This is a genomic window from Pseudomonas sp. 30_B, assembly GCF_017491605.1.
Classification (GTDB): domain Bacteria; phylum Pseudomonadota; class Gammaproteobacteria; order Pseudomonadales; family Pseudomonadaceae; genus Pseudomonas.
The window spans coordinates 1-56,243 of record NZ_JAFGYY010000025.1 but is presented as its reverse complement, the minus strand read 5'-3'; the positions used below and the strand labels follow the sequence as shown (position 1 = coordinate 56,243).

Here is a 56,243-nt window from a genome sequence, read left to right as displayed (position 1 = left end):
GCGCCTGTCCGGCCCAGAATGCGAGGCACCACAGTAGAACTGCCTGCAGACGCGGCATGAAGGGCCTCATTGCTGGGGGGAGATTACGCCGAGTGTAGACGTGGCACTTTGCCCAGTGGAAGGCCCCAAAGAAAAACCCCCGGTTTTCGGCCGGGGGTTCTTCGTCACTCGTCGAGGAAGGAGCGCAGGTGCTCGCTTCGCGACGGGTGGCGCAGCTTGCGCAGCGCCTTGGCTTCGATCTGACGGATACGCTCACGGGTTACATCGAACTGCTTGCCGACTTCCTCGAGGGTGTGGTCGGTATTCATATCGATGCCGAAGCGCATGCGCAGGACCTTGGCTTCGCGAGCGGTGAGGCCGGCGAGGACTTCGCGGGTGGCTTCCTTGAGGCTCTCGCTGGTCGCCACTTCGATCGGCGACTGCATGGTGGAGTCCTCGATGAAGTCGCCCAGGTGCGAATCTTCGTCGTCACCGATCGGCGTTTCCATGGAGATCGGTTCCTTGGCGATCTTCAGGACCTTGCGGATCTTGTCTTCCGGCATGTCCATGCGTTCGCCCAGCTCTTCCGGAGTCGGTTCACGGCCCATCTCCTGCAGCATCTGGCGGGAGATGCGGTTGAGCTTGTTGATGGTCTCGATCATGTGCACCGGAATACGGATGGTGCGGGCCTGGTCGGCGATCGAGCGGGTGATCGCCTGGCGAATCCACCAGGTGGCATAGGTCGAGAACTTGTAGCCGCGACGGTATTCGAACTTGTCCACCGCCTTCATCAGGCCGATGTTGCCTTCCTGGATCAGGTCGAGGAACTGCAGGCCGCGGTTGGTGTACTTCTTGGCGATGGAGATCACCAGACGCAGGTTCGCCTCGACCATTTCCTTCTTGGCGCGGCGGGCTTTCGCCTCGCCGATGGACATGGCGCGGTTGACGTCCTTGATCTCGGCAACGGTCAGCTGCGAGCTGGCTTCCAGGTCGACCAGCTTCTGCTGGTTGCGCAGGATGTCGTCACGCAGGCGCTCGATGGCCTCGGCGTACTTGGGCTTGCCCTTGAGTACGGCGTCGACCCAGGTGGTGTCGGTTTCATGGCCGGGGAACTGGCGCAGGAAGTCGGCACGCGGCATGCGGGCATCACGCACGCACAGCTGCATGATGGCGCGTTCCTGGCGGCGGACGCTGTCCAGCGAATCGCGGACCTTGGCGACCAGCACGTCGAACTGCTTGGGCACGAGCTTGATCGGCATGAACAGTTCGGCCAGGGCGAGCAGTTCCTCGCTGGCCTGCTTGCTGCCGCGGCCGTGCTTCTTCAGGGCCTTCTTGGCCTTGTCCAGCTGCTCGGAAACGGCGCCGAAACGACGGGCGGCTTCTTCCGGGTCCGGACCGCCATCGCCTTCGTCGTCGTCGGAGCTTTCGCCGTCGCCTTCTTCGTCTTCTTCGTCGTCCTTGGCCTTGGCATCGGCGCTGTCGTCCTTGAGGTCGACGGGCTCGACTTCCTCGGCCGGCAGGCTGCCGTCATCGGGGTCGATGTAGCCGCTCAGGATGTCGGACAGGCGGCCGCCTTCGGCGACCACACGGCTGTATTCTTCGAGAATGCCGTCCACCGCGCCCGGGAACTGGGCGATGGCGCTCATCACTTCGCGGATGCCTTCCTCGATGCGCTTGGCGATTTCGATCTCGCCTTCGCGGGTCAGCAGTTCCACGGTACCCATTTCACGCATGTACATGCGCACCGGGTCGGTGGTGCGGCCGACGTCGCTTTCCACCGCAGCCAGGGCGGCAGCGGCTTCTTCGGCGGCGGCTTCGTCGGTATCGGTCTCCGCCAGCAACAGGGCATCCGCATCCGGGGCTGTCTCGAATACGTTGATCCCCATGTCGTTGATCATGCGGATGATGTCTTCCACCTGTTCCGGATCGGAAATATCCTCCGGCAGGTGGTCGTTGACCTCTGCGTAAGTCAGGTAGCCCTGCTCACGACCACGGGTGATCAACTCTTTGAGACGAGATTGCTGTTGCGCTTTTCCGGACATAACACCCTATCCACTGAAGGTCTTGGCGGGCTGAAATTAAGCCGAGGATTATACCAGATTCGAGGCTTCAGGCGCCAGTTCAGCTCTGGGCGCCTGGTGACGAGGGGGAGCTGATGTGCTCTCGCAGCAGGGCTTTCTCATCGTCGGTCAGTTCACTGGGGCTCTTCTGCAACACGCTACGCAGACGCGCTTCGCGGCTGCTGTGCAGTTGATTGTGTGCAAGTGTAGTAATGGTGTCGAAGAACTGCTTTTCAAGATTGTCCTGGCCGATCAACCATTCCTTTTCCGCCAGGACCTGTAGCAGGCGTCCTTGCGGGGTTCCGTGCCAGCGCGCGATCAGGTGCATCGAGCGTTGGCTGGGGTTCTTCTGCAGCGCTTCGACCAGGGCCGCCAGCAGCTGCGAGTAAGTCTGGCCTTCGTTGGCGAAATGGCTGGCATCCTCGACCTTCTGCGCCAGTTGCGGGTGGTGCAGCAGGGTGCGCAGGGCGGTCAGGGTCGGTGATTCGACGCTGATTTCGGTGCGCGGCTGGCGCGGCGTGAAGTCGCCTTTGCGGCCCTTGCCATCCCATTTGCGATCGCCTTTCCAGGGCTTCTTGCCCGGTTTGCCGCCGCCATGGCCGGCGGAGAAGTCCTTCGGCGCTTCGAAATAGTTCGAGGCATCCTGGTAGTGGCTGTCGCCGTGGTCGGCGAACTGGCCCATGTCGTAGTCGGCGTATTCGTGGGCGTGCTGATCCGGGCCGTGCGAGGGCGCAGCGGCGGAATGGCCGGCATGACCGGAATGTCCGGAGCGTGGTGCGCTGATCTGATTGAGCGCGTCGCTCGACAGACCGGTGATCTCGCCCAGGCGCTGGCGCATCAGCAGGCGCAGGGTGTTGCCCGGGATCTTCTCCAGCAGCGGGCCGGCCAGGGTTGCAAGGTGCGCCTTGCCCTCCAGTGTGCTGGGATCGGCTTCCTGGGTTAATTGCTGGAAGAAGTAGTCCGCCAGCGGTTGCGCCTGGTGGGCGAGGCGGGCGCGGAATGCGTCCGGGCCTTCGGCGCGGACCAGGCTGTCCGGGTCTTCACCTTCGGGCAGAAACAGGAAGCGCACCTTGCGCCCGTCCTGCAGGTTGCTCAGCGCCGATTCCAGTGCGCGCCAGGCCGCATTACGACCCGCCTGGTCGCCGTCGAAGCAGAACAGGATGTTCGGCACGATGCGGAACAGGCGCTTGATGTGTTCTTCGCTGGTGGCGGTGCCCAGGGTGGCCACCGCGTTGCGGATGCCCTGTTGCGCCAGGGCGATGACGTCCATGTAGCCTTCGACCACCATGATCTCGTCGAGATCCCGGTTGTTCTTCCGCGCCTCGTACAGGCCATAGAGCTCCTGGCCTTTATGGAAGACCGGGGTTTCCGGCGAGTTCAGGTATTTCGGCTTGTCGTCGCCCAGTACCCGGCCGCCGAAGGCGATTACCCGGCCGCGGCTGTCGCGGATGGGGAAGATCACCCGGTCGCGGAAGCGGTCGTAGCGCTTGCCGCTGTCTGGGTTTTCCACCAGCAGGCCTGCGTCGAGCATGGCCTTGAGCTGCAGGCTGTCGCCGCCCAGGTTCTTCAGCAGGTTGTCCCAGCCCGGCGGTGCGAAGCCCAGGCCGAAGTCGCGGGCGATCTCGCCGGTCAGGCCGCGGCCCTTGAGGTATTCCACCGCGGCCTTGCGCGCCGGGTGGCTTTTCAGCGCCTGGCGGTAGAAATCGGCAGCGGCGGAAAGCAGCGGGTAGAGCGGCGAGTCGACCGGTTGGCGGGGCTTGTTGCCGCGCCGGCCTTCCTCGCGGGGGACGTCCATGCCAGCGCGCTTGGCCAGGTCCTCGACGGCCTGGACGAAGTCCAGCTGGTCGTGGTCCATGATGAAGCCGAGCGCGTTGCCGCCGGCGCCGCAGCCGAAGCAGTAGTAGAACTGCTTGTCGGAGCTGACGGTGAAGGAGGGGGTCTTCTCCTTGTGGAACGGGCAGCAGGCGCTGTAGTTCTTGCCGGTCTTCTTCAGCTGGATGCGCGAACTCACCACATCGAGAATGTCGGTGCGGTTGAGCAGGTCATCGATGAAGGATTGTGGAATCAGGCCGGCCATAGACTCATCGGGACGCAGGGTGGACCCAAGCATAGCCGCGGGCGGCTAGTCGTGGGCTTGCAAAATAAGCATGGGCTGGAAAAGCAAAAAACTCCGAAGTTCGCGAACGCGAATCGGAGTATTTGTGCCTTGTTTCAGGCACTCGCCCGGCGAGTGGGCCGGGCGATGCGGAAAGCGTGCGACGAAGCGCTGTAACTCAGTACAGGCGCTCGCGGCGGCGCTGCTCGCGCTGCACTTTCTTGGCGTGACGCTTAACAGCGGCAGCGGCCTTGCGCTTACGCTCGGCGGTCGGCTTTTCGTAGAACTCGCGGCTACGGACTTCGGCCAGTACGCCTGCTTTTTCGCAGGAGCGCTTGAAACGACGCAGGGCTACGTCGAAGGGTTCGTTCTCTTTAACTTTGACGGCGGGCATCCAGGTCGTACCTTCAATGATTACCGGGGGTTTATCGCGCTCCTGACAGTTGGTTCGGGAGTCGGCGGTTTTCAAGGGTTGCGGATATTAAACGTTCGGGCGAAGGAATGCAAAGCCTCCGATCGAAAAGCGCTGGTCCGAAGCCAAGCCGCCGATTATGATGCGCGGCTTCAAATTTGCCCAGAATAAAGGCTCGAACCCATGCTAGTGCTGGGGTTGGAAACCTCCTGCGACGAGACCGGCGTCGCACTTTACGACAGCGAAAAGGGTCTTCTGGCCGACGCGCTGTTCAGCCAGATCGACCTGCACCGCCTGTACGGCGGCGTGGTCCCCGAGCTGGCCTCCCGTGACCACGTCAAGCGCATGCTGCCGCTGATCCGCCAGGTGCTGGACGAGTCCGGCTGCACGGCCGAGAACATCGACGCCATTGCCTACACCGCCGGCCCCGGCCTGGTGGGCGCGCTGCTGGTCGGCGCATCCTGCGCACAGGCCATGGCGTTCGCCTGGGGTGTGCCGGCCGTCGGCGTGCACCATATGGAAGGCCACTTGCTGGCGCCGATGCTGGAAGAGCAGCCGCCGCAGTTTCCGTTCGTCGCCTTGTTGGTCTCCGGTGGCCATACCCAACTGGTGCGCGTGGATGGCATCGGCCGTTACCAGGTTCTCGGTGAGTCCGTGGACGACGCTGCCGGCGAGGCCTTCGACAAGACCGCCAAACTGCTCGGTCTTGCCTATCCCGGTGGCCCCGAGATCGCACGCCTGGCCGCGAGCGGCACCGCTGGTCGCTTTGTCTTCCCTCGGCCGATGACCGACCGTCCCGGCCTCGATTTCAGCTTCAGCGGCCTCAAGACCTTCGCCCTGAACACCTGGCAGCGTTGCGTCGAAGCCGGTGACGACAGCGAGCAGACCCGCTGCGATATCGCCCTGGCGTTCCAGACGGCGGTGGTGGAGACCCTGACCATCAAGTGCCGCCGCGCGCTCAAGCAGACGCACCTGAAAAGCCTGGTGATCGCCGGTGGTGTGAGTGCCAACCAGGCGCTGCGCCAGCATCTGGAAAAGATGCTCGGTGAGATGAAGGGCCAGGTGTTCTACGCCCGTCCGCGCTTCTGCACCGATAACGGCGCGATGATCGCCTATGCTGGCTGCCAGCGGTTGCTGGCCGGGCAGAAGGATGGTCCGTCGATCGGCGTGCAGGCGCGCTGGCCAATGGAGTCGCTGCCGGCGATCTGAATAATGACGCTGCAAACGACGCGGCACATGCTCTGAGCGGCATGGGCCGTTTTTTCGCTTGCAGCGCGGTTTGCCGGACAGGAAGCTGGTGGATCAGAAGTGCCGTTCGCGTCCGGCGATGAGATCGCGCAGGTTGCTGCGGTGACGCCAGACGATCAGGCCGGTGAGCACGGTCATCGGCAGCAACGCCGACGGCTCCTGCCAGGCCAGCAGCGGCAGGGTCAGCGGGGTCGCGACCAGGGATGCGAGCGAGCTGGTGCGTGAGAGCTTGAAGGTGACCAGCCAGGCCGCTGCAGCGAGGAGCGCGGCGGGCGGGTAGAGCGCCAGCAGCATGCCGGCGGCGGTGGCGACGCCCTTACCGCCACGGAAATTGAAGTACAGCGGGTAGAGGTGGCCGATTACCGCCGCCAGGCCGACCCAGGCCTGCTCCATGTCGGTCAGGCCGATCAGGCGGGCGACGAGGACGGAAATCAGCCCCTTGGCGAGGTCGCCGAGCAGGGTGAGGATGGCGATCTTCTTGCCGGCCAGGCGCAGCATGTTGGTGGCGCCGGGGTTGCCCGAGCCGCTGGCGCGCGGGTCGGCGGTGCCGAACAGGCGACTGAGGAGTACCGCGAAGGACAGTGATCCGAGCAGGTAGGCGAGGATCGCCAAGAACCAGAACATGGTTTCCACCGGAGACGAGGTCGTTTCCGATTCTAACGGGGCGCCGGCCGCTTGTCGTGTCGCCTTGGAGCATGCAGTCAGTGGACAGAGTTTTCATCGAGGGGCTGGAAGTGGACACCGTGATCGGCGTCTACGACTGGGAACGGGGTATCCGGCAGTGCCTGCGCCTGGACCTGACGCTGGGTTGGGACAACCGCCCGGCAGCGGCCGACGACGACATCGCCAAGGCCCTGGACTACGCCGTGCTCTCCGAGCGCGTGATGGCGTTCGCCCGTGACGCGCATTTCCAGCTGGTGGAAACCTTTGCCGAGCGCCTGGCCGCGCTGCTGATGACGGAGTTCGGCATTCAGTGGCTGCGCCTCAAGGTCACCAAGCCCGGCGCCGTTGCGGCGGCTATCGGCGTGGGTGTGGAGATCGAACGCGGATGCCGCTGACGACGGTCTACCTGGGGCTGGGCAGCAACTTCGAGCGCGAGCGCCATCTGCTTGCCGGACTCGAGGCGCTGGACGGCTTCCTCGAGGATATCCACTGCTCGCCGGTATTCGAGAGCGAGCCGGTGGGGATTCGCAGCGGCCCCTTCTACAACTTCGTGATCGTGGCGCGTACCGACCTGCCGCTGGCAGAGCTGAGCCTGCGCCTGAAGCACATCGAGGCGGACAACGGCCGCTATGCGCCGGAGCGCAAGGGGCTGCCCTTGGATATCGATGTGCTGCTGTATGGCGACCTGCACGGCGAGTTCGACGGCCTGACACTGCCGCGTGCCGAGGTGTTGAAGAATGCCTTCGTGCTCTGGCCGCTGTCGCTGCTGGCGCCGCAGCTGAAGCATCCGGGTGTGCAGCGCAGCTTTGCCGAGCTGTGGGCCGAGGCGCGGATCGACCAGCGGCTCTGGCCAGTGCCCTTCCAATGGCGCGGTACGGAGCTGACGCCGGCGACGCTGCTCCAGGCGCATCCGGCGGCTTGATCTTGCTGCGGTGTCCTGTTGGGCAACGAGTCGTAGGAGCGGACTTCGTCCGCGATCCGCACGGCACGTGGGTTCATCGCGGACGGAGTCCGCTCCTACAAGAGCCTGGCTTCCCGTGAATCGGCGTATAACCGCGAACGGTTATACGCCCTACGGTTAGCCGGCGTAGTTTTCCTTGTAGGCCTTCAGAGCTGTCAGGCGCTCGCGCTTGAGGGCTTCGCCCAGTTCGGCGCCCTTGTATCCTTTCTCCAATAGCGGCTGCACCGCGACTTCGCGGGCGGCCTGTGCCGCGCCGCGCAGGTAGTTCGCCTGCGGGTATTCCCGCTCTTCCAGCCCATGGCGGCCACGGGCGTCCATCTCGCTGGCGGCGAGGAACTCCTCGAAGCGCTGTGGGCGGCGGTAGATGTCGAAGGACTGCAGCAGCTCCAGAATCGTGTTCGGCCGCAGCTCCAGCGCGCGGTGGCAATGGGTGTGGTACTCGCCGACCAGTCGCGCCAGTTCCTGGCAGTCACGCGGGACCTTGAAGCGCGCGTTGATCGCATCGATCAGCGGCAGGCCGAGGTGTTCATGGGCGTGGTGTTTCGGCCAGTCTGCCTCGCGCGTCCTGCCCTTGCCCAGGTCATGCACCAGGCAGGCCCAGCGTACGCTCAGCGGCTGGTCTCGCCTGGCGCACTCGCGCAGCACGGCCAGCACGTGCTCGCCGGTGTCCACTTCCGGATGGTGTTCTGGCGGCTGCGGTACGCCGAACAACGCGTCGACTTCCGGCATCAGCACGGCCAGCGCGCCGCAGTCGCGCAGGACCTGGATGAACACGTCAGGGCGCGGTTCCATCAGGGCGCGGGAGATTTCCTTCCAGCTGCGTTCGGCGGTCAGGGCTTCCAGTTCGCCGGATTCGGACAGTTCGCGCATCAACTCCAGGGTTTCCGGCGCCACGGAGAAGCCCTGCGGGGCGTAGCGGGCGGCGAAGCGGGCGACGCGCAGCACGCGCAGCGGGTCTTCGGCGAAGGCGGGGGAGACGTGACGCAGCAGTCGTGCCTGGAGGTCCTGCTGGCCGCCGTAGGGGTCGACCACCGTGCCCTGATCGTCCTCGGCCATGGCGTTGATGGTGAGGTCGCGGCGGATCAGGTCTTCTTCCAGGGTGACGTCGGGGCTGGCGTAGAAGGTGAAGCCGCCGTAGCCGCGCCCGCTTTTCCGTTCGGTGCGGGCCAGGGCGTATTCCTCGCCGGTTTTCGGGTGGAGGAAGACCGGGAAATCGGCGCCGACCGGGCGGTAGCCCTGGGCGAGCATGTCGTCGGCGCTGGCGCCGACCACGACCCAGTCGGTGTCGCTGAAGGGGATGCCGAGCAGGCGATCGCGCACGGCGCCGCCCACCTTGTAGATCTGCATGAAGCTGTCTCCTGTTCTGGGGGATAGCTTCGGGGTTTGTGGCGGGTGGGGCAAGCGTGGCGGGCTTTCGTAGGAGCGGACTCCGTTCGCGAAGAACTCCGCTGCGAGGATTATCGCGGACGGAGTCCGCTCTACGTTGTTTTCTGGCTCCCCGCGTTCGCGGGGATGACGTGTGCTGGGGACGATGCACGACACCGTCTCTCCCGCGAACGCGGGACAGCGCTTGCGCTGAACGCACTTCAGTGCGGCCCGAAGGGTAAGCGCAGCGAATAGCCCAAAAGACAGTTGCTCATACGGCGGCGGGCGTAATGCATGGCGCTATGGCGTGGCGGTGGGGATCTGTTTCAGCAGCGCGTCGATGGCGTCCTGCAGCAGGGCGGCGCTCGCGTGCGCGGGGCTCAGGCCGGTGCTGACGGTACCCTCCCAGAGCACCTGTTCCTGCATGTCGGTCAGCCGCAGGCGCAGAGTTCCGGTTTCGTCACGCAGGCGGTGGATGGCGAGGTAGGGGCCGAGCGGGTCGGGCGGCGGCACGTCGACCTTGAACTCCAACGGCGCGTCCTGCAATGCCAGCCAGTAGTAGACGCGGATCTGCGGCGTGGCGCTTTCCCGGTAGCCGCGCTCGACCAGGCCTTGGCGCACCTGGGCGTTGATCGGTGGGTAGCGGTTACGGTAGGGCAGGGCATCGACGGCGTTCTCCGGCGGTATCAGCTGGAAGTCGTGCAGGCCGGACAGCCGTGCGTCGGCGGTATGGGAAACCTGGGCGCGCGGCATCGGGTTGGTGCAGGTGGCGACGGCGAGGCAGAGCAGCAGGATGGCGAACAGGCGCATGGCGATCTCCACGGGGAGTCTCGCCATGCTGGAAGCCGTCCGATGCACCGGTCAACCGATCAAATGGGTGGGATGATCAGGTCAAGACGCGGGTATCCCTCCTCGCTGTCGCGTTCACCCTTTGGGGGCATGTGGAAGGTGTTGACCAGGTTCTCGCCCTGCAGGGTTTCCAGGTGGATGTCGAAGCCCCACAGGCGGTGCAGGTGCTTGAGTACGTCGTCGGTGGAGTCGCCCAGCGGTTTGCGGTCGTGCTGCTGGTGGCGCAGGGTCAGCGAGCGGTCGCCGCGGCGGTCCACATCCCAGATCTGGATGTTCGGCTCGCGATTGCCGAGGTTGTACTGCGCAGCCAGGGTTTCGCGGATCTTGCGGTAGCCGTCGTCGTCGTGGATGGCGTCGACCAGCAGGTCGTCCTTCTGGTCGTCGTCGAGGATACTGAACAGCTTGAACTCGCGGATCACCTTGGGCGAAAGGAACTGCAGGACGAAGCTCTCGTCCTTGAAGCTCTTCATGGCGAACTTCAGGGTGGCCAGCCAGTCGCTGCCGGCGATGTCCGGGAACCAGCGCTTGTCCTCCTCTGTAGGGTTCTCGCAGATGCGGCGGATGTCGCGGTACATGGCGAAGCCCAGCGCATAGGGGTTGATGCCGCTGTAGTAAGGGCTGTCGAAGCCGGGCTGGTAGACCACGCTGGTGTGGTACTGGAGGAACTCCATCATGAAGCCGTCGCTGACCAGGCCCTCGTCGTAGAGGTCGTTGATCAGGGTGTAGTGCCAGAAGGTCGCCCAGCCTTCGTTCATCACCTGGGTCTGGCGCTGCGGGTAGAAGTACTGCGCCACCTTGCGCACGATGCGCACCACTTCGCGCTGCCAGGGTTCGAGCAGCGGCGCGTTCTTCTCGATGAAGTAGAGGATGTTCTCCTGCGGCTCGCTGGGGTAGCGGGCCAGGGCCTGCTCCTTGTCCTTGCCGCCGGCCTTGGGAATGGTCCGCCAGAGGTCGTTGACCTGGCGCTGGATCTGCTCCTCGCGCTCCTTCTGGCGCTGCCGCTCTTCCTCTGCGGAGATCGGGTAGGGCCGCTTGTAGCGGTCGACGCCGTAGTTCATCAGGGCGTGGCAGGAGTCCAGCAGGTCCTCCACGGCGTCGATGCCGTAACGCTCCTCGCACTTGTTGATGTAGGACTTGGCGAACACCAGGTAATCGATGATCGAGGTGGCGTCGGTCCAGGTGCGGAACAGGTAGTTGCCCTTGAAGAAGCTGTTGTGCCCGTAGCAGGCGTGGGCGATCACCAGCGCCTGCATGCATTGGGTGTTCTCTTCCATCAGGTAGGCGATGCACGGATCGGAGTTGATCACGATCTCGTAGGCCAGACCCATCTGGCCGCGCTTGTAGTTCTTTTCCGTGCTGAGGAAGTGCTTGCCATAGGACCAGTGGTTGTAACCGATGGGCATGCCGACGGAGGCGTAGGCGTCCATCATCTGCTCGGCGGTGATCACCTCGATCTGGTTGGGGTAGGTGTCCAGCGCATAGCGTTCGGCGAGCCGACTGATCTCGCGGTCGTACTGCTGGATCAGCTCGAAGGTCCACTCCGAGCCGGTGGCGATCGGCTGACGCTTGCTCATGCGACGAGCCTCCTCTGGAACAGCTCGCGGAACACCGGATAGATGTCCGAGGAGGAGACGATCTGCTGCTGGGCGAAGCTGTCTTCGAAGCTCTCGCGGATCTTCTCGTACTCGAACCACAGCGCCTGGTGCTCGCGCGGGGTGATCTCGACGTAGGTGTAGTACTGCACGAACGGCATGATCTGTTTCATCAGGATATCGCGGCAGACCGGCGAGTCGTCGTTCCAGTTGTCGCCATCCGAAGCCTGGGCGGCGTAGATGTTCCACTCGTTGGTGGGGTAGCGCTCGGCCATCACTTCCTGCATCAGCTTGAGCGCGCTGGAGACGATGGTGCCGCCGGTCTCGCGGGAGTAGAAGAACTCTTCCTCATCCACTTCGCGGGCGCTGGTGTGGTGGCGGATGAACACCACTTCGATCTTCTCGTAGTTCCGCTTGAGGAACAGGTAGAGCAGGATGAAGAAGCGCTTGGCGATGTCCTTGGTGGCCTGGGTCATCGAGCCGGAGACGTCCATCAGGCAGAACATCACGGCCTTGGAAGTCGGGTTGGGCTGCTTGATCAGCAGGTTGTACTTGAGGTCGAAGGTGTCGAGGAACGGCACCCGGTCGATGCGCGCGCGCATGGCGGCGATCTTCTGCTCCAGGTCCTGGATGTCGCCCAGGTTGTCCGGTTCCTCGCGTTTCAGGCGGTCCAGTTCGGCCAGCGCCGCGCGCAGCTTGCTGCGGGTCGAGCCGGACAGGGCGATGCGCCGTGCGTGGGCCGAACGCAGGGTGCGCACGATGTTGATGCGTGACGGGTTGCCTTCGTTGCTGATGCCGGCGCGCACGGTCTTGAAGGTGTCGCTGCCGGTGAGATGGCGCTTGACCAGGTTGGGCAGCTCCAGGTCCTCGAACATGAAGTCGAGGAATTCCTCCTGGGTGATCTGGAAGACGAAGTCGTCTATCCCGTCGCCCTGGTTGCTGGCCTTGCCGCCACCGCGGCCGCCACCGCCGCCCTGGGGCCGTGGGATGTGTTCGCCGGAGGTGAACTCCTTGTTGCCGGGGTGGACGACGGTCTGCCGGCCACCGCGGCCATGGTGCAGCACCGGCTCGTCGATATCGCGGCCGGGAATGCTGATCTGTTCGCCATGTTCCATGTCGGTGATGGAACGACGGCTGACCGCCTCTTCCACCGCCTTCTTGATGTGCTCACGGTAACGCCGCAGGAAGCGCTGGCGGTTCACCGTGCTCTTGTTCTTGCCGTTCAGACGCCGGTCGATGACGTAGCTCATGAATGCTCCTCAGGGCCTGCTGCGCGGCGGCGTGGAGCCGCCCCGGAGCAGGTCCGAATGCGACGGCGACCGGCGCGACGGAAACCGCCGCGCCGATGGCAGACTACTGCGACTTGCGAACCCGCAGATACCATTCCGACAGCAGGCGTACCTGCTTCTCGGTGTAGCCGCGCTCGACCATGCGTTTGACGAAGTCGTTGTGCTTCTGCTGATCCTCCTTGCTCGCCTTGGCGTTGAAGCTGATGACCGGCAGCAGGTCTTCGGTGTTGGAGAACATCTTCTTCTCGATCACCACACGCAGCTTCTCGTACGACAGCCAGCTGGGGTTCTTGCCGTTGTTGCCGGCGCGGGCGCGCAGCACGAAGTTGACGATTTCGTTGCGGAAATCCTTCGGGTTGCTGATGCCGGCGGGTTTCTCGATCTTCTCCAGTTCCTCGTTGAGGGCGGCACGGTTGAGGATTTCACCGGTTTCCGGGTCGCGGTATTCCTGGTCCTGGATCCAGAAGTCGGCGTACAGCACGTAGCGGTCGAAGATGTTCTGGCCGTACTCGCTGTAGGACTCCAGGTAGGCGGTCTGGATTTCCTTGCCGATGAACTCGACGTAGCGCGGCGCCAGGTATTCCTTCAGGAAGCGCAGGTAGCGTTCGCGGGTTTCCGGCGGGAACTGTTCCTGTTCGATCTGCTGTTCCAGCACATAGAGCAGGTGCACCGGGTTGGCCGCCACTTCATGCGGGTCGAAGTTGAAGACCTTGGACAGGATCTTGAAGGCGAAGCGGGTGGAAAGCCCGGCCATGCCCTCGTCGACCCCGGCGGTGTCGCGGTATTCCTGGATGGACTTGGCCTTGGGATCGGTGTCCTTCAGGTTTTCGCCATCGTAGACGCGCATCTTCGAGTAGATGTTGGAGTTTTCCGGCTCTTTCAGGCGCGACAGCACGGAGAACTGCGAGAGCATCTTCAGGGTGTCCGGCGCGCAATGGGCGTGGGCCAGCGAGCTGTTGACCAGCAGTTTGTCGTAGATCTTGATCTCGTCGGAGACGCGCAGGCAGTACGGCACCTTGACGATGTAGATCCGGTCGATGAAGGCCTCGTTGTTCTTGTTGTTACGGAAGCTGTGCCACTCCGACTCGTTGGAGTGGGCCAGGATGATGCCGCTGTAGGGCAGGGAACCGAGGCCTTCGGTGCTGTTGTAGTTGCCTTCCTGGGTCGCGGTGAGCAAGGGGTGCAGGACCTTGATCGGCGCCTTGAACATCTCGACGAATTCCATCAGGCCCTGGTTGGCCCGGCACAGCGCGCCCGAGTAGCTGTAGGCGTCGGCGTCGTTCTGCGGGAATTCTTCCAGCTTGCGGATATCCACCTTGCCGACCAGCGCGGAGATGTCCTGGTTGTTCTCATCCCCAGGTTCGGTCTTGGCGATGGCGATCTGGTTGAGGATCGACGGGTGCAGCTTGACCACGCGGAACTGGCTGATGTCGCCGCCGAACTCATTGAGGCGCTTGGTCGCCCAGGGCGACATCACCGAGCGCAGGTAGCGCCGGGGAATGCCGTAGTCCTCTTCGAGGATGGCGCCGTCTTCGTCAGGGTTGAACAGCCCCAGGGGCGATTCGAACACCGGCGAGCCCTTGATCGCATAGAAGGGCACGTGCTCCATCAGTTGCTTGAGTTTTTCGGCCAGGGACGACTTGCCGCCGCCCACCGGGCCGAGGAGGTAAAGGATCTGTTTCTTCTCTTCCAGGCCCTGGGCCGCGTGGCGGAAGAAGGCGACGATCTGGTCGATGCACTCTTCCATGCCATGGAAGTCGGCAAAGGCCGGGTAACGACGGATCACCTTGTTCGAGAAGATCCGCGACAGGCGCGAATCGACCGAGGTGTCCAGTAGTTCGGGCTCACCGATGGCCATCAGTATCCGTTCGGCAGCGGTGGCGTAGGCGGTCTTGTCCTGCTTGCAGAGATCCAGGTACTCCTGCAGGGAGTATTCCTCTTGGCGGGTCGCTTCGAAGCGTTCCTGGAAGTGACTGAAAATGCTCATGACGTCTCCTCGCTCGATGCATGGAGCCGGCGCGGGATCGGTCGTGTGCGGGTGCGGTCGGGCCGCCAGTGATGCCGGCGAGAATCCCCCAGAACTCCAACGGAACCTGGCCTCTGCCCTGATCCGCCCCAAATGGTCACTGCCGATTTCCCGGAAGCCGGTGTGCCGGCTCTCCCTGTTTTGGATGGCCTGAGGGAAAGGATAGTTCGTTCTCAGACCTGTAAAGGGCGAAAGCGCGAGAAGTTACAGATTTTTTGGAGAGCTATTCCGTCTGTTTCGTAGGGGTTTTCAGTCGGAGCCGCCCGCGCTGGTATCCGCGGGATAGACGCTGCGCCACAGTTCGAAGCCGCCGTCGAGGCTGTAGACCTCGGAGAAGCCCTGCTGGACGAAATAGGCCGCCGCGCTCTGGCTGGAGTTGCCGTGGTAGCAGACCACGACCAGCGGTGCATCCATGTCCGCTTCGCGGATGAAATCGGCCACCGAGTAGTTGTCGATGTGCCGCGAGCCGGTGATATGGCCCAGGGCGTAGCTTTGCGGGTCGCGGATGTCGACGACCTGGGCGCCGCCTTCGCGCAGTTGCTGGGCCAGGTCGGGGGCGATGCGCTTGAACTCGCTCATGTGGGGTACCTCGCAGGACGCGGGGCGCTCGGCCCCGCTGGAATCAGGGGTGTTCCTTGGCGCAGTCGCAGTGGATGCGCTCAAGGGTGTCGACGTTCAGCAGGGTCATGCTGCCGCCCCAGACGCAGCCGGTGTCCAGGGCGAACAGGCCGGGGACGTCGCACTGGCCTTCCAGCGCGGCCCAGTGGCCGAAGATGATCTTGCGCCCGGCGGCCTTGCGCTCGGTATAGCTGAACCAGGGCGCATAGCCGGACGGTGCGGTGCCCAGGCCTTCCTTGGATTTCAGATCGAGCTTGCCCTCGGGGGTGCAGAAGCGCATGCGCGTGAAGTAGTTGGTGATCACCCGCAGGCGCTCGATGCCGTGCAGCTTCTTGTCCCACTTGGCCGGCTCGTTGCCGTACATGCCGTCGAGGAACATCGGCAGCTGGGTGTCGTCACGCAGGGCCTTTTCGACTTCGGCGGCGCGCAGCAGGGCTTTGTCGATGGACCATTGCGGCGGGATGCCGGCGTGCACCAGAGTGATGTCGCGCTGCGCATCGTGATGGACCAGCGGCATCTGCCGCAGCCATTCGATCAGCTCGGCGCGATCCGGTGCCTCGACGATCTCGCGCAGGGTGTCGTTCTTCTTCAGGCGCTCGGCGTTGTAGGCCACGGCGATCAGGTGCAGGTCGTGATTGCCCAGCACGCAGACTACCGAATCGCGCATGCCATACAGGAAGCGCAAGGTTTCCAGCGACGCCGGGCCACGGTTGACCAGGTCGCCGACCAGCCAGAGCTTGTCCTGCGCCGGGTCGAATTTCACTTGTTCAAGCAGGCACTTTAGCGGCTCCAGGCAGCCCTGCAGGTCGCCAACGGCATAGGTGGCCATCAGTGCAGGGCTCCCGGCACGGCCAGGCGGAACACCGGGATCTCGGCGTCGAAGTGATGGCCGTCGTCGGCGATCATCTGGTAGCTGCCGTGCATGCTGCCCACCTGGGTGGCCAGCACCGTTCCGCTGGTGTAGGTGTGGCTCGCGCCCGGCTCGATCAGCGGCTTCTCGCCGACCACGCCGGCGCCGCGCACTTCCTGCACATGGCCATTGCCGTCGGTGATGACCCAGTGACGGGTCAGCAGCTTGGCGGCCTGCTCGCCCTGGTTGTGAATGGTCACGGTGTAGGCGAACACGTAGCGCTGCTGCTCCGGCTGGGATTGCTCGGGCAGGTGGCGGGTGGTGACGCTGACGGTGACGTTGTAGCGCGGATCGCTCATGCGGAAGTTTCCTGCGCAGGGTGGTCGCTCAGGCGGTTGGCCAGGCGCACGAAGTCGGCCACGTCCAGCTGTTCGGGGCGCAGGGTCGGGTCGACGCCGGCGGCTTCGATCTCTTCCACGCTCATCAGTGCGCGCAAGGTGTTGCGCAGGGTCTTGCGGCGCTGGTTGAAGGCTTCGCGGACGATGCGTTCGAGCAGACGATGGTCCTTGGCCGGGTGCGGCAGTTCGGTATAGGGGACCAAGCGCACGATAGCCGATTCGACTTTCGGCGGCGGGTTGAATGCGCCGGGGCCGACGGTGAACAGGTAATCCACGCGGCAGAAGTACTGCACCATGATCGACAGGCGGCCCCAGTCGCCGTTGCCCGGCTCGGCGGCCAGGCGTTCCACCACTTCCTTCTGCAGCATGAAGTGCATGTCCTGGATCAGCGAAGCGTGGTCCAGGAGATGGAAGATCAGCGGGGTGGAGATGTTGTAGGGCAGGTTGCCGACCACGCGCAGCTTGTCCTCGGGGGAGGCGACGAGGGTCGAGAAGTCGAACTTCATGGCGTCGCCCTGGTGCAGGCTGAAGTTGGGCTTCAGGCCGAAGCGCCATTTCAGTTGCGGGATCAGGTCCAGATCCAGCTCGATCACGTCGAGCTTGGCGCCGCTGTCCACCAGGCCTTCGGTCAGGGCGCCCTGGCCCGGGCCGATTTCCAGCAGGTGCTGGCCTTCCTTGGCGGCGATGGCGCGCAGGATCTTGTGAATCACCCCGGCGTCATGCAGGAAGTTCTGGCCAAAGCGTTTGCGGGCACGGTGTTGGAAAAGTTCGGACATCGAGGGCTCCGGAGGAGCAGCTGGGAGCGCGAGGCTGCAAGCTGGGGACGAAAAACCGTCAGTTTACCAGCCCCGTGCGGCCAGCACGAAACGCTGGCCGAACGGAGCGACGGGATTCAGTGGCGCGCGACACCGGCTTCTGCCATCTGGTAGGCGGTTTCCAGGGCGACCTGCAGGCTGCCGCTGTCGATCCGGCCAGTGCCGGCCAAGTCCAGGGCGGTGCCGTGGTCGACCGAGGTGCGGATGATCGGCAGGCCCAGGGTGACGTTCACCGCCGCGCCGAAACCCTTGTACTTGAGCACCGGCAGGCCCTGGTCGTGGTACATCGCCAGCACGGCGTCGCAGTGCTCCAGGTGCTTGGGGGTGAACAGCGTGTCGGCCGGCAGCGGGCCGATCAGCTGCATGCCTTCGGTGCGCAGGCGTTCGAGGGTCGGCTCGATGACGTCGATTTCCTCGTGGCCGAGGTGGCCGCCTTCGCCGGCGTGAGGGTTCAGGCCGCAGACCAGGATGCGTGGATTGGCGATGCCGAACTTGTCGCGGAGGTCGGCGTGGAGGATGCGGGTGACGCGCTCCAGGCGATCCGGAGTGATGGCGTCGGCGATCTGTCGCAGCGGCAGGTGGGTGGTTACCAGCGCCACACGCAGGCCGCGGGTGGCGAGCATCATCACCACCTGGGCGGTGTGGGTGAGGTCGGCGAGGAACTCGGTATGACCAGAGAAGGCGATGCCCGCCTCGTTGATCACACCCTTGTGTACCGGCGCGGTGATCATGCCCGCGAAATGCCCTTCCAGGCAGCCTTTGCCGGCGCGGGTCAGGGTTTCCAGTACATAGGCGGCGTTGGCCTGGTTCAGCTTGCCGGGCTCGACGGCCGCGGCCAGCGGGGTATCCCAGACATACAGGGTACCAGCGGCAGCAGGGGCGCTCGGCCACTGGCCGGGGCCGACTTCCTGCAGGGTGATGTCCAGCCCCAGCAAGGTGGCGCGCCCGGCCAGCAACTCACGGCTGGCGACGGCGACCAGCGGATGGGGCTGGGCCTCGCGGGCCAGCAGCAGGCAGAGGTCGGGGCCGATACCGGCGGGCTCGCCGGGGGTCAGGGCAAAGAGGGGGGATGTGCTCATCAGGGATCTCGAATCAGGGCGTTGGAGCGGATGCGCCTACTCTACGACGAAGCTTCTTATGGGCAAAAAGAAACCCGGCCATGGCCGGGTTTCTTTCGGGCGACTCGCGCCGCTTACTGCTTGATCTCGACGTAGGCTTCGTCGCGGATCTGCCGCAGCCAGGCCTGCAGTTCTTCGTCGTACTTGCGTGCGCGAAGGGTCTGGGCAGCCTGCTGTTCGCGGAACTTGTCGCTGCTGTCGGTGGCGCGGCGGCCGAGGACTTCCAGCACGTGCCAGCCGAACGGCGAACGGAAGGGCTTGGTGACCTGGCCTTGCGGCGCGTTGTTCATCACCTCGCGGAACTCCGGCACCAGGGATTCCGGGTCGACCCAGTTGAGGTCGCCGCCGTTGAGCTTGGAACCCGGGTCTTCGGAATACTTCTTCGCCAGCTCGCTGAAGCTCTCGCCAGCCTGGATGCGCTCGTAGAGCTTTTCGGCCAGGCGTTGGGTCTCTTCATCGCTGCGGATTTCGCTGGGCTTGAGGAGGATGTGGCGGACGTGGACTTCGTCGCGCAGCATTTTGCTGCCGCCGCGCTTCTCTTCCAGTTTCAGGATGATGTAGCCGCCCGGCGTGCGCACAGGCTCGGTCACGTCACCCACGGCGAGGCTGCCGACCATGCTGTCGAAGGGGGAGGGCAGCTGGGCGGCCTTGCGCCAGCCGATCTCGCCGCCTTCCAGGGCGTTGTCGCCGGCCGAGCGGGATACCGCCAGCTGGCCGAAGTCTGCGCCCTGCTTGAGCTGCTGGTACAGCTCGGTGGCCTGGCGACCGGCAGCCTGTACGGTTTCCGGCGAGGCGCCATCGGGTACCGGGATCAGGATGTTGGCCAGGCGGTACTCTTCGGAGAGCTGGATCTTGCCCATGTCGGAGGCGAGGAAATTCTGCACTTCCTGCTCGCTGACCTGGGTGCGCTCGGCCACGCGACGCTGGCGCACGCGGCTGATGACCATCTCGCGACGCACCTGCTCGCGGGCGTCGTCATAGGACAGGCCATCGTGGGCGAGGGCGGCGCGGAACTGGTCCAGGCTCATGTTGTTGCGCTGGGCAATGGTGCCCATGGCCTGGTTCAGCTCCTCATCGGTGATGCGGATGCCGGAGCGGTCGCCGATCTGCAGCTGGATGTTCTCGATGATCAGGCGCTCGAGCACCTGCTGGGTCAGAACATGCTCCGGCGGCAGCGGCGCGCCACGCTTCTGGATGGTTGCACGGACTTCGCGCAGGCGCTGGTCCAGCTGGCTCTGCATCACCACGTCGTTGTCGACGATGGCAACGACACGATCCAGTGGAACCACATCGGCATGCACGACGGAACTTGCCAACAGCGCGCCCAGCATCAGCGGGCGCAGGGCCTTACATAGCATTGTCTTCACGTTGACGATAACCCTGGATACCTTGGTCGAGGAAGCCTTCCACCTGGTTGCCAACCACGCCGCCAAGGCCTTTCAAGATGATTTGCAGGAACACACCGTGGTCGGACTTCGACGTGTCGCTGGAACTGAGGTAGTTCTCGTCGTCGTAGTTGACCCAGTAGCGATTGATCAGGCGCAGCTTCCAGCAGCAGCTGTCGTATTCGAAGCCGCCGAAGGCTTCCAGCGTACGGCTCTGGTTGTAGTCGAACTGCCAGCGGCCGATCGCGGCCCATTGCGGCAGTACCGGCCACATGAACGAGAAGTCGTGCTGGTTGATCTTGTTCACGTCGTTGTTGTACTGGAAGTTGCCGGTGTTCGGGTTGTAGCTCTTGGTGTCGGCGCGATAACGGTAGCCGGCGTTGAGGATCTTGCGAGGGTCGGCTTCCGGCTGATAGTGGAACATCAGGTTGCCGTTGTTGGTGTGATGGGTATCAGCGTTCCAGTTGAAGTCCGAACTCGCAGACCAGTCATGGTTGAAGCGATACAGGCCGGTCAGGGCGTAAGGCGAGCGCCAGGTGTCGGCGTCCGGGTTTTCCTGGCCGTTCACGCGCAGGTCGTTCTCGGTCAGGCCGGGCAGCTGTACGCGGCGGTCGCTGAAGTAGTAGATCTGGCCGGCGGCGATATAGGCGCGCTCGAAGCCGCTGTCGTCGATGAAGCGCGAACCCAGGCCGAGGGACAGCTGGTTGGCGTCGCCGATGCGGTCCTTGCCGGTGAAGCGGTTTTCGCGCCACAGCGAGTCGTAGCTGAAGGTGAATTCACCGGTGTCGAAGGTCGGCAGGTTGTCCTGGTTCTTGTACGGCACGTACAGGTACATCGCACGCGGTTCGAGCGTCTGGCGGAACTTGCTGCCGCCAAAGGTGGTGTCGCGGTCGAAGTACAGGCCGGAGTCCAGCTTGGCCAGGGTCAGGGCGCGATCCGGGCTGCTCTCGTAGTTGATCCAGGGCTGGTTGTTGGCAATGTACTGCTTGCCTTGGCCGTCCAGGTCCAGGTCGTACTTGGTGTACAGGCCCTTGAGGGTGGGGGTCATGAAGCCCCAGCTGCGGTTCATCGGCAGGCTGACGCCCGGTTCGGCATGGAAGCGATCACCGGTGGCGCGAGCGAGGCCCTTGATATTGGCGTCCGGACGGGTGCCTTTGATGGTGCCGTCGTCATTGAGGTAGACGGTTTCATCCAGGTCGCGGTCGAAGCGCACGGCTTCGGTGCCATAGGTGAACTTCGCGCCGCCGGGATTGAACGGCAGGGCGCCGTTCAGGGTGAGTTGCGGCAGGCGATCGTATGGCGTCACGTCGGTCACGTTCGCCAACTGATAGGCCTGTGCATTCAAGCGCGCGGTGTAGCTGTCGCCGCGATAGGTCAGGGAGCCCTGCTGGTTCACGTAGGTCGGCGCGTTGATGCCGAGCGAGGTGTCCAGGTCCTGGAAGTAGTACGGGTCGCTGATGCGGGTGTAGTCGACCTGCGCCAGCACGCGCGAATCCAGGCCGCTGACGTTCTTCCAGCCGTACAGCCAGCGGGTGTCGGTGTACTGCGGGAAGCCCTTGCGGTCGTCGTCCTTGTCGTTCAGGTAGGCCGCGTTGAACTGGCCTTCGCTGCTGTGGGTCAGGTAGCGGAACTCGCCTTCCATCAGCAGGCCGTGCTTGACCATGTATTTCGGGTACAACGTGGCGTCGTAGTTCGGCGCCAGGTTGAAGTAGTAAGGCGTGGTCAGCGTGAAGCCGGTATCGCTCGAGGTGGAGAACGACGGCGGCAGGAAGCCGGACTGGCGGCGGCTGTCGATCGGGAAATAGATGTACGGGGTGTAGAACACCGGAATGTCCTTCACCCGCAGGGTCGCGTTGGTCGCGGTGCCGAAGCCGGTGGCCGGGTTCAGCTTGATGTTGTTGCCCTTGAGGACCCAGGCGTTGCTGCTGGGTTCGCAGCGGGTGTAGGTACCGTCTTTCAGCTGGATGATCGCGTCTTCCTGGCGCTTGGCGTACAGCGCGCTGCCGCGTACCTGGGCCTGGTGCATGACGTATTCGGCGTTGTCGATCTTCGCTGCGCCGTTGTCCAGCTGCAGTTCGGCGTGGTCGCCGACGATCAGTGCGCCGTTGTCGCGCAGCTTGACGTTGCCGACCAGCTCGCCACGGTTCTCCGCCTGGTGCAGGTTGGCTTCGTCTGCTTCCACCTGCATGCTGCCCTGGCGCAGGACCACGTTACCGGCGAGGGTAGCGACCTGTTTTTCCTGCTCGTAGCGTGACACCTTGGCCGAGACGTAGGTCGGTGCCTCGTCGTTCGGGGTCTTGTCGTTCATGCCCGGGCGGATCGGCTCGACGTATTCGCCGCTGCAGTACGGCCCCATTTCTGCCAGCTGGGCGGCGGTCAGCTTCTCACGCGGAACCCAGTCGAGGTGGCTGTAATCGGTGCTGCGCGACTTCAGGCCGCGGCCGCCGGACTGGGTGACCAGTTGCTGGGGCTCTTCGGTGCTGGCAGCGGAGCTGCTGCCGGACGTCTCGCCCTTGGTCGCAGCGGCGGTGCTGGCGCCGGCACTGACGGCCGTGGCGCTGTGCTGCGGACGCGGAACGCTGGTGGCGCTCTGTTGCGGTGCGCAGTTCCAGGAGCCGGAGGCCGAAGGTTGGCAGGCGAACTGCTCACCGGGTGCCGCGGTCACAGAGGCGAGCGGCTGAATAGCCAGCAGGCCACCGGTCACCAGTAAGGGGAATTTTCTACGGAACACGGGGAAATTCACTGCCATCTTGTTAATCCGGGCGTCCTGCGAGCCATCGACCCGGTAAGGGCCGCGAGCCTCTCGATGGGCTCAAAAAGATGCTGGATAATAAAGCATGACCCGCGCAACGGCTAGGGCCGTGGAGAACCCATAAAGATGTCACAGGATGCCCGTTACCAGCAGATGATTGGCTGGTTGGACTTGAGTTTGCCCGCTGTGTTCAATGCTGAAGGCTGGGGCCCGGTGCCCGAGGCGAGCCTCACGCCAGCCAGCAGCGACGCCAGTTTCCGTCGTTATTTCCGTTGGCAGGGCGATGGCCGCAGCCTGATCGTGATGGATGCGCCGCCGCCCCAGGAAGATTGCCGCCCCTTCGTCAAGGTCGCCGCTTTGCTGGCCGAGGCCGGTGTGCACGTGCCGACGATTCTGGCCGAGGATGTCGAGCAGGGCTTCCTGCTGCTCAGCGATCTCGGTCGCCAGACCTACCTCGACGTGATCAACCCGCAGAACGCCGAGGAACTGTTCGAGCCCGCGCTGGATGCGCTGGTGGCCTTCCAGCAGGTGGACGTCGCCGAACGCCTGCCCGCCTATGACGAAGCCCTGCTGCGCCGCGAGTTGCAGCTGTTCCCCGACTGGTACCTGCAGCGCCACCTGGGTGTGACCCTGGAGGGTGAGCAACTGGCCGCCTGGCAGCGTACCTGCGATCTGCTGGTGCGCAGCGCGCTGGAGCAGCCGCGCGTGCTGGTGCACCGCGACTACATGCCGCGCAATCTGATGCTCAGCGAGCCGAATCCCGGCATCCTGGATTTCCAGGATGCGGTCTACGGCCCGGTCACCTATGACGTGACCTGCCTCTACAAGGACGCCTTCCTCAGCTGGCCGGAGCCGCGCGTGCACGATGGCCTGTCGCGTTACTGGCGCAAGGCACAGGCCGCCGGCATCCCGCTGCCGGCGCGCTTCGAGGACTTCCTGCGCGCCAGTGACCTGATGGGCGCGCAACGCCACCTCAAGGTGATCGGCATCTTCGCCCGCATCTGCCATCGCGACGGCAAACCGCGTTACCTCGGTGACGTGCCACGCTTCTTCCGCTACCTGGAAAGCGTCATCGCCCGCCGTCCGGAGCTGGCCGACCTTGCCGTCCTGCTGGCGAGCCTGCCCAAAGACGAGACGCATCCCGCATGAAGGCCATGATCCTCGCCGCGGGCAAGGGCGAACGCCTGCGCCCGTTGACCCTGCATACCCCAAAACCGCTGGTGCGCGCCGGTGGCGTGCCGCTGATCGAGTACCAGCTGCGGGCGCTGCGCCGCGCCGGCTTCGAGCAACTGGTGATCAACCATGCCTGGCTAGGCCAGCAGATCGAGGACTACCTGGGCGATGGCGCACGGTTCGACGTGGACATCCGCTATTCGCCCGAAGGCGAGCCGCTGGAAACCGGCGGTGGCATCTTCAAGGCGCTGCCGCTGCTGGGCGATGACGCCTTCGTCATCGCCAACGGCGACATCTGGACCGACTTCGATTACGCGAGCCTGCACGGCGCACTGGCCGAAGGCGATCTGGCGCACCTGGTGCTGGTGGACAATCCCGGGCACCACAGCCGCGGTGATTTCTGCCTGCGCGCCGGCCGGGTGAGCGACTACCGCGAAGGCGAGCCGAGCCTGACCTACAGCGGCATTGCCGTCCTGCATCCGGCCCTGTTCGAGGGCTGCGAGCCCGGCGCCTTCAAGCTGGCGCCACTGCTGCGCCGGGCGATGGAGGCCGGTCGCGTGAGCGGCGTGCAGCATGCTGGCCGTTGGGTCGATGTCGGCACCCATGAGCGCCTGGCCGACGTCGAACGCCAGTTGGTGGAGGGCTGAGGTGTTCTGGCCGGGCACATTGCTGGGGCTGATCGCCGGCTGGGCGCTGGCGAGCATTCCCGGAGCCCTGCTCGGTGGGCTGCTCGGCCAGGTGCTCGACCGTCGCCTGAAGGTGCGCTCGTGGCGCGGGCTGCTGGAACAGTTGCGCGGCGGCCCGCAGGTCGGTGACCGCGAGCTGCTGTTCCTCCTGCTCGGCCGCCTGGCCAAGAGCCGGGGCCGCGTGCACGACGCGCATATCCAGCAGGCGCGGGCGGAAATGCTGCGCCTGCAACTGGACGATAGCGCGCGCCGTCAGGCCATCGAGGCCTTCGGGCGGGGCAAGAGTGGCGGCGAATTGCTGGAGATCGGCCTGCGCCAGCGCCGTGGTCATGAGGCGACGGCGGAAGGTCTGCTGCTGGCCTGCTGGCGCATGGCCTGGGCGGCCGGTGCGCCGGGGTCGGCGGAGAAGCACCTGATCCTGCAATGGGGTGACTGGCTCGGCGTTCCGCGTGCCCGTATCCAGGCCCTGGCCGCCGGTGCGGAGCGGGCGAAGCCGGCGGTCACGCCGCGCGAGTCCTATACCCAGGCACTGCGTCTGCTGGGCGTGACGGTGGACAGCGAGCCGGAAGAGATCAAGCGTGCTTACCGCAAGCTGGTCAGCCAGAACCATCCGGACAAGCTCGAAGGCCTGGGTGCCAGCCCGGAACGTATTGCCGCCGCCACCGAAAAGACCCGCGAGATCCAGGCGGCTTACCTGCTGGTCCGGCAGCGGCGCGGCTTCCGTTAATCGGGTTGGCCGACCGGCTCCAGGTGCATCGACAACCAGCCGCGAATGCGGCGGTAGAGTTGTTCCTGCTCGGTCGCAAGGTCGGCGGGCAGGGCGTTCATGCCGATCTGGATGTAGTTGGGTGACTTCTGCCGCTTGCTCGCCTGCAGGCGCTGCTGCGCCGCTGTGCGGTCGGCGGCCTTGTCCTTGTAGTAGAAGTCGCCGGTGGCGACGCTGAGCAGGGGCACCGTTTCGTCCAGCGAAGGCAGGAAGTCGCGGGGCATCTCGGGCGCCACCAGCAGCAGGTTCCTGATATCGGCGGGCGTACGCTCGCCCAGGTAACGGGTTGCCCAGTAGGCGCCGGTGCCGTGCCCGAGCAGGACGATGGTCCTGGGCTTGTGCTGCTCAGCCAGTTCCACCGCCGCCTGGATGCGCGCCAGTACCCGCTCGGCGTGGGCCTTGCGCAGCGCCACCGGGTCGGTCGGGGTGGGCGCGGCTTCCGCCGGATTGGCCTGTGCCGGTTCGGCGCTGCCGGCTTCGCCGGTGCTTTCCGGTGTCGGCGTGGCGTTGCCCGCGCTGCCGGTCACTTCCGGTTTGCTGGCGCTGTCGGCGGCGCTGGCGTCGGTATCCGCGCTGGCCTTGTCCGCCGATTCGGACGGGCGTGGCACTGGAGCGGTGCTCTGTGGATCGGGCAGGGTCACGCTGAGGCTTTGCCAGCCGGCGTCGGGCAGCTTGCGTCGTAGCGGGCCGATCGCCACTGGCCAGTCGGCGCTTTCGCCATCGCCGGGGATCAGGATCACCACGCCTTCAGCTTCTGCGGTGTTGGCAGGCAGCCAGAGCGCGAGGAAGCTTTCCTCGCCCGCTTGCAGCATCTGCCGCTCACGCTCCGGCAATTGCCGTTGCAGGCCGCTGGCATCGTCCTGGCTGCGTTCGCTGACCTGCGGCCTGGCCATTGGCGCGCTTGCCGGTTTGTCCTCGGCGGCGGGCTTGGACTCTGTCGCCCAGGCCGGCGACAGGCCGAGCGACAGGCAAAGGGCGAGCAGAGTAGGGCGGGGCAGGTGCGGCATCGGCGATATCCATGTCCAGGGCGGGCGCGAGTGCGGCCAGCCTAGCGGCTGTTATTAGGTTTGTCAGGCGCAGGCCATGCCGGGTTCCACTGGGGTTGCTGTAAGGTATGCCGGCCGTTTAGTGGCGCGATCGAACTCTGGGGTGTTGTCGGCATGAGTCGTCTGTTCTGGAAAGCCTGTCTGCTCTGGTTGTGTTGCCAGCCGTTGCTGGCTGCGGCGGAGACCGCAGCGCCGCCTCTGGCGCTCGACGATAGCCAGCGCGCCTGGCTTGCCGGGCACCCGCAACTGCGCGTCGGGACGCTGCTGGAGGCGCCCTACGTGCAACAGGACCGGCGCCTGCAACAGCTGTCCGGGGCCAATGTCGAGTTGCTGGAATGGCTGGCCAAGTCCATGGGCGTGACCCTGCAATGGCGCACCTATACGGACCTGGCGGCGCTGGAGCGGGCGGTGCGCGCCGGGGGGATCGACCTGGCGCCCGGCATCGGCCAGACGCCGGCGGCGCTGCGCGACTGGCTGTTCTCCGACCCCTATCTGCGCGTGCCGCGTCTGGTGGTGAGCGACAGGCTCGGTGGTGCCTCGGTGGAGTTGGAGTCGCTCGAAGAGGGTGAATCCGTTGCGGTGCGCGGGCCGGGGCCGGTGGTGGATTATCTGCGCGGCACCTACTCGGGCCTCACGCTGCAAGTGGTCGACAGCGACCGCGAAGCGTTGCGCAAGGTGCTCGGTCGCGAGGCCAGCTATGCGGTGATCGATGAGGCGCAGCTGGCGCGCCTGACCCGCGAGACCGAGTTCACCGGCCTTTCGGTGGTGGCCGATATCGGCTATCCGCAACTGCTGCGCGTGGCCACAAGGCGCGACCTGCCGGAGCTGGCATCGATCATCGACACCGCTCTGCGCGCGGTGCCGGCCAAGGACCTGGATCAGCTCCACGAACGCTGGTTGCAGCCCACCTATCCACGACTGGGCTCCTCGCCGGGCTTCTGGCAGAACCTCTGCATCCTGCTCGGCCTGCTGCTGCTCTTCGCCATCGGCGCATTGCTGTTGCAGCGCCGCCAGCAGCGGGCGCTGGAGTCGCGCCTGGTCGCCGCACGGCGCGATATCGAATTGCGCCAGGCGGCCGAACAGGCGCTGCGCCTGACCCAGTTCGCCATCGACAGCAGCACCGTGGGCATTCTCTGGGTCAACTGGGACAGCCACGTCCGTTACGCCAACCGCGCCGCCGAGGAGTTGCTCGGCTATGCGCCGGGCGCCGTGGTGGATCGGCCGCTGGCGGACTTCGAGCCGACGCTGAACATGGACCGCTGGCTCAACCTCTGGCGCCGCGCGCGCAATGCCGACGAGGCGCCGCTGAGCTTCGAGACCCAGTGCCTGCGCGCCGACGGCCAGTGGCTGCCGGCGGACGTCTCGCTGAGCTTCCTGCGTTTCGGCGATTCCGAATACCTGCTGGTCTTCCTCAACGATGTTACCGAGCGCCGCCGTGCCCGCGCCGCCCTCGAGGAAAGCGAGGCGCGCCTGCAGGGCATCGCCGCCAACGTGCCGGGGCTGGTGTTCCGCCTGGAACCCAACGCGCCGGACGACGACTCCGATTTTGCCTACATCAGCTTCATCACCGGCGGCAGCGAGACCTCGCTCGGTTACGCCCCCGGCTACCTGCGCGAGAGCGGGCTGGGGATCATGGGGCTGGTGGTGCCGTCCGAGCGCGAGAGCTATCTCGCCAGCCAGTTGCAGGCGGTGGAAAGCGGCAGCAACTGGCGCTGGCAGGGACGCATCCTGACCCGCAGCCATGAGCCGCGCTGGGTGGACATCAAGGCCACCGTGCGGACCCTCGACGACGGTCGACTGGCCTGGGATGGCGTGGTCTGGGATATCACCGAGAACAAGCAGATCGAGCTGGAGCTGGGCGAGTCCCGCGCGCAGCTGCGCGAATTGTCCGCCCACCTGGAGAGCGTGCGGGAGGAGGAGAAGGCGCGGATCGCCCGTGAAGTGCACGATGAACTGGGCCAGGTGCTCACCGTGCTCAAGCTGGAAACCTCCATGTGCGAACTGGCCTATGGCGAGCTGGACGGCGGTCTGCGCGAGCGCCTGGATAACATGAAGCGCCTGATCGCCCAGCTGTTCCAGCTGGTGCGCGACGTGGCCACCGCGCTGCGTCCGCCGATCCTCGATGCCGGCATCGGCTCGGCGGTGGAATGGCAGGCGCGGCGCTTCGAGGCGCGCACGCAGATACCCTGCCTGGTGCAGGTGCCGGAGAATCCGCCGGCGCTGTCGGATGCCAAGGCCATCGGCCTGTTCCGCATCCTCCAGGAGGCGCTGACCAATGTCATGCGCCATGCCCAGGCGCATACTGTGGAGCTGCAACTGGACGTCGAGGGCGACGAACTGTGCCTGCGCATCGAGGACGATGGCGTGGGCTTCGACCCGGGCGCCGCGCGCCAGGGCGTATCCTTCGGCCTGGTGGGCATGCGCGAGCGGGTGCTGATGTTCGGCGGCACGCTGCAGATCGACAGCCAGCCCGGGGAGGGCACCACGCTGTGGATCCGGGTGCCACTGGACAACGATAACGACAATGACGACGAGCAGGAGTGATGGCGGTGATTCGAGTGCTGGTGGCGGAAGACCATACGATCGTGCGCGAGGGCATCAAGCAACTGATCGGCATGGCCAAGGACCTGCAGGTGGTGGGCGAGGCCACCAACGGCGAACAGCTGCTCGAAACCCTGCGCCAGACGCCCTGCGAAGTGGTCCTGCTGGACATCTCCATGCCCGGCGTCAACGGCCTGGAAGCCATCCCGCGCATCCGCGCGCTGAACAATCCGCCGGCGATCCTGATGCTGTCGATGCACGACGAGGTGCAGATGGTCGCCCGTGCGCTGAAGGCCGGCGCCGCCGGCTACGCCACCAAGGACAGCGATCCGGCGCTGCTGCTCACCGCGATCCGTAAGATCGCCAGCGGCGGCCGTTACATCGATCCCGACCTGGCCGACCGCATGGTCTTCGAGGTCGGCCTGACCGACTCGCGGCCGCCCCATGCGCTGCTCTCCGAACGCGAGTTCTCGGTGTTCGAGCGCCTGGTGCAGGGTGAGGGCGTCAACGAGATCGCCCAGCAACTGGCCGTCAGCAGCAAGACCATCAGCACCCACAAGGCGCGGCTGATGCAGAAGCTCAACGCCAACTCGGTGGCGGACCTGGTGCGCTACGCCATGGAGCACAAGCTCCTCTGAGCCGGCCCTGTTTGATCTGTAGCAGCTTGCTTGCTGAATTTTCCCTTCACTCTGTGCGACGTGTCCGATTTCTGTAAGAAGCCGTCTATCTAGCGGGCGTGAGGCAGGGAATGATTGCCCGCTTCATGCGGTACGTCGTGAGAATAAGGAGAAGACGATGTTGCGAGCGGTAAGGGGAGGGCTGCTGTTCGGCCTGCTGGGGAGCGTCGCGCTGCCGGCGCTGGCGGACTATGTCACGGTGATTTCCTTTGGCGGCGCCAACAAGGAAGCCCAGGAAGCGGCCTTCTACAAACCTTTCAAGACGGCCACCGACAATGCGGTCGTGCACGGCTCCTACAACGGCGACCTGGCCAAGCTCAAGCGCATGGTGGAGATCAGCCATGTGTCCTGGGACGTGGTGGAAGTCGAGGCGCCCGAACTCGCCCGCGGCTGCGAGGAAGGGCTGTTCATGAAGCTCGACGCCAAGACGGTCGGCAACGCCGCCGACTTCGTCCCCGGCGCGGTGCAGCCCTGCGGCGTCGGCATCTTCGTCTGGACCACCCTGCTGGCCTACAACCAGAACAAGCTGCAAGGCACTCCGACCAGTTGGGCGGACTTCTGGGACGTGAAGAAATATCCCGGCAAGCGCGGCCTGCGCTGGGGCGCCAAATACAGCCTGGAATTCGCCCTGATGGCCGACGGCGTCGCGCCCAAGGACGTCTACAAGGTGCTGGCCACCGAGGAGGGCGTCGACCGTGCCTTCCGCAAGCTCGACGAACTCAAGCCGAACATCAACTGGTGGAAGTCCGGCCAGGACCCGGTACGCGATCTGGCCGACGGCACGGTGGTGATGAGCTCCGCCTACAACGGTCGGATCGCCGCCGCGCAGGCCGAGCAGAAAGGCTTCCGCATGGTCTGGGCCGGCGGCATCTACGATTTCGACTTCTGGGCGCTGCCTTCGGGCGTGTTCAAGAAGGAACTGGCCGAGCAGTTCGTTCACTTCGCCAGCCAGCCGCCGCAGCAGAAAGCCTTCGCCGAGAACATCGCCTACGGCCCGACCAACCGCAAGGCGGTGGAACTGCTGGCGCCGGACGTCGCCGCCAACCTGCCCACCGCGCCGCAGAACATCGCCAATGCCGTGGGCATGAACGTGGCGTTCTGGGCCGAGCACGGCGATGCCCTGGAGAAGCGCTTCCAGGCCTGGGCCAAGCGCTGACGGAGCAGTTGCCGGCCCACGTCCGGCCGGCAACTCATGTCCCCATGCTTTGTAGGGATCGCCCTACAAAGCATCCTCTCTAAGCCTTATAGCAATCTCTCATACCGCCCGATTTGCGCGCAGGTCCAGCTTCTCTAGGCTTGAGATCAACGGCATTTACAAAAAAACAAAGGTGCGGTTATGGCCGAGAATCAGGCAAACGATGTGCTGGTGAGCTTCCGTGGTGTGCAGAAGAGCTACGACGGCGAATCCCTCATCGTGAAGGACCTCAATCTGGACATTCGCAAAGGCGAATTCCTGACGCTGCTGGGGCCGTCCGGTTCCGGCAAGACCACCAGCCTGATGATGCTGGCCGGTTTCGAAACCCCCACTGCCGGTGAAATCCAGCTCGCCGGCCGCGCCATCAACAACGTCCCCCCACACAAGCGCGACATCGGCATGGTGTTCCAGAACTATGCCCTGTTCCCGCACATGACGGTGGCCGAGAACCTGGCCTTCCCGCTGTCCGTGCGCGGCATGAGCAAGACCGACGTCACCGAGCGCGTGAAGCGCGCCCTGTCGATGGTCCAGCTCGACAGCTTCGCCGGTCGCTATCCCGCCCAGCTCTCCGGTGGCCAGCAGCAGCGCGTGGCCCTGGCCCGCGCGCTGGTCTTCGAGCCGCAGCTGGTGCTGATGGACGAACCCCTGGGTGCGCTCGACAAGCAGCTGCGCGAGCACATGCAGATGGAGATCAAGCACATCCACCAGCGCCTGGGCGTGACCGTGGTCTACGTGACCCACGACCAGGGCGAGGCGCTGACCATGTCCGACCGCGTGGCCGTGTTCCACCAGGGCGAGATCCAGCAGATCGCCCCGCCGGCCGAGCTCTACGAGCACCCGCGCAACTCCTTCGTGGCCAACTTCATCGGCGAGAACAACCGCATCGCCGGCCAGCTGCAGGCGCGCAATGGCGACCGCTGCACCGTGGCCCTGGCTCGTGGCGAGAAGGTCGAGGCCCTGGCGGTCAATGTCGGCAACGTCGGCGACACCGTCAGCCTGTCGATCCGGCCCGAGCGCGTGCGCCTGAACGGCCACAGCGAAAACTGCGCGAACCGTTTCTCCGGCCGCGTCGCCGAGTTCATCTACCTGGGCGACCACGTGCGCATCCGTCTGGAGGTGTGTGGCCGTACCGATTTCTTCGTCAAGCAGCCGATCGCCGAGCTCGACCCGGCACTGGGCGTTGGCGACGTAGTACCGCTGGGCTGGGCCGTCGAGCACGTCCGCGCGCTCGATCCGCTGCCGGCGGCGTGACACCAAGGCCCGGCCACTCCCGGGCCTGATGCATCCAAGAAAAACAAACCTGCACACTGTGGAGAGAACAATAATGTCGAAGTCCCTGAAAGCATCGGGCCTGAAACTCGCGGCACTGAGCGTCGGCCTGGCCTGCGCGGCCCAGTCCATGGCCGCCACCGACCTGACCGTGGTGTCCTTCGGCGGCGCCAACAAGAACGCCCAGGTGAAGGCGTTCTACGAGCCCTACCAGAAGTCCACCGGCGACAAGATCGTGGCCGGCGAATACAACGGCGAGATGGCCAAGGTGAAGGCCATGGTCGACACCAACAGCGTCTCCTGGGACTTGGTGGAAGTCGAGTCGCCCGAACTGGCCCGTGGCTGTGACGAAGGCCTGTTCGAAACCATCGACCCGGCCATCCTCGGCAAGGCCGACGACTACGTTCCGGGTGCCGTGAGCAACTGCGGCGTTGGCTTCTTCGTGTGGTCCACCGTCCTGGCCTACAACGCCGACAAACTGAAGACTGCACCGACCAGCTGGGCCGATTTCTGGGACACCAAGAAATTCCCGGGCAAGCGCGGCCTGCGCAAGGGGGCCAAGTACACCCTGGAATTCGCCCTGATGGCCGACGGCGTCGCGCCCAAGGACGTCTACAAGGTGCTGGCCACCAAGGAAGGCCAGGACCGCGCCTTCAAGAAACTCGACGAGATCAAGCCGAGCATCCAGTGGTGGGAAGCCGGCGCCCAGCCGCCGCAGTACCTCGCCTCCGGCGACGTGGTCATGAGCTCCGCCTACAACGGCCGCATCGCCGCCGTGCAGAAGGAGAGCAACCTGAAGATCGTCTGGAACGGCGGCATCTACGACTTCGACGCCTGGGCCATCCCGAAAGGCGCCAAGAAGGTCGAGGAAAGCCTCAAGTTCATCGCCTTCTCGGTCAAGCCCGAGCAGCAGAAGACCTACGCCGAGAACATCGCCTACGGTCCGGTGAACAAGAACGCCGTGCCGTTGCTGAGCAAGGATCTGCTGCACAACATGCCGACCACCCCGGAAAACATGCAGGGCCAGGTGGGCATGGACGTGACCTTCTGGGCTGACTACGGCGAGCAGCTGGAGCAGCGCTTCAACGCCTGGGCCGCTAAATAAGTAGCAGTGCCAAACCGCCGCGGCCACCCGGACCGCGGCGGACCGGAACCGCCGCTCCCCCTCGCGGCGGCTCCTCCTGACACCACACCTTGGCCGCTCCCGGGCGGCCTGTTTTACCGGAGTTCGCTATGGCCACCGCAGTGTCCTTGAACGAGGTCGCCGGCACCACCACCCTCAAGCAGCGCCTGGCGCGTGCGGAGCGGATGAACCGTCTGAAGTCCCAGGCACTGATCCTGCCGCTGCTGGTCTTCCTCCTGCTGACCTTCCTGGTGCCCATCGCGGCGCTGCTCTACAAGAGCGTGAACAACCCCGAGGTTGTCGGCGCGATGCCGTTGACCGTCAACGCCATTTCCGAATGGGACGGCAAGTCGCTGCCCTCGGATGCGGTGTACAAGGCGCTGAGCGAAGACCTGGTCGCCGCGCGCAAGAACCAGACCCTCGGCGACCTCTCCAAGCGCCTGAACATGGAGCTGGCCGGCTACCGCAGCCTGCTGTCCAAGACTGCTCGCGCGCTGCCGTTCAAGGAGCAGCCGGCGTCGTACAAGGACGCGATGGAAGGCCTCGACGAGCGCTGGGGCGACCCGGCCTACTGGCAGGCGATCCGCCGCAACGCCAGCCACGTCACCCCCTATTACCTGCTGGCGGCGCTCGATCACCGCATCGACGACCTCGGTGAGCTGGCCCGCGCCACGCCCGACCAGTCGATCTACCTGGACATCTTCGCCCGTACCTTCTGGATGGGCGCGGTGATCACCGTGATCTGCCTGCTGCTGGCCTATCCGCTGGCCTACCTGCTGGCGACCCTGCCGACCCGCAAGTCCAACCTGCTGATGATCCTGGTGCTGCTGCCGTTCTGGACCTCGATCCTGGTGCGCGTCGCCGCATGGATCGTGCTGCTGCAGTCGGGTGGCCTGATCAACGGCGCGCTGCTGAAGATGGGCCTGATCGACCAGCCGCTGCAGCTGGTGTTCAACCGCACCGGCGTGTACGTCTCCATGGTGCACATCATGCTGCCGTTCATGATCCTGCCGATCTACAGCGTGATGAAGGGCATTTCCCCCAGCTACATGCGCGCCGCGATTTCGCTGGGCTGTCACCCGTTCTCCAGCTTCTGGAAGGTCTACTTCCCGCAGACCGTGGCCGGTGTCGGCGCCGGTTGCCTGCTGGTGTTCATCCTGTCGATCGGCTACTACATCACCCCGGCTCTGCTGGGCAGCCCGAACGATCAGATGGTCAGCTACTTCGTCGCCTTCTACACCAACACCACCATCAACTGGGGCATGGCCACGGCCCTGGGCGGCCTGCTGCTGTTCGCCACCCTGGTGCTCTACGTGATCTACGGCTGGCTGGTGGGCGCAAGCCGCCTGCGTCTGGGCTGAGGAGAATAAGAAGATGCTGAGTCCTTACATGTCCCCGGTCGAGCGTGTGTGGTTCTATACCCTGCGCATCCTCTGCGGTCTGGTGCTGCTGTTCCTGGTGCTGCCGGTGCTGGTGATCGTGCCGCTGTCGTTCAACTCCGGCACCTTCCTGGTCTACCCGCTGCAGGGTTTCTCCCTGCGCTGGTACGCCGACTTCTTCAACTCCGCCGAGTGGATGCGTTCGCTGACCAACAGCATGATCGTCGCCCCGGCGGCCACCGTGCTGGCGATGGTCTTCGGTACCCTGGCCTCCATCGGTCTGACCCGTGGCGAGTTCCGCGGCAAGGCCCTGGTGATGAGCCTGGTGATCTCACCGATGGTGGTGCCGGTGGTGATCATCGGTGTGGCGAGCTACCTGTTCTTCGCCCCGCTGGGCCTGGGCAACAGCTACATCTCGCTGATCATCGTCCACGCGGTGCTGGGTGTGCCCTTCGTCATCATCACCGTGTCGGCGACCCTGCAGGGCTTCAACCACAACCTGGTGCGCGCCGCCGCCAGCCTGGGCGCGCCGCCGGTGCTGACCTTCTTCAAGGTCACCCTGCCGCTGATCGCCCCCGGGGTGATCTCCGGCGCACTGTTCGCCTTCGCCACCTCCTTCGATGAAGTAGTGGTGACCCTGTTCCTTGCCGGCCCCGAGCAGGCCACCCTGCCGCGCCAGATGTTCAGCGGCATCCGCGAGAACCTCAGCCCGACCATCGCCGCCGCGGCGACCCTGCTGATCGGTTTCTCCGTCCTGCTCCTGCTGACCCTCGAGTGGCTGCGCGGCCGCAGCGAGAAGATGCGTACCGCACCGACTGCCTGATCCACAGTATTCGCGGACGGTTCCGTCACCGTGCTCACCCACGGCGGCGGGATCGATCCGCGATTTTTTTGCCTGACTTTCTGCCCCTTTCCCGCACTTTTAGCATCGACTATCGGTCCAATCCCCTTCTAGCCGTCCGAGCGGCTACAATGCGCGCCATCCGTGATTCCCGCCCACAGAGGTGCGCCATGCAACCCTACGCCATCGCTCCGTCGATCCTTTCCGCCGACTTCGCCCGCCTGGGCGAGGATGTGGACAAGGTGCTCGCTGCCGGCGCCGACATCGTCCACTTCGACGTGATGGACAACCACTACGTGCCGAACGTCACCATTGGCCCGATGGTCTGCACGGCCCTGCGCAAGTACGGCGTCACCGCGCCCATCGACGTGCACCTGATGGTTTCCCCGGTGGACCGCATCATCGGCGACTTCATCGAAGCCGGCGCCACCTACATCACCTTCCACCCGGAAGCCTCGCAGCACATCGACCGCTCCCTGCAACTGATCAAGGACGGCGGCTGCAAGGCCGGCCTGGTGTTCAACCCGGCCACCTCGCTGGACGCCCTCAAGTACGTGATGGACAAGATCGACATGGTCCTGCTGATGAGCGTCAACCCCGGCTTCGGCGGGCAGAAGTTCATCCCCGGTACCCTCGACAAGCTGCGCGAAGCCCGCGCGCTGATCGACGCCTCCGGCCGCGACATCCGCCTGGAGATCGACGGCGGGGTGAACGTGAAGAACATCCGCGAGATCGCCGAAGCGGGCGCCGACACCTTCGTCGCCGGTTCCGCCATCTTCAACGCACCGGACTACGCCGAGGTCATCCGCGCCATGCACGCTGAGCTGGCGCAGGCGCGCAAGTGATGAGTGCTGCACAGCTGCCGTTCGCCGGGCTGCCGCGTCTGGTGATGTTCGACCTGGACGGCACCCTGGTGGATTCGGTCCCCGACCTCGCTGCGGCGGTGGACAAGATGCTCCTGGCGCTCGGTCGCCAGCCGGCCGGCCTGGACGCGGTGCGTCACTGGGTCGGCAACGGCGCGCGGGTGCTGGTGCGCCGCGCTCTGGCGGGTGACATCGAACACGCTGACGTCAGCGAGGAAGACACCGAGCGCGCCCTCGAACTGTTCATGGACTTCTACGCCGACAGTCATGCGTTGACCGTGGTCTACCCCGGCGTCATCGAGACCCTGAAGTGGCTGAAGAAGCGCGGCGTCGAACTGGCGCTGATCACCAACAAGCCCGAGCGCTTCGTCGGCCCGCTGCTGGACGAGATGAAGCTGGGCAAGTTCTTCCGCTGGATCATCGGCGGCGACACCCTGCCGCAGCAAAAGCCCGACCCGGCCGCGCTGCTGTTCGTGATGAAAATGGCCGGCGTGTCGGCGGAGCAATCCCTGTTCGTCGGCGACTCGCGCAACGACATCCTCGCCGCCAAGGCCGCCGGCGTGCGCAGCGTGGGCCTGAGCTACGGCTACAACCATGGCCGCCCCATCGCCGAGGAAACCCCAACGCTGGTGCTCGACGACCTGCGCCATCTGCTGCCTTGCTTCGATTCGGGCAAAGCGATAGTGTTGCCCGACTCCGCCTCAACTCCCGCCCAGCGAGACAGCATCGTGGAAACGGCTCCCCACACACTCTGGATGAAAGTCATCAAGGCCCTGGCCCGCTGGCGCTGGCGCGCCTGACATCCTTTGGCCGGTTCGTCCGGCGTGTGTGCACCCAAGTCCGTTTCCCCCCTCAGAGCCTGTTGAATCCCCGCTGTGTGCCGGCAGACCCGCACTGTGCGAAACAGGCTCCTGTTACGAGGCTGATCATGACCCGCGAAGAATTCCAGCGCCTGGCCGCCGAAGGCTACAACCGCATTCCGCTGACCTGCGAAACCCTGGCCGACTTCGACACCCCGCTGTCGATCTACCTGAAGCTGGCCGATGGCCCCAACACCTACCTGCTCGAATCCGTGCAGGGCGGTGAGAAGTGGGGGCGCTACTCCATCATCGGCCTGCCCAGCCGCACCGTGCTGCGTGTGTACGGCCACCAGGCGAGCATCAAGGTCGATGGCGTCGAGACCGAGAGCTTCGAATGCGCCGACCCGCTGGCCTTCGTCGAGGCGTTCAAGGAGCGCTACCGCGTGCCGACCATCGCCGGTCTGCCGCGCTTCAACGGCGGCCTGGTCGGCTACTTCGGCTATGACTGCGTGCGCTACGTCGAGCAGCGCCTGGCGCAGTGCCCGAACCCCGATCCGCTGAACAACCCCGACATCCTGCTGATGGTGTCCGACGCGGTGGTCGTGTTCGACAACCTCGCCGGCAAGATGCACGCCATTGTCCTTGCCGACCCGGCCCAGGCCGACGCCTACGACCAGGGCCTGGCCCAGCTGGAAGAACTGCTCGAGCGCCTGCGCCAGCCGATCACCCCGCGCCGCGGCCTGGACTTCAGCGCGGTGAACGCCCCGGAACCGCAGTTCCGCGCCAGCTTCACCCGCGAGGACTACGAGCGCGCCGTCGGCACCATTAAGGAATACATACTGGCAGGCGACTGCATGCAGGTGGTGCCGTCGCAGCGCATGTCCATCGACTTCGCCGCCGCGCCAATCGATCTGTACCGCGCGCTGCGCTGCTTCAACCCGACGCCCTACATGTACTTCTTCAACTTCGGCGACTTCCACGTCGTCGGCAGCTCGCCGGAGGTGCTGGTACGCGTCGAGGACGGCGAAGTCACCGTGCGTCCCATCGCCGGTACTCGCCCGCGTGGCGCCACCGAAGAGGCCGACCGTGCGCTGGAAGAGGACCTGCTCTCCGACGCCAAGGAAATCGCCGAGCACCTGATGCTCATTGACCTGGGCCGCAACGATGTCGGCCGCGTGTCGCAGACTGGCAGCGTGAAGGTCACCGAGCAGATGGTGATTGAGCGCTACTCCAACGTCATGCACATCGTCTCCAACGTGAACGGCCAGCTGAAGGACGGCATGAGCGCAATGGACGCCCTGCGCGCCATCCTGCCGGCCGGCACCCTGTCCGGCGCGCCGAAGATCCGCGCGATGGAAATCATCGACGAGCTGGAACCGGTCAAGCGCGGCGTCTACGGCGGCGCCGTGGGTTACCTGGCCTGGAACGGCAACATGGACACCGCCATCGCCATCCGCACCGCAGTGATCAAGAACGGCGAACTGCATGTGCAGGCCGGTGGCGGCATCGTCGCCGACTCGGTGCCGGCGGCGGAGTGGGAAGAAACCATCAACAAGCGCCGCGCGATGTTCCGCGCTGTGGCGCTGGCCGAGCACACCGCCAAGGTGCATGGCCGCGATTGAGTTGCCTGCTCGTTGAAAAGGCCCCGCTTCGGCGGGGCTTTTTCTTTTCCGTCGGAGCGGACTCCGTCCGCGATCTGGTCGTGCGCGCGGCTCATCGCGGACGGAGTCCGCTCCTACAAAATCAAAAGCCCCTTCATCCTGCGCAGAGATCGTCTGTGCTACCGAATCGTCGGCAGAGGCGCCGTGCGTATTGCGCTGGCGCCCGGCCTTGGGCTACTGTTCGGGCATCGCTAGGCGAGACCGCAACCGTGATCCACCGCAGCCGCATCATCACCTCCCTCCTCAAGGCATTCGCCCGTTGGCGCTGGCGCGCCTGATTCCTTCTTTCCCGGCATAGCGCCGGTCTCTTCTTACGCGTCCATTTCCTCCATCCACTGGCATAATTGCCAGATTCGCGCAGCCTGCGAGGCCGCAACGGGTGTCGACGATGGCGCGATCCGAAAGCAGTGCAATCATGAGGTTCGAGCAGACATGCTGCTGATGATCGATAACTACGATTCCTTCACCTACAACCTGGTGCAGTACTTCGCCGAGTTGAAGGCCGACATCCACGTCATTCGCAATGACGAACTGAGCGTCGACCAGATCGCCGCGCTCAATCCCGAACGCATTGTCCTGTCCCCCGGTCCGTGCACGCCGAACGAGGCGGGCGTGTCCCTGGAAGTCATCGAACGCTTCGCCGGCAAGCTGCCGCTGCTGGGCGTGTGCCTGGGCCACCAGTCCATCGGCCAGGCCTTCGGTGGCGATGTGGTGCGTGCCCGCCAGGTCATGCACGGCAAGGTCAGCCCGGTGTTCCACAAGGACCTGGGCGTATTCGCCGGCCTGAACAATCCGCTGACCCAGACCCGCTACCACTCCCTGGTGGTCAAGCGCGAGACGCTGCCCGACTGCCTGGAAATCACCGCCTGGACGGCGCTGGAGGACGGCTCGGTCGACGAGATCATGGGCCTGCGGCACAAGACGCTGAACGTCGAGGGCGTGCAGTTCCACCCGGAGTCGATCCTCTCCGAACAGGGCCATGAAATGCTGGCCAACTTCCTCAAGCAGACCGGTGGGGTGCGCGCATGAACATCAAGGAAGCCCTCGGCCGTGTGGTCAACCAGCTGGACCTGACCACCGAGGAAATGCAGGACGTCATGCGCGAGATCATGACCGGGCAGTGCACCGACGCGCAGATCGGCGCCTTCCTCATGGGCATGCGGATGAAGAGCGAGACCATCGACGAGATCGTCGGCGCCGTTTCTGTGATGCGCGAACTGGCCGACCAGGTCGAACTGGATAGCCTGAAGCACGTGGTCGACGTGGTCGGCACCGGTGGCGACGGCGCCAACATCTTCAACGTGTCCTCGGCGGCTGCCTTCGTGGTCGCCGCGGCGGGTGGCAAGGTCGCCAAGCACGGTAACCGCGCAGTCTCCGGCAAGAGCGGCAGCGCCGACCTGCTGGAAGCCGCCGGCATCTACCTGGACCTGAAGCCCGTGCAGGTGAAACGCTGCATCGAGACCGTCGGCGTCGGCTTCATGTTCGCCCAGGTCCACCACAAGGCCATGAAGCACGCCGCCGGTCCGCGCCGCGAGCTGGGTCTGCGTACCCTGTTCAACATGCTCGGCCCGCTGACCAACCCGGCCGGCGTGAAGCACCAGGTGGTCGGCGTTTTCAGCCAGGCGCTGTGCCGCCCGCTGGCCGAGGTGCTCAAGCGCCTGGGTAGCGAGCACATCCTGGTGGTGCATTCCCGCGATGGCCTGGACGAGTTCAGCCTCGCCGCGCCGACCCATGTCGCCGAGCTGAAGGACGGCGTGGTCAGCGAATACGAAGTGCAGCCGGAAGACTTCGGCATCAAGAGCCAAAGCCTGATCGGCCTGACCGTGGACAGCCCGCAGCAGTCGCTGGAGCTGATCCGTGACGCCCTCGGTCGGCGCAAGACCGAAGCCGGGCAGAAGGCCGCCGAGCTGATCGTGCTCAACGCCGGCGCCGCGCTCTACGCCGCGGACCTGGCCACCAGCCTGCACGAAGGCATGCAATTGGCCCACGACGCCCTGCACACGGGGCTGGCGCGGGAGAAGATGGAAGAGCTGGCGGCCTTCACCGCCGTTTACCGAGAGGAGAACGCACAGTGAGTGTGCCGACGGTTCTGCAGAAGATCCTGGCCCGCAAGGCCGAAGAAGTCGCCGAACGCCGCACCCGCGTCAGCATCGCCGAGCTGGAGCAGCTGGCGCGTGCCGCCGACGCCCCACGCGGTTTCGCCAACGCCCTGCTGGAGCGCGCCAAGCGCCGCGAGCCGGCGGTCATCGCCGAAGTGAAGAAGGCTTCGCCGAGCAAGGGCGTCCTGCGCGAGAATTTCGACCCGGCCGATATCGCCCGCAGCTATCAGGAAGGCGGCGCAGCCTGCCTGTCCGTGCTGACCGACGTGGACTTCTTCCTGGGTAGCGATGCCTACCTCAAGGAAGCCCGTGCCGCGTGCAAGCTGCCGGTGATCCGCAAGGACTTCATGATCGATCCGTACCAGGTGGTTGAAGCCCGTGCCATTGGCGCCGACTGCATCCTGCTGATCGTCTCGGCGCTGGACGATGCGCGCATGGTCGAGCTGGCCTCGGTGGCCAAGGACGTCGGCCTCGACGTGCTGGTGGAAGTGCACGATGCCCCGGAACTGGAGCGTGCGCTGAAGACCCTGGACACCCCGCTGGTGGGCATCAACAACCGCAACCTGCACACCTTCGAGGTGAGCCTGGAAACCACCCTCGACCTGCTGCCGGAAATCCCGCGCGACCGCATGGTGATCACCGAGAGCGGCATCCTCAACCGCGCCGACGTCGAGCTGATGGAAGTCAGCGACGTGTTCGGCTTCCTGGTGGGCGAAGCCTTCATGCGTGCCGAGGAGCCGGGTACCGAGCTCAAGCGCCTGTTCTTCCCCGAACAGGGCAAGGTCAAGCTGGGCGCCGATCCGGACTGATCTTTCCTGCGGACACAAAAAGCCGGCGATTGCCGGCTTTTTTGCATCCACGGAAATCTCAGCGCGTGCCGAAGACCACCATGGTCTTGCCCTTCACGTGCACCAGACCCTGTTCCTCCAGGCTCTTGAGCACGCGGCCGACCATCTCGCGGGAGCAGCCGACGATGCGGCCGATTTCCTGGCGGGTGATCTTGATCTGCATGCCGTCCGGGTGGGTCATGGCGTCCGGTTGCTGGCACAGGTCCAGCAGGGTACGGGCGACACGGCCGGTGACGTCGAGGAAGGCCAGGTCGCCGACCTTGCGCGTGGTCTTGCGCAGGCGGTCGGCCATCTGGCTGCCGAGGGTGAAGAGAATCTCCGGGTCCTGCTGGCTCAGTTCACGGAATTTGGCATAGCTGATCTCGGCGACTTCGCACTCGGTCTTGGCGCGGACCCAGGCGCTGCGCTCCTGGCTGGCGCTGCCTTCCTTCTCGAAGAGCCCCATCTCCCCGAAGAAGTCACCGGTGTTGAGATAGCCGATGATCATCTCGCGGCCATCGTCGTCCTCGATCAGGACGGTAACCGACCCTTTGATGATGAAGAACAGGCTCTCGCAGCGATCCCCGGCGTAGATGATGGTGCTCTTGGCGGTGAAGCGGCGGCGGTGGCAGTGCGCGAGAAGCTTGTCGAGGTTCTTGATTTTGGGTGTAAGGGTAATAGCTACCATGCCCGAGTCCCGGAAAGTAAAAGAGTGGCCTTTGCACAACAGGCGTCTAATGATTTTTTATTCAGTATGAGTAGTGGCGCCGCATGTCCCTGGCTGGATCCCCCTCGATCCCCAGGGCGGCAAGATTGTCCCTTGGTGCAATGACTTGCCTGTAGGTAATCGGGCAAGAGATTAACAGACGATGTGTTACCAACAATGGGAAAACCGGAACATTCGTCGGGACAATTTCCGAGAGTGTGCCAGTAAAATGGCGCCAGCTTAAGTGATAAATGTCTGTAGGCCTCGCCGAATTGAGACACAGCTAACAGCCGGCGCCTCCCCTGGGCGGTGGAAAGGGCTGTGATAAGCTGGCGCCCCTTTTTTCGGCGGAGTTCTTCTCAATGAAAGCGCGAATCCAGTGGGCTGGCGAAGCGATGTTTCTCGGCGAGTCCGGCAGCGGCCACGTGGTGGTGATGGACGGTCCGCCGGATGCCGGTGGTCGCAACCTGGGCGTGCGCCCGATGGAAATGCTGCTGCTTGGCCTGGGCGGCTGCACCAACTTCGACGTGGTGAGCATCCTGAAGAAGGGCCGCCAGCCGGTAGAAAGCTGCGAGGCCTTCCTCGAAGCCGAGCGCGCCAGCGAAGACCCGAAGGTATTCACCAAGATCCACGTGCACTTCGTGGTCAAGGGCCGTGGGCTGAAGGAAGCGCAGGTCAAGCGTGCGGTCGAGCTGTCGGCCGAGAAGTACTGCTCCGCCTCGATCATGCTCGGCCGCGCCGGCGTCGAGATCACCCACGACTACGAGATCGTCGAACTCGGCTGACAGCCAGCTTCATCCTTTCATCATCAAGGGTGCGCAAACTCTGGCAGAGGTCGCCTGACCTCTGCATAATGCGCCACCTTTTTTCCGGGCTCTCCGGCCCGAAACCAAGCAACCACAATCGCCATCGCGAAGAGGTGTAAACCGTCCTACGCAGGTGCGCCGTACGCATCTGACGGGCATGCTCAACCACGCGGCAGAGCCGCATTGAAGAGAGTTCCCACGGTGAAAAGCAAACTCAAGCTCCACGGGTTCAACAACCTGACGAAGACCTTGAGCTTCAACATCTATGACATCTGCTATGCCGAGACGCCTGAAGACCAGCAGGCCTACGTGCAGTACATCGACGAAGAGTACGATGCTGAACGTCTCACGCAGATCCTCACCGATGTTGTCGACATCATTGGCGCAAACATCCTGAACATCGCCCGTCAGGACTACGATCCGCAAGGCGCCAGCGTGACCATCCTGATCTCCGAGCAGCCGGTCACCCCGACCGACAGCCAGATCGAGGAATCCCCGGGGCCGCTACCGGAAACCATCCTGGCGCACCTCGACAAGAGCCACATCACCGTGCACACCTATCCGGAGATCCATCCGGTGGAAGGCATTGCGACCTTCCGGGTGGACATCGATGTGTCGACCTGCGGCGTCATCTCGCCGCTCAAGGCGCTCAACTACCTGATCCACCAGTTCGACTCGGACATCGTCACCGTGGATTACCGCGTACGTGGCTTCACCCGCGACGTGGAAGGCAAGAAGCACTTCATCGACCACGAGATCAACTCGATCCAGAACTATCTCTCCGACGACACGTACGAGGCCTATCAAATGACCGACGTGAACGTGTACCAGGAGAACATGTTCCACACCAAGATGCTGCTCAAGGAATTCGACCTGGATAACTACCTGTTCGGCGATGCGACCCGCAACCTGTCGCCCGAGCAGCGCAAGCAGGTGGAAGAGCGTGTGCGTCACGAGATGCTGGAAATCTTCTACGCGCGCAACATGCCGCGCTGATCGGGCGACTGCGCTGGGAGATACGGCTTTTCGCCTTGTCTCTCCTGCGTTCGTAATGCTCGATAGTGGAAACGAAAAAGGGCGCCCGGTGGGCGCCCTTTTTCGTTTCTGGCCGGATCAGATCCGGTAGGTGGACTTGGTCATCACCTTCGACAGCAGGGTCATGCCGAACTTCACCGGCGCCGGGAAGCGCAGGCCGCCGGCCTCGATGGCGCTGGTGGCGTGGTGCTGTTCATCGGAACGCATCTGTTCCAGGATGGCGCGGGACTTCTGGTCCTCGGCGGGAATCTCCGTCAGGTGTTCGTCGAGGTGCTTGCACACTTGGTCCTCGGTGGCGGCGACGAAGCCGAGGCTGACGCGGTCGCTGATCAGGCCGGCGGCGGCGCCGACGCCGAACGACAGGCCGTAGAACAGCGGGTTGAGCAGGCTCGGTCGGCTGCCCAGTTCGCGGATGCGCTGTTCGCACCAGGCCAGGTGATCGACTTCTTCGTCGGCGGCGGCTTCCATGGCCTTGCGCACTTTCGGCAGCTTGGCGGTCAGCGCCTGGCCCTGGTACAGCGCCTGGGCGCAGACTTCACCGGTGTGATTGATGCGCATCAGCCCGGCGACGTGGCGGGCGTCGGTTTCGCTGAGCTCGGCGTCCGGCTGGACGATGGCCGGTGACGGGCGCCCGGGGTGACCGCTGAAGGGCAGCAGGGTGCGCAAGGCGGCATCGGCCTGCAGCAGGAAGCGGTCGGCGGGGGAGTAGTGACGGTCGGCGGACATGGCGCACCTCCGGTAAGAACATTCGCCTGGCAGTTTACCGGATGGCGGATGACAGGTCTTGCCGTGGTGCGCGCAAAGAGTCCCGGTAGCCGGTTACTAGCCCGGCGGCCAATGCATCTGACGCTGGCCGAGCACGTGCATGTGGATGTGATGCACGGTCTGCCCGCCCAGGTCATTGCAGTTCATCACCACACGGAAGCCTTCGTCGCAGGCCAGTTCCTTCGCCAGGCGCTGGGCGGTGAAGAGGATATGGCCGGCCAGCGGCTTGTCCGCTTCCTGCAGGTCGTTGAGGGTGGCGATGTGCTTCTTGGGAACCACCAGGAAGTGCACCGGCGCCTGCGGGCCGATGTCATGGAAGGCTATCACCTTGTCATCTTCATAGAGCTTGCGCGCGGGAATCTCCCCGGCGACGATCTTGCAGAACAAACAGTCCACGGACGTTCCTCCGATCTGGTTGGTTGGAACAGGAGTTTAGCGGCCGTGACCCGCACCGCCCAGACTCGCGGCGGTATTCGCAAGGAGCCAGCGTGCAGAACGACATCCATGACCTGGGCCTGGTGCTCGATTCCAGGGTCAAGCTGATCGTGATCGAGTCCTGGGACGAGCCAAGGGTACTGGAGACCCTGACCGGCCTTGCGGTGCGCCGTGGGCTCGACCTGCGGCTGTGGTCGGCGACCGAGGGTCTGCAGCGCCTGGGATTCGGCGGCGAGCCGCAGGGAGAGGGCGACAGCCGAGAGGCGGAAACCGCACTGCGGCTGATCAAGGCCGATCCGCAGCCGACCCTCTACGTGCTCTGCGACCTGCATCCCTATCTCAATGAGAGTCCCCGCGCGGTCCGCCTGCTCAAGGAGATCGCCATGGCCGAAGGGACGTTCAAGCCCACGGTGATACTGGTCTCCCATGCGCTGAAGCTGCCCGCGGAGATCCAGCGTTTCGCCGCGCGTTTCGCACTGTCGTTGCCCTCCGAGGACGAACTGGTGGGCATCGTCCGCGAGGAGGCCGCGCGCTGGAGCGAGCGCAACAGCGGAGCGCGCGTGCGCACTGACAATCGCACCCTGCGTCAGGTGGTGAAGAACCTGCGCGGCCTGAGCCACGGCGAGGCCCGTTTGCTGGCGCGGGGCGTGATCTGCAACGACGGTGCGATCACCCAGGAAGACTTGCCGGAACTCAATCGCACCAAATTCGAGTTGCTCAACCTGGATGGCGTGCTCAGCTTCGAGCACGACACCGCGCGCTTCGCCGAAGTGGGCGGGTTGGCGAACCTCAAACGCTGGCTCGGCGAGCGGCAGGGCGCCTTCACCGAGGGCAAGGAGAAAGACCTTCCCAAGGGCGTGCTACTGGTCGGCGTGCAGGGCGGCGGCAAGAGCCTCGCGGCGAAGGCTGTCGCCGGGCTCTGGGGCCTGCCGCTGCTGCGTCTGGATTTCGGCAGTCTGTACAACAAGTATTTCGGCGAGACCGAGCGCAACCTGCGCGAGGCGCTGCACCTGGCTGACAGCATGTCGCCTTGCGTGCTCTGGGCGGACGAGATCGAGAAGGGCGTGGCCACCGGCGACCAGGACAACGGGGTCAGCCAGCGTGTGCTCGGTACCCTGCTGACCTGGATGTCCGAACGCAAGGCGCCGGTATTCATGGTCGCCACCGCCAATGCCATCGACCGCCTGCCGCCGGAACTGGTGCGCAAGGGGCGCTTCGACGAGCTGTTCTTCGTCGATCTGCCGGATCGCGATGTGCGCATGGACATCTTCCGCATCCACCTCGCGCGCCGCGAACTGGATGTGGCGCAGTTCGAGCCGGGCGCGCTGGCCGATGCCGCCGAGGGCTTTTCCGGCGCGGAGATCGAGCAGGCCGTGGTCGGCGCCTTTTATGCCGCCCAGGCACGGCAGAAGTCGGTGGATCAGTCCTTGCTGCTGGAGGAAATCCGGCGGACGGCGCCGCTGTCGGTGGTGATGGCGGAGGAGTTGGCCGCATTGCGGGAGTGGGCCGACGGCCGCACCGTGCGGGCCGACTGAGTTCGCCTCAGTTGGCCAGCGCCATGCGGTTGATCCGACCGGCGAGTTTGCGCATGACCCAGCGCGGCAGCAGTCGCACACCCTGGGCAAACAGACGGTTGCGCCAGCCGGGAATGATGATGGCGGGCGCTCGGCGCAGGGCCTTCACGGTGAGGAAGGCGACCTGTTCCGGGGACATGATCCGCTTGTCGTTGCCGACCTTGCCCAGGTGCATGTCGGCGTTGCGGTAGAACGCGGTGCGGGTGGGACCGGGGCAGAGTACGGAGACCTTGATGCCGCGTTTTTTCAGCTCTTCGCGCAGGCCTTCGGAGAAATGCAGCACGAACGCCTTGCTGGCGTAATAGCTGCTCATCCACGGGCCGGGCAGCAATCCGGCCATGGAGGCAACGTTGAGAATCTGCCCGCCGCCGCTGCGCTCCATCATGGCGCCGATGCCGTGACACAGGCGCGCCACGGCGAGCACGTTGAGCTCCAGCAGTTCCTGCTCGCCGGACCAGTCATGATCGACGAAGGCGCCCGAGGTGCCGATGCCGGCGTTGTTCACCAGCAGCTCGATCTGCCGCCCGCTTTGCTCCAGTTCGTGGAGCAGGCCGGAGATCTGCAGCGGCTCGGAGAGATCGCAGACGCGGAACAGCACCTCGACGCCGAAGCGTTGCGACAGCTCACAGGCGATGCTGTCCAGCGCGTCGCGCTGGCGGGCAACCAGGATCAGCGCCTGGCCGCGCCGGGCGAGAGCTTCGGCCAGGGCCAGGCCGATGCCGCTGGAGGCGCCGGTAATGAGGGCAAAACGAGGCATTCAAAGGTCTCTGTGGCGGGGTGGCGTTCGACCACGCCCGCCACGGGTTGTTGCATTACTGGTCGGTGCTGCCGGCGTCGTCGGAGTCCGCGCCTTCGGTATCGCCGCTGTTGAACTCGCTGGACGGTTCGGCCGGGGCGGCGGCATCCGGTTCGGCCTGCTGGTACTGGGCCGCATGGCTGCGCTCGACGTACTGCTCGTAACTGGGAATCGCGATGGCGGCAAGGATACCGAACACCACCGGAACGATCACCATGCTCCAGGCCAGCGCCACCACGCCGCGGCTGTTGGGCGGCGGCGGCGGACCGTAGCGGTTGGCGCCGTCGTTGCCGGGGATCAGCATCATCAGCAGAGGGAACACGCTGCCGACCACCGGGACGATGTTGAGCAGCATCAGCCAGCCCGACCAGCCGACATCGTGCAGGCGCTGGACGCCCATCATGATGCCGACGACCACGTAGGCGATGAACACGACGGCCGCGAGCAGAATGCCCAGCGTCTGGGACAGGGCGAAGGCACCGGCCACCAGCAGGAAGATCGGAATGCCGACCAGGAACAGCGCCATGCTCCAGCCCAGGTAGCGCACCCGGCCGATACGGCCTTCGCTGGTGAAGGGCTTGAGTTCGCCGAACTCCGGCAGTTCGTCACCCACACGGGCCTGCGGCGGTGCGTAGGGGGAGGCGGTCGATGCGCCAATGGCGGGCGCCGCTACGCTGGCGTTCATCTCGGCCTGCCGGGCGAGATACCGCTCGATGATGATGCCGCAGGCGGCGCAGTCGCTGGCCTTGAGCTGTACATGCCCGCATTTGGGGCAGGCCATCTGGTCGTCGCGGATCGTTTCGGCGGGAGCCTGGTTGGCAGCCGTCGCTTCGCTGGGATGGTCGTCGGTCTCGACCAGGCTCAGGCCTCCCGCCCGTTCCTCGGCTTCCTTGCGGGCGTTGGCGCCTGCGCCATGCAGGGCGCGGAGGTACTTGTCGGCTTCGTCGTCGGAGAGGTCGCGCTTGAGGACTACGGGTTTGCCGCTGAACAGCGCGTCGATCTTCGACGTGTCGCTTTTGAACAGGCGGGCGAGATTCTCCTTGGCGGTTTCCAGTGGCGTCTGCGGCATCAGCGTGCCGTCGAACACGATCTTGAAACGGGCTTGGTCCATTGGGGCATCCTTGTCAGCGGGCTGTGGTGAGATCGATACAGCGTAATAGCGCCATTGAGGGGCAACAAGTTGCCCCGATGCACATATCGGCAGACGGTGGGGCTGGTCAGACCAGCAGGTGGCCGGGCAGCGTCGTGCTGCGGGTCAGGGCCTGGCGGTATTCGTTGTCGAGCCGCGCGATGAGCTCCTCCACGGACGGCAGGTCATGGATGTTGCCGACGCCTTGGCCGGCCGACCAGACGGTCTTCCAGGCCTTGGCCTCGTCGCTCACCGGCTTGAGCTTCTCGCCATAGTTGATGTCGGCCTTGTCGGTCAGGCGCTTCAGGTCGAAGCCGGCGGCCTCCAGGCTCTGGCGCATGAAGCTGGCCGGTACGCCGGACACGGCGGGCGTATGGATGATGTCGGCGGCGCGGGCTTCGAGCAGCATCCGCTTGTAGTCGGTGGACGCATTGCTCTCGCGGGTGGCGATGAAGCGCGTGCCGAGATAGGCGAGGTCGGCCCCGAGCACCTGGGCGGCGAGAATCTCGTGGCCGTGGTTGATGCAGCCGGCCAGCAGCAGGGTCTTGTCGAAGAACTGGCGGATTTCCGCGACCAGCGCGAAGGGACTCCAGGTACCGGCATGGCCGCCAGCGCCGGCGGCAACCGCGATCAGGCCGTCGACCCCGGCCTCCGCAGCCTTTTCGGCATGGCGGCGGGTGGTGACGTCGTGGAAGACCAGTCCGCCATAGCTGTGCACCGCATCCACTACCTCGCGCACGGCACCCAGGCTGGTGATGACGATGGGCACCCGATGCTCCACGCACAGCGCCAGGTCCGCCTGCAGGCGCGGGTTGCTGTGGTGGACGATGAGGTTCACCGCATAGGGCGCCGCCTTGGGATCGGCGGCGAGGCCCGCTTCGATTTCCTCCAGCCAGGCCTTGAAGCCGCTGCTTTCGCGCTGGTTCAGCGCCGGGAAGCTGCCGACGATGCCGCCCTTGCAGCAGGCCAGCACCAGTTGCGGAGTGGACACCAGGAACATCGGTGCCGCCACCAGGGGCACGCGCAGGCGGCGGTCGAGCAGGGCGGGCAGGGACATGACGGTCTCCTTGTCGGGTCAGAAGGGTTTGACCACCACCAGAATGACGATGGCCAGCAGGAACAGTACCGGTACTTCGTTGAACCAACGGTAGAACACGTGGCTGCGGGCGTTCTCGCCACGGGCGAAGCGCTTGAGCATGGCCCCGCAGGCGTGGTGGTAGCCGATCAGCAGGACCACCAGGGTGAGCTTGGCGTGCAGCCAGCCCTGGCTCAGCCAGGCCGGATTGAGGTAGAGCATCCAGGCGCCGAGGACGATGGTGAGGATCATCGACGGCCCCATGATGCCGCGGTACAGCTTGCGCTCCATTACGCAGAAGCGCTCGCGGCTGGCGGCGTCCTCGCTCATGGCGTGGTAGACGAACAGGCGCGGCAGGTAGAACAGGCCGGCGAACCAGCAGACCACGGCAATGATGTGAAAGGCTTTGAGCCACAGGTACAGCATCGGGACTTCCTCGGATCGGTGATGAGCCGATAGTAGTGGCGTGGTGCAATGGCGTCATCCTCGGCGCAGCAGCGCAGCAGCGCTGCGGCGGTGATCGTTTTCCCGTGTCGATTGGTGTCGGGAGCTGCGCTTGCCGGTGCGCTGATCGGAAAGGGGAAACCGCGGGCCGACAGAATGGTCGACCCCATGCGGATTCGCTCTGTTCAGCGGGTGCAGCGGCTCATATCATGGTTGCCCCTGAATTTGGCCCCATAGGTGGAGTGACAGGTAGATGATCAAGGTCGGTATCGTAGGTGGCACGGGTTATACGGGCGTGGAACTGCTGCGCCTGCTGGCACAGCATCCCCAGGCGCGCGTCGAGGTGATTACCTCGCGCTCCGAGGAGGGCGTGAAAGTCGCCGACATGTACCCGAACCTGCGAGGCCACTATGACGGCCTGGCGTTCAGCGTGCCGGACGTGAAGCGCCTGGGCGACTGCGACGTGGTGTTCTTCGCCACCCCGCACGGCGTGGCCCATGCCCTGGCCGGCGAGCTGCTGGCCACCGGGACCCGGGTGATCGACCTGTCCGCCGACTTCCGCCTGCAGGACGCCGAGGAGTGGGCAAAGTGGTACGGCCAGCCCCACGGCGCGCCCGAACTGCTGCCCGAAGCCGTCTACGGCCTGCCGGAAGTCAACCGCGAGGCCATCAAGGCTGCGCGCCTGATCGCTGTTCCCGGCTGCTATCCGACCGCCACCCAGCTCGGCTTCATCCCGTTGCTGGAGAAGGGCCTGGCTGATGCCAGCCAACTGATCGCCGACTGCAAGTCCGGCGTCAGCGGTGCCGGTCGTGGCGCCAAGGTCGGCTCGCTGTTCTGCGAGGCTGGTGAGAGCATGATGGCCTACTCGGTCAAGGGTCACCGTCACCTGCCGGAAATCAGCCAGGGCCTGCGCCGCGCCGCAAAAGGCGATGTCGGCCTGACCTTCGTCCCGCACCTGACCCCGATGATCCGTGGCATTCACGCAACCCTGTATGCGCGCGTGGCCGACCGTGGCGTCGATCTGCAGAAGCTGTATGAAGAGCGCTATGCCAACGAGCCGTTCGTCGACGTGATGCCGGCCGGCAGCCATCCGGAAACCCGCAGTGTGCGCGGCGCCAATGTCTGCCGCATCGCGGTGCACCGTCCGCAGGGCGGCGACCTGGTGGTGATCCTGTCGGTGATCGACAACCTGGTGAAGGGCGCGTCCGGCCAGGCGATCCAGAACATGAACATCCTGTTCGGCCTGGACGAGCACATGGGCCTGTCCAACGTCGCGCTGCTGCCGTAAGGAAGGATTGCCCCGGGAGGCGGTCGATTGATCTGGACCAAAGGATGAGTCGGATTAGTTGACCGTTTTTCTGGGGTAAGCGGATAATAGCCCGCAATGTTGTAACGTACGGCTTCGGCCGGGAGAGTTGTCACCATGACCATCGAAACCTTCACCCCCACTCCGCTGGTGTTTTCCCTCGGCGCTGCGACCAAGGTGAAGAACCTGATCGACGAAGAAGGCAATCCGCGACTGAAGCTGCGGGTGTTCGTCACAGGCGGTGGCTGCTCGGGCTTCCAGTACGGGTTCACCTTCGATGAGGACACCGCGGACGACGACACCATCGTCGAGCGCGATGGCGTCAGCCTCGTGGTTGATCCGATGAGCTTCCAGTACCTCGCCGGTGCGGAAGTGGACTACCAGGAAGGCCTCGAAGGTTCGCGGTTCGTCATCAAGAACCCGAACGCAGCGACCACCTGCGGCTGCGGTCAGTCCTTCTCGATCTGATGCCGTAGTCAAGAAAACGCCGCGCAATTGCGCGGCGTTTTTGTTTGTGCGGTCGGCTCAGGCCGGGTAGAGCCCACCGAGAATACGCGGCCCCTGGGCGGCAGTGACTTCCGGGCAGTTGCCGGGCAGGCGCTCGAGGAATCGATGGGCCAGCCAGGCGAAGGCCATGGCCTCCATCCACTCTGGCGGCACCCCGCGATCGATGCTGCTGATCACGCTGGCACCCGGCATGTGCACCGCCAGGCGTTGCATCAGGGTGGTGTTGAAAGCTCCGCCGCCACATACCACTACTTCCTGGCAACCGGGCTGCGCATCCAGCAGGGCAGCGGCAATGCTGTGTGCCGTCAGCTCCAGCAGGGTCGCCTGTACATCTTCGGCTTTTACCGCAGTGTGCTTGGCAAGAAGCGAAGTCAGCCAGCTCAGGTTGAAGCGTTCCCGGCCGGTGCTTTTCGGGCCTTTGGCGGCGAAGAAGTCGTCCGCCAGCATGTCGTGCAGCAATGCCGGGTCGATGCTGCCGCTGGCTGCCCAAGCGCCATCGCGATCGTAGGCTTCGCCGCGTTGCTCCTGGATCCAGGCGTCCAGCAGCACATTGCCCGGACCGCAGTCGAATCCACGCACGGGCTTGCCGGGGCTGAGCAAGGAGACGTTGCTGAAGCCGCCGATGTTGAGGATCGCGCACTCTCGGCTATCCCGGCCGAACAGCGCCTGGTGGAAGGCTGGAACCAGGGGCGCGCCCTGGCCGCCGGCTGCCACGTCGCGGCGGCGGAAGTCGGCAATTACGTCGATGCCGGTCAGCTCGGCGAGCAGTGCCGGGTTGCCAATCTGTACGGTGAAGCCCAGGTGCGGCTCATGACGAATGGTCTGGCCGTGACTGCCAATGGCGCGAATTTCACTGGCGTCCAGGTTTTCTCGGGCCAGCAGTTGCTTGATGCCTTGGGCGGCCAGGCGCACCCAACTGTTTTCCGCGAGGGCGGAGCGGGCGACTTCGTCCGGACCGGAAGAGCAGAGCGCCAGCAGGTCGGCGCGAAGCTTGGCAGGCATGGGGATATAGTGGGAGGCGAGCAGAGTGGTCTGCTCGCCTTGCTCGATCAGGGCGATGTCCAGCCCGTCGAGACTGGTTCCGGACATCACCCCCAGATAGAGCGGCATGACTCAGCGCTTGTTCAGGGCCAGGAAGGTTGCCTTCTCCTGGTCCATGCGAGCGATCAGCGGTTGGGTCTGAGCCAGGAAACGCTTGCGTTCCGGCCCGCTGAGCGGATCGGCCGTCGGCAACTTGGCGCTCAGGGGATCGACGTGCTGACCGTTGACCTGGAACTCGTAATGCAGGTGCGGGCCGGTGGCGAGGCCGGTCATGCCGACGTAACCGATGATCTGGCCCTGCTTCACCGCCACGCCGGAGCGGATGCCCTTGGCGAAGCGGCTCATGTGGCCGTACACGGTGCGATAGCGCTGGCCGTGCTGGATCACCACGGCGTTGCCGTAGCCGCCCTTGCGGCCGGCTTCGAGGATCTTGCCGTCGCCGGTCGCCTTGATCGGGGTGCCGATCGGTGCGGCGTAGTCCACGCCCTTGTGTGCACGAATCTTGTTCAGGATGGGGTGGAAACGCCCAATCGAGAAGCGCGAGCTGATGCGGGCAAAGTCCACCGGCGTGCGGATGAATGCCTTGCGCATGCTGCTGCCGTCGGCGCGCAGGTAACTGGTGTTGCCCTGTTTGGTGGTGTAGCGCACCGCGGTGTATTCCTTGCCGCGGTTGATGAAGCGCACCGCGAGGATGCTCCCGGTGCCCACCTGTTTGCCCTTCACCTGCTGGGATTCGTAGATCACATCGAACTCGTCGCCCTCGCGGATATCCTGGGCGAAGTCGATGTCGTAGCCGAGGACGCTGGCCATCGACATGATCAGATCATGGGATAGCCCGGCGTTGCGGCCGGCCACGAACAGCGAGCTGTCTACGCGGCCGTGGGCATAGTTCGCGTGTACCGAGGGCTTGACCAGGTCGCGCTTGAAGTCATAGCCCTTGGCCGACTTGTTCAGGCTGATGGTCTCCAGGTCGTTGCGCTTGACCTTCAGGCCCTGCAACTCGCCCTTGGCGTCAATGAGGAAGTCCACGTCCTGGCCGACATCGAGACGGGTGAACTGCTTGGCGTCCTTGTTGGCGGCAAGCAAGTCGTGTACGACGTTCGCCGGCAGCCCGGCCTTCGCGAACACGTTGGAAAGAGTGTCGCCCTTGCCCACGGTCACGCTCTTCCACGCAGGGTCTGCGGGGGCGGAGGGGGAGGGTTGTTTGCTCGAGTCGGCGAGATCGTTCTTCTTGTCCGCGTCTTGTTCGGCGCTGTTCTGGTTGTCCGGCTGGCCTTCTATCTGTGCAAAAGGCGAAGAGCCGTCGTCTTCCGTGACCGGATTGGGTCGAAGGTCGTCTTTTTCCTGGAGGATCTGCTCGGTACCGCTGTCCAGCTCGAGATTGAGCGTGGTCTTCTTCGCCTCGACCTCGGCCGAGGGGAACACCAGCAGAGCCAAGCTGAGGAGCGCTGCTACACCGCTTGCGGCCAGCAGGTGACTCTTCGGATAGTACGGCGCTTTCTGATTGGATTGCGTCATGGCATGAGTGGTGTTTTTGGAATGTGAAATAACTGCCTAAAATATAATCAAATTCCCTCAGAGGCAACCCTGCTGACGGGCTTCTGACGTCCTGTCCTCTGGCGCCGGGCAAAACTTGTTTTTAGTGCCTGTTCTTGTATCGTTGGTTCCCTTTCGCAATTCGCAACGTACAGGAACCTGCAATGAAGTCGGTCGAAGAGCAGCTGGCGCTGATCAAGCGCGGAGCGGACGAAATTCTCGTGGAAGCCGAGCTGATCGAAAAGCTCAAGCGCGGCCAGCCCCTGCGTATCAAGGCCGGATTCGACCCGACCGCCCCTGACCTGCACCTCGGCCACACCGTTCTTATTAATAAGCTGCGCCAGTTCCAGGAGCTGGGGCACCAGGTGATCTTCCTGATCGGCGACTTCACTGGGATGATCGGTGACCCCAGTGGGAAAAGTGTTACCCGTCCTCCCCTTACTCGCGAGCAGGTTCTTGAGAACGCCGAGACCTACAAGGCCCAGGTTTTCAAGATTCTTGACCCCGCGAAGACCGAAGTAGCCTTCAATTCGACCTGGATGGACCAGCTTTCCCCTGCTGACTTTATCCGTCTGGCTTCCCAGTACACCGTTGCCCGCATGCTGGAACGCGATGATTTCAGCAAACGCTATGCCAGCAACCAGTCCATCGCCATTCACGAGTTCCTCTATCCGCTGGTTCAGGGCTATGACTCCGTCGCGCTGCGTGCTGACGTCGAGCTCGGCGGCACCGATCAGAAGTTCAACCTGCTGATGGGGCGTGAACTGCAGCGTGCCTATGGCCAGGATCCGCAGTGCATCCTGACCATGCCGCTGCTGGAAGGTCTGGATGGCGTGAAGAAGATGTCCAAGTCCCTGGGCAACTACATTGGCATCCAGGAGGCGCCGGGTGTCATGTACAGCAAGCTGGTCTCGATTCCCGACACCCTGATGTGGCGTTACTTCGAGCTGCTCAGCTTCCGTTCGATGGAAGAGATCGAGGGCTTCAGGAAGGATGTAGAGGCGGGCGCCAACCCGCGCGATATCAAGATCAAGCTGGCCGAGGAAATCGTTGCTCGCTTCCATGGTGAAGAGGCTGCCGCTTCGGCGCACAAGTCCGCGGGTAACCGTCTGAAGGATGGCGAGCTGCCGGAAGATCTGCCGGAAGTAGAGGTCGCGGCGTCGGAAGATCTGCCGATCGGGGCTGTCCTTAATAAGGCGGGTCTGGTGAAGAACTCCGCGGTCGCTCGCGACCTGCTGTCTTCCAGTGGTGTACGCGTGGATGGCGAAGTCGTGGATCGCAGCTTTGTCTTCAAGATCGGCGCCACTCACGTGCTGCAGGCCGGCAAGAAGGCCTTTGCACGCGTCTCCCTGGTTGCCGAGTAAAGAAAGTTTAAATTAGTCGTTGACGGCCAATTTAAACTCCCTATAATGCGCACCACTCCCAGCGACGAAGCGCTGAAAAGAGCTTGAAAATCAAGCACTTACAGTAGGTCGAAGTTGGGGCGGTGATCAGGCAGGTGATTCACTTGTCGCTCTTCATGGGCTGCTCCGGCAGCGAACTGAAGAGAAGGTCATCGAGGTGCTTGACAGTGAGTTTGATCGCTGTAGAATGCGCCTCCCGCTGATGAGAAGGCTTCCTTCACTGATGCGCAAGCGGTTGAGTAGAAAAGAGATTTTCGAAAATAA

General features: G+C 64.5%; 52 protein-coding genes (1 of these 52 running past the window's edge). 25 read left to right on the top strand and 27 right to left on the bottom strand.

The features are described from left to right. The 4 genes from J5M67_RS22675 to rpsU all read right to left on the bottom strand — a co-directional run. Positions 1 to 58 carry the start of a bifunctional diguanylate cyclase/phosphodiesterase gene (locus J5M67_RS22675; RefSeq protein ID WP_207887565.1) on the bottom strand. It extends 3,677 nt beyond the left edge of the window, so the window shows 58 of its 3,735 coding nt (coding positions 1–58); the start codon lies at positions 56 to 58; the stop codon falls past the left edge of the window. Between the two features lie 106 nt (positions 59 to 164). Beyond that, positions 165 to 2,021, bottom strand: coding sequence for an RNA polymerase sigma factor RpoD (gene rpoD, locus J5M67_RS22670; RefSeq protein ID WP_207887564.1), 1,857 nt, complete (start codon positions 2,019 to 2,021; stop codon positions 165 to 167). A gap of 79 nt (positions 2,022 to 2,100) precedes the next feature. After that, complete coding sequence (gene dnaG, locus J5M67_RS22665; protein WP_207887563.1) at positions 2,101 to 4,116, bottom strand: DNA primase; 2,016 nt, start codon at positions 4,114 to 4,116, stop codon at positions 2,101 to 2,103. A gap of 196 nt (positions 4,117 to 4,312) precedes the next feature. Then, positions 4,313 to 4,528, bottom strand: a complete 216-nt coding sequence (gene rpsU / locus J5M67_RS22660) for a 30S ribosomal protein S21 (RefSeq protein WP_003085057.1) — start codon at positions 4,526 to 4,528, stop codon at positions 4,313 to 4,315. Positions 4,529 to 4,729: 201 nt separating this feature from the next. Here rpsU and tsaD point away from each other — a divergent pair, with 201 nt between their 5' ends. Continuing rightward, positions 4,730 to 5,755 carry a tRNA (adenosine(37)-N6)-threonylcarbamoyltransferase complex transferase subunit TsaD gene (gene tsaD, locus J5M67_RS22655; protein ID WP_207887562.1) on the top strand — a complete coding sequence of 342 codons (1,026 nt, stop codon included), beginning with the start codon at positions 4,730 to 4,732 and terminating at the stop codon, positions 5,753 to 5,755. A gap of 93 nt (positions 5,756 to 5,848) precedes the next feature. Here tsaD and plsY read toward each other — a convergent pair whose 3' ends face one another. Beyond that, positions 5,849 to 6,418, bottom strand: a complete 570-nt coding sequence (gene plsY, locus J5M67_RS22650; protein ID WP_207887561.1) for a glycerol-3-phosphate 1-O-acyltransferase PlsY — start codon at positions 6,416 to 6,418, stop codon at positions 5,849 to 5,851. An 80-nt stretch (positions 6,419 to 6,498) separates the two neighbouring features. Between plsY and folB the strand changes: the two genes are divergently transcribed. Together folB and folK are read left to right on the top strand one after the other, a co-directional pair. After that, positions 6,499 to 6,852, top strand: a complete 354-nt coding sequence (folB, locus tag J5M67_RS22645; RefSeq protein ID WP_207887560.1) for a dihydroneopterin aldolase — start codon at positions 6,499 to 6,501, stop codon at positions 6,850 to 6,852. Further along, entirely contained in the window at positions 6,843 to 7,379 is a 537-nt protein-coding gene (folK, locus tag J5M67_RS22640) for a 2-amino-4-hydroxy-6-hydroxymethyldihydropteridine diphosphokinase (RefSeq protein ID WP_207887559.1), read from the top strand. Before folB ends, folK begins: the two co-directional genes overlap by 10 nt. A gap of 156 nt (positions 7,380 to 7,535) precedes the next feature. Here the strand turns inward: folK and J5M67_RS22635 are convergent, their stop codons facing one another. From J5M67_RS22635 to J5M67_RS22580, 12 genes are all read right to left on the bottom strand, one after another. Then, positions 7,536 to 8,765 carry a multifunctional CCA addition/repair protein gene (locus tag J5M67_RS22635; RefSeq protein WP_207887558.1) on the bottom strand — a complete coding sequence of 410 codons (1,230 nt, stop codon included), beginning with the start codon at positions 8,763 to 8,765 and terminating at the stop codon, positions 7,536 to 7,538. 318 nt (positions 8,766 to 9,083) lie between these two features. After that, on the bottom strand, positions 9,084 to 9,593 hold the full coding sequence (locus J5M67_RS22630) for a DUF4136 domain-containing protein (protein WP_207887585.1): 510 nt from the start codon (positions 9,591 to 9,593) through the stop codon (positions 9,084 to 9,086). Positions 9,594 to 9,652: 59 nt separating this feature from the next. Then, a complete protein-coding gene (locus tag J5M67_RS22625) occupies positions 9,653 to 11,206 on the bottom strand; it encodes a SpoVR family protein (RefSeq protein ID WP_207887557.1) in 1,554 nt (517 codons plus the stop codon). After that, positions 11,203 to 12,474, bottom strand: a complete 1,272-nt coding sequence (locus tag J5M67_RS22620; RefSeq protein WP_207887556.1) for a YeaH/YhbH family protein — start codon at positions 12,472 to 12,474, stop codon at positions 11,203 to 11,205. The genes J5M67_RS22625 and J5M67_RS22620 overlap by 4 nt, the downstream gene beginning before the upstream one ends. Before the next feature lie 103 nt (positions 12,475 to 12,577). Beyond that, a complete protein-coding gene (locus J5M67_RS22615; protein WP_015475261.1) occupies positions 12,578 to 14,500 on the bottom strand; it encodes a PrkA family serine protein kinase in 1,923 nt (640 codons plus the stop codon). A 288-nt stretch (positions 14,501 to 14,788) separates the two neighbouring features. Beyond that, entirely contained in the window at positions 14,789 to 15,118 is a 330-nt protein-coding gene (gene glpE / locus J5M67_RS22610) for a thiosulfate sulfurtransferase GlpE (protein ID WP_207887555.1), read from the bottom strand. A gap of 43 nt (positions 15,119 to 15,161) precedes the next feature. Further along, positions 15,162 to 15,986, bottom strand: a complete 825-nt coding sequence (locus J5M67_RS22605; RefSeq protein ID WP_207887554.1) for a symmetrical bis(5'-nucleosyl)-tetraphosphatase — start codon at positions 15,984 to 15,986, stop codon at positions 15,162 to 15,164. Next, complete coding sequence (apaG, locus tag J5M67_RS22600; RefSeq protein WP_152219814.1) at positions 15,986 to 16,366, bottom strand: Co2+/Mg2+ efflux protein ApaG; 381 nt, start codon at positions 16,364 to 16,366, stop codon at positions 15,986 to 15,988. The genes J5M67_RS22605 and apaG overlap by 1 nt, the downstream gene beginning before the upstream one ends. Then, positions 16,363 to 17,181, bottom strand: a complete 819-nt coding sequence (gene rsmA / locus J5M67_RS22595) for a 16S rRNA (adenine(1518)-N(6)/adenine(1519)-N(6))-dimethyltransferase RsmA (RefSeq protein WP_207887553.1) — start codon at positions 17,179 to 17,181, stop codon at positions 16,363 to 16,365. Before rsmA ends, apaG begins: the two co-directional genes overlap by 4 nt. Before the next feature lie 116 nt (positions 17,182 to 17,297). Then, on the bottom strand, positions 17,298 to 18,299 hold the full coding sequence (gene pdxA, locus J5M67_RS22590) for a 4-hydroxythreonine-4-phosphate dehydrogenase PdxA (protein WP_207887552.1): 1,002 nt from the start codon (positions 18,297 to 18,299) through the stop codon (positions 17,298 to 17,300). Between the two features lie 113 nt (positions 18,300 to 18,412). After that, positions 18,413 to 19,705, bottom strand: coding sequence for a peptidylprolyl isomerase (locus J5M67_RS22585; protein ID WP_207887551.1), 1,293 nt, complete (start codon positions 19,703 to 19,705; stop codon positions 18,413 to 18,415). Beyond that, a complete protein-coding gene (locus J5M67_RS22580; protein ID WP_207887550.1) occupies positions 19,686 to 22,472 on the bottom strand; it encodes an LPS-assembly protein LptD in 2,787 nt (928 codons plus the stop codon). Before J5M67_RS22580 ends, J5M67_RS22585 begins: the two co-directional genes overlap by 20 nt. 129 nt (positions 22,473 to 22,601) lie before the next feature. On the opposite strand from J5M67_RS22580, the gene J5M67_RS22575 reads away from it, so the two are divergent. The 3 genes from J5M67_RS22575 to J5M67_RS22565 are packed head-to-tail and all read left to right on the top strand — an operon-like array spanning position 22,602 to position 25,061. Then, entirely contained in the window at positions 22,602 to 23,624 is a 1,023-nt protein-coding gene (locus J5M67_RS22575) for an aminoglycoside phosphotransferase family protein (protein WP_207887549.1), read from the top strand. Then, positions 23,621 to 24,295, top strand: a complete 675-nt coding sequence (murU, locus tag J5M67_RS22570; RefSeq protein WP_207887548.1) for an N-acetylmuramate alpha-1-phosphate uridylyltransferase MurU — start codon at positions 23,621 to 23,623, stop codon at positions 24,293 to 24,295. Before J5M67_RS22575 ends, murU begins: the two co-directional genes overlap by 4 nt. Before the next feature lies 1 nt (position 24,296). Further along, positions 24,297 to 25,061, top strand: a complete 765-nt coding sequence (locus tag J5M67_RS22565) for a DnaJ domain-containing protein (RefSeq protein WP_207887584.1) — start codon at positions 24,297 to 24,299, stop codon at positions 25,059 to 25,061. Here the strand turns inward: J5M67_RS22565 and J5M67_RS22560 are convergent. After that, on the bottom strand, positions 25,058 to 26,107 hold the full coding sequence (locus tag J5M67_RS22560; RefSeq protein WP_207887547.1) for an alpha/beta hydrolase family protein: 1,050 nt from the start codon (positions 26,105 to 26,107) through the stop codon (positions 25,058 to 25,060). The two genes, J5M67_RS22565 and J5M67_RS22560, sit on opposite strands and share 4 nt — an antisense overlap. A gap of 153 nt (positions 26,108 to 26,260) precedes the next feature. Here J5M67_RS22560 and J5M67_RS22555 point away from each other — a divergent pair, with 153 nt between their 5' ends. The 13 genes from J5M67_RS22555 to trpC all read left to right on the top strand — a co-directional run bounded on the left by J5M67_RS22555 (position 26,261) and on the right by trpC (position 41,403). Then, positions 26,261 to 28,690 (top strand): transporter substrate-binding domain-containing protein, encoded by a 2,430-nt coding sequence (locus J5M67_RS22555; protein ID WP_207887546.1) that lies wholly within the window; start codon positions 26,261 to 26,263, stop codon positions 28,688 to 28,690. After that, positions 28,690 to 29,325 carry a response regulator transcription factor gene (locus J5M67_RS22550; RefSeq protein ID WP_207887545.1) on the top strand — a complete coding sequence of 212 codons (636 nt, stop codon included), beginning with the start codon at positions 28,690 to 28,692 and terminating at the stop codon, positions 29,323 to 29,325. The genes J5M67_RS22555 and J5M67_RS22550 overlap by 1 nt, the downstream gene beginning before the upstream one ends. Before the next feature lie 157 nt (positions 29,326 to 29,482). After that, positions 29,483 to 30,520 (top strand): ABC transporter substrate-binding protein, encoded by a 1,038-nt coding sequence (locus tag J5M67_RS22545; RefSeq protein WP_207887544.1) that lies wholly within the window; start codon positions 29,483 to 29,485, stop codon positions 30,518 to 30,520. Between the two features lie 180 nt (positions 30,521 to 30,700). After that, positions 30,701 to 31,810: an ABC transporter ATP-binding protein gene (locus J5M67_RS22540; RefSeq protein ID WP_207887543.1), complete on the top strand. Its 1,110-nt coding sequence runs from the start codon at positions 30,701 to 30,703 to the stop codon at positions 31,808 to 31,810. 73 nt (positions 31,811 to 31,883) lie between these two features. Beyond that, complete coding sequence (locus tag J5M67_RS22535; protein ID WP_207887542.1) at positions 31,884 to 32,933, top strand: ABC transporter substrate-binding protein; 1,050 nt, start codon at positions 31,884 to 31,886, stop codon at positions 32,931 to 32,933. Positions 32,934 to 33,061: 128 nt separating this feature from the next. Continuing rightward, entirely contained in the window at positions 33,062 to 34,312 is a 1,251-nt protein-coding gene (locus J5M67_RS22530; RefSeq protein WP_207887541.1) for an ABC transporter permease, read from the top strand. A 13-nt stretch (positions 34,313 to 34,325) separates the two neighbouring features. Further along, positions 34,326 to 35,153 (top strand): ABC transporter permease, encoded by an 828-nt coding sequence (locus tag J5M67_RS22525; protein ID WP_207887540.1) that lies wholly within the window; start codon positions 34,326 to 34,328, stop codon positions 35,151 to 35,153. A 188-nt stretch (positions 35,154 to 35,341) separates the two neighbouring features. Further along, on the top strand, positions 35,342 to 36,016 hold the full coding sequence (gene rpe / locus J5M67_RS22520) for a ribulose-phosphate 3-epimerase (protein ID WP_207887539.1): 675 nt from the start codon (positions 35,342 to 35,344) through the stop codon (positions 36,014 to 36,016). Continuing rightward, positions 36,016 to 36,834: a phosphoglycolate phosphatase gene (locus J5M67_RS22515; RefSeq protein ID WP_207887538.1), complete on the top strand. Its 819-nt coding sequence runs from the start codon at positions 36,016 to 36,018 to the stop codon at positions 36,832 to 36,834. Before rpe ends, J5M67_RS22515 begins: the two co-directional genes overlap by 1 nt. Positions 36,835 to 36,962: 128 nt before the next feature. Beyond that, positions 36,963 to 38,456: an anthranilate synthase component I gene (gene trpE / locus J5M67_RS22510; RefSeq protein ID WP_207887537.1), complete on the top strand. Its 1,494-nt coding sequence runs from the start codon at positions 36,963 to 36,965 to the stop codon at positions 38,454 to 38,456. A gap of 471 nt (positions 38,457 to 38,927) precedes the next feature. Further along, a complete protein-coding gene (locus J5M67_RS22505; RefSeq protein ID WP_207887536.1) occupies positions 38,928 to 39,524 on the top strand; it encodes an aminodeoxychorismate/anthranilate synthase component II in 597 nt (198 codons plus the stop codon). Beyond that, entirely contained in the window at positions 39,521 to 40,570 is a 1,050-nt protein-coding gene (trpD, locus tag J5M67_RS22500) for an anthranilate phosphoribosyltransferase (RefSeq protein WP_207887535.1), read from the top strand. The genes J5M67_RS22505 and trpD overlap by 4 nt, the downstream gene beginning before the upstream one ends. After that, on the top strand, positions 40,567 to 41,403 hold the full coding sequence (gene trpC, locus J5M67_RS22495; RefSeq protein WP_207887534.1) for an indole-3-glycerol phosphate synthase TrpC: 837 nt from the start codon (positions 40,567 to 40,569) through the stop codon (positions 41,401 to 41,403). Before trpD ends, trpC begins: the two co-directional genes overlap by 4 nt. A gap of 58 nt (positions 41,404 to 41,461) precedes the next feature. Here trpC and crp read toward each other — a convergent pair whose 3' ends face one another. Then, the gene (gene crp / locus J5M67_RS22490) at positions 41,462 to 42,109 is read right to left on the bottom strand and encodes a cAMP-activated global transcriptional regulator CRP (RefSeq protein WP_207887533.1); all 648 of its coding nucleotides are present in this window, start codon (positions 42,107 to 42,109) and stop codon (positions 41,462 to 41,464) included. A gap of 380 nt (positions 42,110 to 42,489) precedes the next feature. On the opposite strand from crp, the gene J5M67_RS22485 reads away from it, so the two are divergent. Further along, on the top strand, positions 42,490 to 42,912 hold the full coding sequence (locus J5M67_RS22485; protein WP_152219856.1) for an OsmC family protein: 423 nt from the start codon (positions 42,490 to 42,492) through the stop codon (positions 42,910 to 42,912). 222 nt (positions 42,913 to 43,134) lie between these two features. Next, on the top strand, positions 43,135 to 43,929 hold the full coding sequence (speD, locus tag J5M67_RS22480) for an adenosylmethionine decarboxylase (RefSeq protein ID WP_207887532.1): 795 nt from the start codon (positions 43,135 to 43,137) through the stop codon (positions 43,927 to 43,929). Between the two features lie 117 nt (positions 43,930 to 44,046). On the opposite strand, the gene coq7 is transcribed toward speD, so the two are convergent. After that, a complete protein-coding gene (coq7, locus tag J5M67_RS22475; RefSeq protein ID WP_207887531.1) occupies positions 44,047 to 44,694 on the bottom strand; it encodes a 2-polyprenyl-3-methyl-6-methoxy-1,4-benzoquinone monooxygenase in 648 nt (215 codons plus the stop codon). Between the two features lie 96 nt (positions 44,695 to 44,790). Next, the gene (locus tag J5M67_RS22470; protein ID WP_207887530.1) at positions 44,791 to 45,129 is read right to left on the bottom strand and encodes a histidine triad nucleotide-binding protein; all 339 of its coding nucleotides are present in this window, start codon (positions 45,127 to 45,129) and stop codon (positions 44,791 to 44,793) included. Between the two features lie 92 nt (positions 45,130 to 45,221). Here J5M67_RS22470 and J5M67_RS22465 point away from each other — a divergent pair, with 92 nt between their 5' ends. Further along, complete coding sequence (locus tag J5M67_RS22465; RefSeq protein ID WP_207887529.1) at positions 45,222 to 46,703, top strand: AAA family ATPase; 1,482 nt, start codon at positions 45,222 to 45,224, stop codon at positions 46,701 to 46,703. A gap of 7 nt (positions 46,704 to 46,710) precedes the next feature. On the opposite strand, the gene J5M67_RS22460 is transcribed toward J5M67_RS22465, so the two are convergent. The 4 genes from J5M67_RS22460 to hemJ form a co-directional block, all read right to left on the bottom strand. Further along, positions 46,711 to 47,499 carry an SDR family oxidoreductase gene (locus tag J5M67_RS22460; protein WP_207887528.1) on the bottom strand — a complete coding sequence of 263 codons (789 nt, stop codon included), beginning with the start codon at positions 47,497 to 47,499 and terminating at the stop codon, positions 46,711 to 46,713. A 55-nt stretch (positions 47,500 to 47,554) separates the two neighbouring features. Next, complete coding sequence (locus J5M67_RS22455) at positions 47,555 to 48,649, bottom strand: DUF805 domain-containing protein (RefSeq protein WP_207887527.1); 1,095 nt, start codon at positions 48,647 to 48,649, stop codon at positions 47,555 to 47,557. Positions 48,650 to 48,755: 106 nt separating this feature from the next. After that, entirely contained in the window at positions 48,756 to 49,724 is a 969-nt protein-coding gene (locus J5M67_RS22450) for a nitronate monooxygenase family protein (protein WP_207887526.1), read from the bottom strand. Positions 49,725 to 49,742: 18 nt separating this feature from the next. Continuing rightward, positions 49,743 to 50,165 (bottom strand): protoporphyrinogen oxidase HemJ, encoded by a 423-nt coding sequence (gene hemJ / locus J5M67_RS22445; protein ID WP_207887583.1) that lies wholly within the window; start codon positions 50,163 to 50,165, stop codon positions 49,743 to 49,745. Positions 50,166 to 50,439: 274 nt separating this feature from the next. Here hemJ and argC point away from each other — a divergent pair, with 274 nt between their 5' ends. Continuing rightward, positions 50,440 to 51,474, top strand: coding sequence for an N-acetyl-gamma-glutamyl-phosphate reductase (gene argC / locus J5M67_RS22440; protein ID WP_207887525.1), 1,035 nt, complete (start codon positions 50,440 to 50,442; stop codon positions 51,472 to 51,474). A 135-nt stretch (positions 51,475 to 51,609) separates the two neighbouring features. After that, a complete protein-coding gene (erpA, locus tag J5M67_RS22435; protein WP_152219878.1) occupies positions 51,610 to 51,960 on the top strand; it encodes an iron-sulfur cluster insertion protein ErpA in 351 nt (116 codons plus the stop codon). 57 nt (positions 51,961 to 52,017) lie between these two features. Here the strand turns inward: erpA and J5M67_RS22430 are convergent, their stop codons facing one another. Both J5M67_RS22430 and J5M67_RS22425 read right to left on the bottom strand, forming a co-directional pair. Beyond that, positions 52,018 to 53,109: an anhydro-N-acetylmuramic acid kinase gene (locus J5M67_RS22430; protein WP_207887524.1), complete on the bottom strand. Its 1,092-nt coding sequence runs from the start codon at positions 53,107 to 53,109 to the stop codon at positions 52,018 to 52,020. A 3-nt stretch (positions 53,110 to 53,112) separates the two neighbouring features. Next, entirely contained in the window at positions 53,113 to 54,558 is a 1,446-nt protein-coding gene (locus J5M67_RS22425) for a peptidoglycan DD-metalloendopeptidase family protein (RefSeq protein WP_207887523.1), read from the bottom strand. A 182-nt stretch (positions 54,559 to 54,740) separates the two neighbouring features. On the opposite strand from J5M67_RS22425, the gene tyrS reads away from it, so the two are divergent. Continuing rightward, positions 54,741 to 55,940 carry a tyrosine--tRNA ligase gene (gene tyrS, locus J5M67_RS22420; RefSeq protein WP_207887522.1) on the top strand — a complete coding sequence of 400 codons (1,200 nt, stop codon included), beginning with the start codon at positions 54,741 to 54,743 and terminating at the stop codon, positions 55,938 to 55,940. The last annotated feature ends 303 nt before the right edge of the window (positions 55,941 to 56,243 follow it).

Bases quoted from the DNA above. Each gene is read 5' to 3' on its own strand.
- J5M67_RS22455 (WP_207887527.1), bottom strand. From the start codon at position 48,649: ATGGACCAAGCCCGTTTCAAGATCGTGTTCGACGGCACGCTGATGCCG.
- plsY (WP_207887561.1), bottom strand. From the start codon at position 6,418: ATGTTCTGGTTCTTGGCGATCCTCGCCTACCTGCTCGGATCACTGTCC.
- coq7 (WP_207887531.1), bottom strand. From the start codon at position 44,694: ATGTCCGCCGACCGTCACTACTCCCCCGCCGACCGCTTCCTGCTGCAG.
- glpE (WP_207887555.1), bottom strand. From the start codon at position 15,118: ATGAGCGAGTTCAAGCGCATCGCCCCCGACCTGGCCCAGCAACTGCGC.
- tyrS (WP_207887522.1), top strand. From the start codon at position 54,741: ATGAAGTCGGTCGAAGAGCAGCTGGCGCTGATCAAGCGCGGAGCGGAC.
- J5M67_RS22635 (WP_207887558.1), bottom strand. From the start codon at position 8,765: ATGCAGATCTACAAGGTGGGCGGCGCCGTGCGCGATCGCCTGCTCGGC.
- J5M67_RS22425 (WP_207887523.1), bottom strand. From the start codon at position 54,558: ATGACGCAATCCAATCAGAAAGCGCCGTACTATCCGAAGAGTCACCTG.
- J5M67_RS22550 (WP_207887545.1), top strand. From the start codon at position 28,690: ATGGCGGTGATTCGAGTGCTGGTGGCGGAAGACCATACGATCGTGCGC.
- argC (WP_207887525.1), top strand. From the start codon at position 50,440: ATGATCAAGGTCGGTATCGTAGGTGGCACGGGTTATACGGGCGTGGAA.
- rpoD (WP_207887564.1), bottom strand. From the start codon at position 2,021: ATGTCCGGAAAAGCGCAACAGCAATCTCGTCTCAAAGAGTTGATCACC.
- J5M67_RS22630 (WP_207887585.1), bottom strand. From the start codon at position 9,593: ATGCGCCTGTTCGCCATCCTGCTGCTCTGCCTCGCCGTCGCCACCTGC.
- J5M67_RS22560 (WP_207887547.1), bottom strand. From the start codon at position 26,107: ATGCCGCACCTGCCCCGCCCTACTCTGCTCGCCCTTTGCCTGTCGCTC.
- J5M67_RS22485 (WP_152219856.1), top strand. From the start codon at position 42,490: ATGAAAGCGCGAATCCAGTGGGCTGGCGAAGCGATGTTTCTCGGCGAG.
- dnaG (WP_207887563.1), bottom strand. From the start codon at position 4,116: ATGGCCGGCCTGATTCCACAATCCTTCATCGATGACCTGCTCAACCGC.
- rpsU (WP_003085057.1), bottom strand. From the start codon at position 4,528: ATGCCCGCCGTCAAAGTTAAAGAGAACGAACCCTTCGACGTAGCCCTG.
- J5M67_RS22430 (WP_207887524.1), bottom strand. From the start codon at position 53,109: ATGCCGCTCTATCTGGGGGTGATGTCCGGAACCAGTCTCGACGGGCTG.
- rsmA (WP_207887553.1), bottom strand. From the start codon at position 17,181: ATGTCCGAACTTTTCCAACACCGTGCCCGCAAACGCTTTGGCCAGAAC.
- J5M67_RS22615 (WP_015475261.1), bottom strand. From the start codon at position 14,500: ATGAGCATTTTCAGTCACTTCCAGGAACGCTTCGAAGCGACCCGCCAA.
- J5M67_RS22460 (WP_207887528.1), bottom strand. From the start codon at position 47,499: ATGCCTCGTTTTGCCCTCATTACCGGCGCCTCCAGCGGCATCGGCCTG.
- trpE (WP_207887537.1), top strand. From the start codon at position 36,963: ATGACCCGCGAAGAATTCCAGCGCCTGGCCGCCGAAGGCTACAACCGC.
- folK (WP_207887559.1), top strand. From the start codon at position 6,843: ATGCCGCTGACGACGGTCTACCTGGGGCTGGGCAGCAACTTCGAGCGC.
- erpA (WP_152219878.1), top strand. From the start codon at position 51,610: ATGACCATCGAAACCTTCACCCCCACTCCGCTGGTGTTTTCCCTCGGC.
- apaG (WP_152219814.1), bottom strand. From the start codon at position 16,366: ATGAGCGATCCGCGCTACAACGTCACCGTCAGCGTCACCACCCGCCAC.
- J5M67_RS22525 (WP_207887540.1), top strand. From the start codon at position 34,326: ATGCTGAGTCCTTACATGTCCCCGGTCGAGCGTGTGTGGTTCTATACC.
- J5M67_RS22540 (WP_207887543.1), top strand. From the start codon at position 30,701: ATGGCCGAGAATCAGGCAAACGATGTGCTGGTGAGCTTCCGTGGTGTG.
- J5M67_RS22545 (WP_207887544.1), top strand. From the start codon at position 29,483: ATGTTGCGAGCGGTAAGGGGAGGGCTGCTGTTCGGCCTGCTGGGGAGC.
- J5M67_RS22530 (WP_207887541.1), top strand. From the start codon at position 33,062: ATGGCCACCGCAGTGTCCTTGAACGAGGTCGCCGGCACCACCACCCTC.
- J5M67_RS22580 (WP_207887550.1), bottom strand. From the start codon at position 22,472: ATGGCAGTGAATTTCCCCGTGTTCCGTAGAAAATTCCCCTTACTGGTG.
- J5M67_RS22605 (WP_207887554.1), bottom strand. From the start codon at position 15,986: ATGGCCACCTATGCCGTTGGCGACCTGCAGGGCTGCCTGGAGCCGCTA.
- J5M67_RS22575 (WP_207887549.1), top strand. From the start codon at position 22,602: ATGTCACAGGATGCCCGTTACCAGCAGATGATTGGCTGGTTGGACTTG.
- trpD (WP_207887535.1), top strand. From the start codon at position 39,521: ATGAACATCAAGGAAGCCCTCGGCCGTGTGGTCAACCAGCTGGACCTG.
- J5M67_RS22515 (WP_207887538.1), top strand. From the start codon at position 36,016: ATGAGTGCTGCACAGCTGCCGTTCGCCGGGCTGCCGCGTCTGGTGATG.
- J5M67_RS22535 (WP_207887542.1), top strand. From the start codon at position 31,884: ATGTCGAAGTCCCTGAAAGCATCGGGCCTGAAACTCGCGGCACTGAGC.
- J5M67_RS22505 (WP_207887536.1), top strand. From the start codon at position 38,928: ATGCTGCTGATGATCGATAACTACGATTCCTTCACCTACAACCTGGTG.
- rpe (WP_207887539.1), top strand. From the start codon at position 35,342: ATGCAACCCTACGCCATCGCTCCGTCGATCCTTTCCGCCGACTTCGCC.
- J5M67_RS22555 (WP_207887546.1), top strand. From the start codon at position 26,261: ATGAGTCGTCTGTTCTGGAAAGCCTGTCTGCTCTGGTTGTGTTGCCAG.
- J5M67_RS22620 (WP_207887556.1), bottom strand. From the start codon at position 12,474: ATGAGCTACGTCATCGACCGGCGTCTGAACGGCAAGAACAAGAGCACG.
- J5M67_RS22450 (WP_207887526.1), bottom strand. From the start codon at position 49,724: ATGTCCCTGCCCGCCCTGCTCGACCGCCGCCTGCGCGTGCCCCTGGTG.
- crp (WP_207887533.1), bottom strand. From the start codon at position 42,109: ATGGTAGCTATTACCCTTACACCCAAAATCAAGAACCTCGACAAGCTT.
- murU (WP_207887548.1), top strand. From the start codon at position 23,621: ATGAAGGCCATGATCCTCGCCGCGGGCAAGGGCGAACGCCTGCGCCCG.
- J5M67_RS22625 (WP_207887557.1), bottom strand. From the start codon at position 11,206: ATGAGCAAGCGTCAGCCGATCGCCACCGGCTCGGAGTGGACCTTCGAG.
- tsaD (WP_207887562.1), top strand. From the start codon at position 4,730: ATGCTAGTGCTGGGGTTGGAAACCTCCTGCGACGAGACCGGCGTCGCA.
- pdxA (WP_207887552.1), bottom strand. From the start codon at position 18,299: ATGAGCACATCCCCCCTCTTTGCCCTGACCCCCGGCGAGCCCGCCGGT.